52 protein-coding genes and 1 other annotated feature (2 of these 53 running past the window's edge) are annotated in these 57671 nt (G+C 56.0%); of the genes, 28 read left to right on the top strand and 24 right to left on the bottom strand.

The genetic code is table 11. The features are described 5' to 3' along the window. A protein-coding gene (locus tag E6C60_RS19910; RefSeq protein WP_233281077.1) for a FecCD family ABC transporter permease crosses the window boundary here: on the bottom strand, positions 1-794 show its 5' portion. The gene continues 205 nt to the left of window position 1, outside the view; the window shows 794 of its 999 coding nt (coding positions 1-794); its start codon is at positions 792-794; the stop codon falls past the left edge of the window. A 65-nt stretch (positions 795-859) separates the two neighbouring features. Further along, the gene (locus tag E6C60_RS19905) at positions 860-1909 is read right to left on the bottom strand and encodes an ABC transporter substrate-binding protein (protein WP_138227391.1); all 1050 of its coding nucleotides are present in this window, start codon (positions 1907-1909) and stop codon (positions 860-862) included. A 344-nt stretch (positions 1910-2253) separates the two neighbouring features. Here E6C60_RS19905 and E6C60_RS19900 point away from each other — a divergent pair, with 344 nt between their 5' ends. Further along, positions 2254-3018, top strand: coding sequence for a TrmB family transcriptional regulator (locus E6C60_RS19900; RefSeq protein WP_138227390.1), 765 nt, complete (start codon positions 2254-2256; stop codon positions 3016-3018). 106 nt (positions 3019-3124) lie between these two features. On the opposite strand, the gene E6C60_RS19895 is transcribed toward E6C60_RS19900, so the two are convergent. The 5 genes from E6C60_RS19895 to E6C60_RS19870 form a co-directional block, all read right to left on the bottom strand. After that, a complete protein-coding gene (locus E6C60_RS19895) occupies positions 3125-4309 on the bottom strand; it encodes an MFS transporter (protein ID WP_138227389.1) in 1185 nt (394 codons plus the stop codon). A 210-nt stretch (positions 4310-4519) separates the two neighbouring features. Further along, the gene (gene trpS, locus E6C60_RS19890) at positions 4520-5509 is read right to left on the bottom strand and encodes a tryptophan--tRNA ligase (protein WP_233281076.1); all 990 of its coding nucleotides are present in this window, start codon (positions 5507-5509) and stop codon (positions 4520-4522) included. A gap of 48 nt (positions 5510-5557) precedes the next feature. Then, positions 5558-5848 (bottom strand) — a binding site (T-box leader). Positions 5849-5988: 140 nt separating this feature from the next. Beyond that, entirely contained in the window at positions 5989-6861 is an 873-nt protein-coding gene (locus E6C60_RS19880; protein ID WP_138227387.1) for an SDR family oxidoreductase, read from the bottom strand. Then, the gene (gene uxuA, locus E6C60_RS19875) at positions 6858-7940 is read right to left on the bottom strand and encodes a mannonate dehydratase (protein ID WP_138227386.1); all 1083 of its coding nucleotides are present in this window, start codon (positions 7938-7940) and stop codon (positions 6858-6860) included. Before uxuA ends, E6C60_RS19880 begins: the two co-directional genes overlap by 4 nt. A gap of 66 nt (positions 7941-8006) precedes the next feature. Continuing rightward, positions 8007-8723, bottom strand: coding sequence for a GntR family transcriptional regulator (locus E6C60_RS19870; RefSeq protein WP_233281075.1), 717 nt, complete (start codon positions 8721-8723; stop codon positions 8007-8009). Positions 8724-8956: 233 nt separating this feature from the next. On the opposite strand from E6C60_RS19870, the gene E6C60_RS19865 reads away from it, so the two are divergent. Continuing rightward, on the top strand, positions 8957-9280 hold the full coding sequence (locus E6C60_RS19865; RefSeq protein WP_138227385.1) for a metal-sensitive transcriptional regulator: 324 nt from the start codon (positions 8957-8959) through the stop codon (positions 9278-9280). Positions 9281-9469: 189 nt separating this feature from the next. Beyond that, positions 9470-11929 carry a heavy metal translocating P-type ATPase gene (locus E6C60_RS19860; RefSeq protein WP_325053169.1) on the top strand — a complete coding sequence of 820 codons (2460 nt, stop codon included), beginning with the start codon at positions 9470-9472 and terminating at the stop codon, positions 11927-11929. Between the two features lie 122 nt (positions 11930-12051). Here E6C60_RS19860 and E6C60_RS19855 read toward each other — a convergent pair whose 3' ends face one another. Beyond that, entirely contained in the window at positions 12052-13098 is a 1047-nt protein-coding gene (locus E6C60_RS19855; RefSeq protein ID WP_138227384.1) for an LLM class flavin-dependent oxidoreductase, read from the bottom strand. 235 nt (positions 13099-13333) lie between these two features. On the opposite strand from E6C60_RS19855, the gene E6C60_RS19850 reads away from it, so the two are divergent. Together E6C60_RS19850 and E6C60_RS19845 are read left to right on the top strand one after the other, a co-directional pair. Next, positions 13334-14092, top strand: coding sequence for a threonine/serine exporter family protein (locus tag E6C60_RS19850; protein ID WP_397332035.1), 759 nt, complete (start codon positions 13334-13336; stop codon positions 14090-14092). Positions 14093-14154: 62 nt separating this feature from the next. Further along, on the top strand, positions 14155-14613 hold the full coding sequence (locus E6C60_RS19845; protein ID WP_138227383.1) for a threonine/serine exporter family protein: 459 nt from the start codon (positions 14155-14157) through the stop codon (positions 14611-14613). 23 nt (positions 14614-14636) lie between these two features. Here the strand turns inward: E6C60_RS19845 and E6C60_RS19840 are convergent, their stop codons facing one another. Then, complete coding sequence (locus tag E6C60_RS19840; RefSeq protein ID WP_138227382.1) at positions 14637-15527, bottom strand: class I SAM-dependent methyltransferase; 891 nt, start codon at positions 15525-15527, stop codon at positions 14637-14639. 246 nt (positions 15528-15773) lie between these two features. Here E6C60_RS19840 and E6C60_RS21045 point away from each other — a divergent pair, with 246 nt between their 5' ends. Next, positions 15774-15935, top strand: a complete 162-nt coding sequence (locus E6C60_RS21045) for a hypothetical protein (RefSeq protein ID WP_175415370.1) — start codon at positions 15774-15776, stop codon at positions 15933-15935. Between the two features lie 143 nt (positions 15936-16078). Then, positions 16079-16807, top strand: coding sequence for an HAD family hydrolase (locus tag E6C60_RS19835; protein ID WP_138227381.1), 729 nt, complete (start codon positions 16079-16081; stop codon positions 16805-16807). Between the two features lie 53 nt (positions 16808-16860). On the opposite strand, the gene E6C60_RS19830 is transcribed toward E6C60_RS19835, so the two are convergent. From E6C60_RS19830 to E6C60_RS19820, 3 genes are all read right to left on the bottom strand, one after another. After that, complete coding sequence (locus E6C60_RS19830) at positions 16861-17337, bottom strand: glutathione peroxidase (protein ID WP_138227380.1); 477 nt, start codon at positions 17335-17337, stop codon at positions 16861-16863. A gap of 240 nt (positions 17338-17577) precedes the next feature. Further along, complete coding sequence (locus tag E6C60_RS19825; protein ID WP_138227379.1) at positions 17578-17757, bottom strand: CsbD family protein; 180 nt, start codon at positions 17755-17757, stop codon at positions 17578-17580. Between the two features lie 124 nt (positions 17758-17881). Continuing rightward, the gene (locus E6C60_RS19820) at positions 17882-19354 is read right to left on the bottom strand and encodes an alpha-amylase (RefSeq protein ID WP_138227920.1); all 1473 of its coding nucleotides are present in this window, start codon (positions 19352-19354) and stop codon (positions 17882-17884) included. Between the two features lie 614 nt (positions 19355-19968). Between E6C60_RS19820 and E6C60_RS19815 the strand changes: the two genes are divergently transcribed. Continuing rightward, positions 19969-20673, top strand: a complete 705-nt coding sequence (locus tag E6C60_RS19815) for a Na-translocating system protein MpsC family protein (protein ID WP_138227378.1) — start codon at positions 19969-19971, stop codon at positions 20671-20673. Positions 20674-20850: 177 nt separating this feature from the next. Further along, on the top strand, positions 20851-22920 hold the full coding sequence (locus E6C60_RS19810; protein ID WP_175415369.1) for a putative bifunctional diguanylate cyclase/phosphodiesterase: 2070 nt from the start codon (positions 20851-20853) through the stop codon (positions 22918-22920). Positions 22921-22989: 69 nt separating this feature from the next. Here E6C60_RS19810 and E6C60_RS19805 read toward each other — a convergent pair whose 3' ends face one another. Continuing rightward, the gene (locus tag E6C60_RS19805) at positions 22990-23964 is read right to left on the bottom strand and encodes a YeiH family protein (protein ID WP_233281074.1); all 975 of its coding nucleotides are present in this window, start codon (positions 23962-23964) and stop codon (positions 22990-22992) included. A 236-nt stretch (positions 23965-24200) separates the two neighbouring features. On the opposite strand from E6C60_RS19805, the gene E6C60_RS19800 reads away from it, so the two are divergent. The 4 genes from E6C60_RS19800 (at position 24201) to E6C60_RS19785 (ending at position 27323) form a co-directional block, all read left to right on the top strand. Then, positions 24201-25085: a LysR family transcriptional regulator gene (locus tag E6C60_RS19800; protein WP_138227375.1), complete on the top strand. Its 885-nt coding sequence runs from the start codon at positions 24201-24203 to the stop codon at positions 25083-25085. A gap of 124 nt (positions 25086-25209) precedes the next feature. Next, entirely contained in the window at positions 25210-25932 is a 723-nt protein-coding gene (locus tag E6C60_RS19795) for an HNH endonuclease (protein WP_233281073.1), read from the top strand. Positions 25933-26035: 103 nt separating this feature from the next. Continuing rightward, positions 26036-26254, top strand: a complete 219-nt coding sequence (locus tag E6C60_RS19790; RefSeq protein ID WP_138227373.1) for a DUF378 domain-containing protein — start codon at positions 26036-26038, stop codon at positions 26252-26254. Between the two features lie 331 nt (positions 26255-26585). Then, positions 26586-27323: a ThuA domain-containing protein gene (locus E6C60_RS19785; RefSeq protein ID WP_138227372.1), complete on the top strand. Its 738-nt coding sequence runs from the start codon at positions 26586-26588 to the stop codon at positions 27321-27323. Positions 27324-27403: 80 nt separating this feature from the next. Here the strand turns inward: E6C60_RS19785 and E6C60_RS19780 are convergent, their stop codons facing one another. Next, positions 27404-28258: a lipoate--protein ligase family protein gene (locus E6C60_RS19780; RefSeq protein ID WP_138227371.1), complete on the bottom strand. Its 855-nt coding sequence runs from the start codon at positions 28256-28258 to the stop codon at positions 27404-27406. Between the two features lie 241 nt (positions 28259-28499). Here E6C60_RS19780 and E6C60_RS19775 point away from each other — a divergent pair, with 241 nt between their 5' ends. The 4 genes from E6C60_RS19775 to cysK all read left to right on the top strand — a co-directional run bounded on the left by E6C60_RS19775 (position 28500) and on the right by cysK (position 32167). Next, entirely contained in the window at positions 28500-29543 is a 1044-nt protein-coding gene (locus E6C60_RS19775) for an ABC transporter substrate-binding protein (protein ID WP_138227370.1), read from the top strand. A 46-nt stretch (positions 29544-29589) separates the two neighbouring features. Continuing rightward, positions 29590-30408, top strand: coding sequence for an ABC transporter permease (locus E6C60_RS19770; RefSeq protein ID WP_138227369.1), 819 nt, complete (start codon positions 29590-29592; stop codon positions 30406-30408). Next, positions 30383-31150, top strand: coding sequence for an ABC transporter ATP-binding protein (locus E6C60_RS19765; RefSeq protein ID WP_233281072.1), 768 nt, complete (start codon positions 30383-30385; stop codon positions 31148-31150). Before E6C60_RS19770 ends, E6C60_RS19765 begins: the two co-directional genes overlap by 26 nt. A gap of 102 nt (positions 31151-31252) precedes the next feature. After that, positions 31253-32167 (top strand): cysteine synthase A, encoded by a 915-nt coding sequence (gene cysK, locus E6C60_RS19760; RefSeq protein ID WP_138227918.1) that lies wholly within the window; start codon positions 31253-31255, stop codon positions 32165-32167. A 164-nt stretch (positions 32168-32331) separates the two neighbouring features. On the opposite strand, the gene gdhA is transcribed toward cysK, so the two are convergent. The 5 genes from gdhA to E6C60_RS19740 form a co-directional block, all read right to left on the bottom strand. Further along, complete coding sequence (gene gdhA, locus E6C60_RS19755) at positions 32332-33702, bottom strand: NADP-specific glutamate dehydrogenase (RefSeq protein ID WP_138227368.1); 1371 nt, start codon at positions 33700-33702, stop codon at positions 32332-32334. A gap of 203 nt (positions 33703-33905) precedes the next feature. Further along, positions 33906-34037: a DUF4023 family protein gene (locus E6C60_RS19750; protein WP_138227367.1), complete on the bottom strand. Its 132-nt coding sequence runs from the start codon at positions 34035-34037 to the stop codon at positions 33906-33908. 371 nt (positions 34038-34408) lie between these two features. After that, entirely contained in the window at positions 34409-34720 is a 312-nt protein-coding gene (locus E6C60_RS19745) for an antibiotic biosynthesis monooxygenase (protein WP_138227366.1), read from the bottom strand. 89 nt (positions 34721-34809) lie between these two features. Beyond that, complete coding sequence (locus E6C60_RS21040; protein ID WP_175415368.1) at positions 34810-34962, bottom strand: hypothetical protein; 153 nt, start codon at positions 34960-34962, stop codon at positions 34810-34812. Next, positions 34931-35710: a hypothetical protein gene (locus tag E6C60_RS19740; protein ID WP_175415367.1), complete on the bottom strand. Its 780-nt coding sequence runs from the start codon at positions 35708-35710 to the stop codon at positions 34931-34933. The genes E6C60_RS21040 and E6C60_RS19740 overlap by 32 nt, the downstream gene beginning before the upstream one ends. Before the next feature lie 54 nt (positions 35711-35764). Here E6C60_RS19740 and fumC point away from each other — a divergent pair, with 54 nt between their 5' ends. Beyond that, the gene (fumC, locus tag E6C60_RS19735) at positions 35765-37153 is read left to right on the top strand and encodes a class II fumarate hydratase (protein WP_138227364.1); all 1389 of its coding nucleotides are present in this window, start codon (positions 35765-35767) and stop codon (positions 37151-37153) included. A gap of 55 nt (positions 37154-37208) precedes the next feature. Then, positions 37209-37841 carry a hypothetical protein gene (locus E6C60_RS19730; protein WP_138227363.1) on the top strand — a complete coding sequence of 211 codons (633 nt, stop codon included), beginning with the start codon at positions 37209-37211 and terminating at the stop codon, positions 37839-37841. 104 nt (positions 37842-37945) lie between these two features. On the opposite strand, the gene E6C60_RS19725 is transcribed toward E6C60_RS19730, so the two are convergent. The 5 genes from E6C60_RS19725 to E6C60_RS19705 form a co-directional block, all read right to left on the bottom strand. Then, entirely contained in the window at positions 37946-39535 is a 1590-nt protein-coding gene (locus E6C60_RS19725; protein WP_138227362.1) for a PTS sugar transporter, read from the bottom strand. 145 nt (positions 39536-39680) lie between these two features. Then, the gene (locus E6C60_RS19720) at positions 39681-41024 is read right to left on the bottom strand and encodes a hemolysin family protein (RefSeq protein ID WP_138227361.1); all 1344 of its coding nucleotides are present in this window, start codon (positions 41022-41024) and stop codon (positions 39681-39683) included. A gap of 479 nt (positions 41025-41503) precedes the next feature. Continuing rightward, positions 41504-42655, bottom strand: a complete 1152-nt coding sequence (locus E6C60_RS19715) for an asparaginase (RefSeq protein WP_138227360.1) — start codon at positions 42653-42655, stop codon at positions 41504-41506. A 328-nt stretch (positions 42656-42983) separates the two neighbouring features. After that, positions 42984-44825, bottom strand: coding sequence for an LTA synthase family protein (locus E6C60_RS19710; RefSeq protein ID WP_407669174.1), 1842 nt, complete (start codon positions 44823-44825; stop codon positions 42984-42986). Between the two features lie 294 nt (positions 44826-45119). Beyond that, the gene (locus tag E6C60_RS19705) at positions 45120-46337 is read right to left on the bottom strand and encodes an MFS transporter (protein WP_138227358.1); all 1218 of its coding nucleotides are present in this window, start codon (positions 46335-46337) and stop codon (positions 45120-45122) included. 282 nt (positions 46338-46619) lie between these two features. Between E6C60_RS19705 and E6C60_RS19700 the strand changes: the two genes are divergently transcribed. The 9 genes from E6C60_RS19700 to E6C60_RS19660 all read left to right on the top strand — a co-directional run. Continuing rightward, the gene (locus tag E6C60_RS19700) at positions 46620-48194 is read left to right on the top strand and encodes a catalase (protein ID WP_325053205.1); all 1575 of its coding nucleotides are present in this window, start codon (positions 46620-46622) and stop codon (positions 48192-48194) included. 226 nt (positions 48195-48420) lie between these two features. Continuing rightward, on the top strand, positions 48421-49479 hold the full coding sequence (locus tag E6C60_RS19695; protein WP_138227356.1) for an oxidoreductase: 1059 nt from the start codon (positions 48421-48423) through the stop codon (positions 49477-49479). Positions 49480-49610: 131 nt separating this feature from the next. After that, positions 49611-50408: a delta-lactam-biosynthetic de-N-acetylase gene (pdaA, locus tag E6C60_RS19690; protein ID WP_407669173.1), complete on the top strand. Its 798-nt coding sequence runs from the start codon at positions 49611-49613 to the stop codon at positions 50406-50408. Between the two features lie 186 nt (positions 50409-50594). Then, on the top strand, positions 50595-52883 hold the full coding sequence (locus E6C60_RS19685) for an ATP-dependent DNA helicase (protein WP_138227355.1): 2289 nt from the start codon (positions 50595-50597) through the stop codon (positions 52881-52883). A gap of 145 nt (positions 52884-53028) precedes the next feature. Further along, positions 53029-53619, top strand: coding sequence for a hypothetical protein (locus tag E6C60_RS21215; protein WP_138227354.1), 591 nt, complete (start codon positions 53029-53031; stop codon positions 53617-53619). Then, positions 53516-54796, top strand: a complete 1281-nt coding sequence (locus tag E6C60_RS19675; protein WP_175415366.1) for a hypothetical protein — start codon at positions 53516-53518, stop codon at positions 54794-54796. The genes E6C60_RS21215 and E6C60_RS19675 overlap by 104 nt, the downstream gene beginning before the upstream one ends. A gap of 289 nt (positions 54797-55085) precedes the next feature. Then, positions 55086-55829, top strand: a complete 744-nt coding sequence (locus E6C60_RS21420; RefSeq protein WP_233281071.1) for a MarR family winged helix-turn-helix transcriptional regulator — start codon at positions 55086-55088, stop codon at positions 55827-55829. 3 nt (positions 55830-55832) lie between these two features. Then, the gene (locus tag E6C60_RS19665) at positions 55833-57560 is read left to right on the top strand and encodes an ABC transporter ATP-binding protein (protein ID WP_138227352.1); all 1728 of its coding nucleotides are present in this window, start codon (positions 55833-55835) and stop codon (positions 57558-57560) included. Continuing rightward, positions 57557-57671, top strand: partial view of an ABC transporter ATP-binding protein gene (locus tag E6C60_RS19660; protein WP_138227351.1) — the start only. 1829 nt of this gene lie beyond the right edge of the window; only the first 115 of its 1944 coding nucleotides appear in the window; it begins with the start codon at positions 57557-57559; its stop codon lies beyond the right edge, outside the window. The genes E6C60_RS19665 and E6C60_RS19660 overlap by 4 nt, the downstream gene beginning before the upstream one ends.

The raw sequence follows: 57671 nt of genomic DNA, 5'->3' as shown, positions 1-57671 counted from the left end.
TGCGGAACCACGAGACCGACGAAACCAATTGCGCCACTTACCGCAACGACGACGCCGACGAGAAGCGAGGTGATAACAAACATCACCAGCCGGAAATGCCCGACATCGACGCCGAGACTCGCAGCGGTCTCATCGCCAATGAGGAGGGCATTGAGTATCCTGGACAGCAGCACGAGAACCAAGGTAGCGACACCGAGAACTAGAGCAGGGATACCCAGGTCGCCCCAGTCCGCGGCCGCTAGGCTTCCGGAGAGCCAGGAGAGCACCTGGCTCACGCCTTGGCCGGGTGCGCTTGCACGCAGGACGAGGTAGCTGGTGACGGAGCTGAGCAGGTATGACATTGCCACGCCTGCCAATATCAATCGTCCCGGCGTGACACGACCTCTTCTTTGCGCGAGCAAGAATACGGTCAAGGTGGCAGCAAGAGCGCCACCAAAGGCCGCGATGGGGACGGTGACAGTGGACATAACCCCGATACCTAGTGTGAGCGTCGCAACCGCTGTGACGGACGCGCCGGAGGAAATTCCGAACACAAAAGGATCGGCGAGCGGATTGCGTACCAATGACTGAAGTACCGCACCGGCAACGGCGAGAGAGGCTCCGACGATGAACCCAAGCAGAGCACGCGGTAGCCGGAACTCCCAAATGATTCGTGTCTCTACATCCGTTGCGGTAGTGGAGATGCTCCAAGGCAGGATACGCTCAGCAATCACCGACAATACCCGGTTGGGTGCGATCGGGACTGATCCCGTGGATACAGAGATAATCACAGCGATGGCGCATGCAATGATCAAGACAACGATGGAGTTCCGCCGTCGAACAGTACCGTTCGTGGGCTGGGCTAAGATTGACATGAGGGTCACGACGCAGGTACCTCGAGATTCAAGTCGGAATGGATGCCATTTGCGATCTCAGTAAGCCCTCTCATCACTGAGATGGATGCGTCAGTGTCAGCGACGTGAATCTCCACAAGTTTGCCATTCTTCACAGCAGGCAGGTCGGGAAAATGAGTTATGAGGTAATTGCTGAGGGTCGCGAAATCCTGACCCTCAAAGGTGCCGACAAGAATTACGTCAGCATTGGACGCTGCAAATTCCTCTTTACTGACATAGACGGAGTCCGCTGGGAACACGTTCTCTCCGCCAGCTGTTGCGATTGCGTCGTCGTATATCCCGCCAGCGAGCACGATCAGCGGTCCATCGCCCCCGTTATAAAACGCTACTCGCTGTGTGGGCAAGCCCTTCACAGCGCTGATGACCTTCTGCTTCTTTTCTTCCATTTGGGTGATGAAGTCTTCCGCCCGGTCCGAAACCCCGAATACGATTCCGAAATCCCGCAGGGTGCGGTACGGTGTCTCAAGCGTCATATTGAGAGCATCTGATGAGCTACATAAGTTGGACCCGTAGACCTGGGAGCCGCCCTCTTCAATCTGTTCCACCGAAGCATAGCCCTGCGAGGTATCAAAGGCGAAGCCCTCCAGAGACTGGCCGACTACGAGATCGGGGGCTTGACTGAGTAGAACCTCTTTTGAGGGCCAGCTCATGGAATTGCCGATCAAGGGGAGTGCCGCGGCGGTTTTGGCGATGCTGTCGGGGTAGGCGGCATAGTTGCCGGCTACAGCAGTGATGCGGTCTTCCAGACCAAGGGCGAGCATCATCTCGGTGGGCGCCTGCCACAGGCTTACTACCCGCTCTGGAGCCGCATCGAACGTCAGTGTACGTCCACAGTTCTCAATGGATACAGGGTACGCCGAAGAAGGTAATGCAGTACTGGAGGTTCCTGCGGGATTTGAAGTACTGCTTGCAGGAGCGCTTGTCTTTGGCACGGGGTCCCCCGTGGAGGCGCATCCGGATAAAACGACGACAGCAATGAATGCAATAATAGGCAAATTGAACTTGGATTTGATCATTAGAATAATCCTCCCAATACGCTGTTATCCTCTACACAGAAAATTTTAGACAACGGACTAAACCCTATTTTCATTAGCATCACACTCTCCTTCTGTGATTTCATAATATAGATAATATCGAATGGAAGAAATGACTAATAAGAGCTACCTTCTTTAACTTAGTGAATGATGTGTGACTAAGGCCAGCGACCACGCGGAATCAGAATGCTGCAGTGTTTCATAAATTTCTGTTTCATGTTCAACCGTCTGCACCGGTAGATCACCTTTTCTTCTGTACAAAAGCTGGTCAAGTGTCGACGGCTTCGGTAACATAGGTAGCAACAAGGAACAGTCAAGGAGGGGCCATGCTATTACAATTTGGATACTCGCAGTATGAGAGCAAGGTATATGAAACGCTGGTGACGCAAGGGGAGGCCATGGATGCCTCCGGCATTGTTAAGCTGTCGGGAGTGCCCAAGGCCAAGGTGTACGAGGTGCTGGACCGGCTGGTGGATAAAGGCGTCGTGATGGATACCATATCAGGCAAAAAAAGAACGTATGCCTCGCTTCCTCTGGAAGCGGTTATCGACAAGCTTACGCGGGAGTTTGAGGAGGATATCCGGCAGCTGCGGGAGGCCAGCGTGTCCAAGAGCGCTGCCAACGGCCAGGTATGGAGCTTGAAGTCGTACAGCTCGATCCAGGCGTTTTGCCGGCAAATGATCCAGGAAGCCCGGGAATCGGTGCTGGTGTCCATGTGGAGTGAGGAGTTCGCTGCATTCACGGAGCTGCTGAACCGCAAGGAGCAGGAGGGCGTTCGGGTGGAGGCTCTCGTCACGGGCGATGACCCGCCCGGCGCTGCGCTGTCCAAGCTGTATGTGCTGAAGCCGTCAGCGGGACATGACAAGCTGGAGCGCTTTATGCTGCTCGTCACGGATACCCGGCAGCTGCTGTTTGCCGGTGTGGAGAACGGAAGCTGGCAGGCGATTGAGACGCAGGGGCAGCCGTTCGTCAAGGTATTTGCGGAGTTCTTCTATCATGATATGGCCTTGACGGCCTTCAGCCGCAAGTACCCGGAGGAAATGCTGCAGGATGAGGAGCTTCAATCCCTGCTGCTGCGGCTGCGATATTAAGCTAAAGGGCGGCTTCCGGCACAAAGGGGCGGTTCCCAGGATCTTGAACAAGATCTTGAGGAACCGCCCCTTTGTGAGTTATTGGACAACCATCAGCAGCTGATCCTTACTTGGCAGCCGCAGCCGCCATCTCCCGCTCTGCGGCAGGCTTGGTGCGGCGGCTGAACGAGAACAGCGCCATGCCGAAGGCTAGCGACGCAATCAGGCCGCCAACCCACGGATTATCGGAGACGGAGCCGTGGTCCATGACTGCACCGCCGATGATGGAGCCGGCGGCAATGCCAAGATGAGTCATTGACGAGTTCAAGCTGAACTGGGTCTCGGCATGATCCGGAGCCAGCTGGAGCAGGTAGGTCTGCATCGCCGGGGCGATGGACCAGCTGAGCCCGCTCCACAGCATCATGAACGGCAGGAACAGCCAGAAGGCGGTCTGGGACGTTACAAGCACCAGAAACATGGAAACCGAGAAGCTGGCTGTAATGCCCAGAATGGCCCGCTTGGTGCCAAGCCGGTCGGATATCCATCCGCCCGCGCCGCCGCCGAGCACGGCGGCGATGCCGAACAGGAAGTACACGGCGCTCATCATCTGAGGGCTGATCTGAAAGGTGGCGTCGACGAACGGCTGCAAATAGCCGTATAGCGTCAGATGCCCTGTCAGCAGCAGCAGCCCGATCAGCTGCGCGCTAATGATCTTGCTGTCCTTCAGCGAGGCGAGCTGCCGCCTTAGCGGAACCACGGGACTCGGCGCGGTACGCTTAGTAAACAGCGCTACGCCCCCCATCGAGAGCAGGGTCAGCACCGCAATGACGATGAACGGCGCGCGCCAGCCGAAGGCATTGCCGATCATCATCCCTACGGGCACGCCGAGCACCAGCGAGCCGCTGATCCCCATGTAGATGATTCCGATCGCGCGCCCTTTATGCGATTCCGGCACCATGGCAGCGGCCATAGATACCGAGAGCACGACGATGACCGAGCCGCTCATGGCGGCCAGAGCCCGGGCGGCTACGATGGCGGCGTAGCTTGAGGTCAGGGCGACCATGACGTTGCTGATGAGAAAGACGGCCAGCATGTACAAATACAGCTTCTTCCGCTCCAGCTTCGCCGTCAGGTTGACGAGAATGGGACCGCTGATGGCAAAGGTGACCGAGAAGATGGTAATGAACTGGCCTGCCGAGCTGACCGAAATGTTCAGATCCTCTGCGATCAGATTCAGGATGCCGCCGACGATCAGCTCCACCATCCCTACCACAAAGGCCGCAATAGCAAGCATATATACACGAAAATTCAATGAAACACGTCCTTCTAATGTTCAAAATTTAAGTTACCACTATTATAGTAACCTGTTTGAGAGAGCGCAACCTGCATTTTTTGGTGCTCTTCATTATACACGTTATCCTCTCCATTCCAAAAAGCCCCCCTCACCACGTCTGCCAGCCCCTCTTGTAAAGAGGGTGGCAGATTCATAATGAGGGGGGCTGTGAAAGCGCCGCTATAGGCTTTAGAACGTTACGAAGCCCATGGCGCGCTTCGCGGCGAGCAGGGTCTGCTCCGCTTTTTCGGCGGCGCGCTCGGCACCATTTTTCAAGATGCGGTCGAGCTCTTCGGAATGGACGATCTCATGATACGTCTTCTGGATCGGCTCCAGCTTGCTGACGACGGCCTCGGCCAGCTCCTTCTTAAAGGTACCGTAGCCCTGACCTTCATAGCGCTTCTCGATGGCGTCGATGGAGTCGCCGGAGAAGACGGAGTAGATCTCGATCAGGTTGCTGACCGCCGGCTTCGCCTCCCAGTCATAGCGCACGCTCATATCGGAATCGGTAACCGCACGGGAGAATTTCTTCCGGATGACGGACGGCTCGTCAAGCAGGGATACGTAGCTGCCCTGGTTCGGATTGCTCTTGCTCATCTTGTTGGAAGGGTCGTCGAGGCCCATAATACGCGCTCCGCTCTCCTGAATGACCGGCTCCGGCAGTGTGAACGTCGGCGCATACTTATGATTGAAGCGCGCAGCCAGATCCCGCGTCAGCTCCAGATGCTGCTTCTGATCATCCCCGACCGGCACATGTGTCGCCTGATAGAGCAAAATATCTGCTGCCATCAGCACCGGGTAGGTGAACAGGCCGGAGCTGACCGTGTCCTTGCCGCCGGATTTGTCCTTGAACTGGGTCATCCGGCTCAGCTCCCCGAAGTGGGCCTGCGTTTCCAGCAGCCAGCTCAGCTCGGCATGCTGCCGAACCTGGGATTGAAGGAAAATAACCGCTTTGTTCGGGTCTACGCCAGCCGCGACATACAGGGCTGCAACGTCCCGGGAGCGCTGATGCAGCTCTTTGGGGTCCTGGTACACCGTAATGGCATGCAGATCAGGAATGAAAAAATAACAATCATAGTCGTGCTGCAGCGCTACAAACTGGCTCAATGCCCCGCTGTAGCCGCCAATGTTCAGATCACCGCTGGGCTTGATGCCGGACAGCATAATTTTGCTCATCATAAAGACCTCCTCTAAATTAGAACAACAAAAAAGCACTCCGCCCCGAGTCTCAGGGACGAAGTGCATGACTCCGCGGTACCACCACCGTTCGGCTGCGAGCAGCCGCGCTTCACGTGGACAGCTGCCTCGCAGTCTGTAAAGGCTGCGGCTTGCTTCCACCACTCCCGGGATAACGGGGGAGAGCCGTCAAAGCCTACTGGCACGCATGAAATCATGCAGGCGTTCGGTTTGAAGCGAAGGGACCCATTCATCTGCCGCATTGTGCCGGACCTTGCACCAGCCGCCGGCTCGCTTGGACAATGACGTCTGCAGAATACTCTTTCCCTTCATCGCTGTGTGATATGGGACACTCAAGTTCTTCAAAGCTGATTCTAAGATGCCATAACCGCGGCCTTAAAGTCAAGGTGCGACATTCACCCGGTCCGTGCCTCCTCAAGGATCCGTGGATTCTGGGGGACCCGCCCTGCCTGGGGGATCGGCTAGACCCCGGAGTAGGCCATAAACCCGCCGTCTACCGGAATGACCGTGCCCGTGACGAACCCGGAGGTCTGCGCATCCAGCAGCCACAGCACCGTGCCCAGCAGATCCTGGGGTACTCCGAAGCGGCGCATCGGAGTGTGATCGAGGATCTTGCGGGAGCGATCGGTCAGCGAGCCGTCTTCATTGGTCAGCAGCCGGCGATTCTGCTCGGTCAGGAAGAAGCCGGGGGCTATCGCATTGACCCGAATGCCGGATTCCGCCAGATGCACAGCAAGCCACTGTGTAAAATTGTTGATGGCCGCCTTCGCCGCGCTGTAGGCCGGCACCTTGGTCAAGGGAGAGGGCGCACTCATGGAGGAGACGTTCAGGATGACCGCATCGGAACGTCCCAGCATGTGCCTTGCAAAGATTTGCGTCGGAATGAGCGTCCCCTGCATGTTCAGATCGAACACGTCCCGGAAGCCGGACACGGAAAGATCAAAGAAGGTCGCTACGCCCTCCTGATCCAGATCCTCCATCCGGAACCGCTCATTCGTCGTATTGGCATCCTTATGATTGCCGCCCGCGCCGTTAATCAGAATATCGCAGGCTCCAAGGCGGCTGCGGACCTCCTGCTCGGCCTGGATTACGCTGCCCGGGTCGGTGACATCGCAGGCGGCGGCGATGGCGATGCCGCCTGCGGCCACAATCTCGTCCGCGACGGCCTGGCCCTTGCTCAAGGTGCGGTTGAGCACGGCGACCTTGACGCCTTGACGGCCCAGCTCCAGCGCCATAGCGCGGCAGAGCACCCCGGAGCCGCCCGTGATCGCCGCGACCTTGCCCTTTAGAGCGTCATGCTTCGGCAGCGGTGTGTATACTTCAGGCTCCATCATGAGGAGACCTCCTTTCCGGCACGGGCCTGCTCCAGTGCATCCCAGACGCCCCATAAATACATAATGCCAAGGGCCCGGTCATACAGGCCGTAGCCTGGCCTGCACTGCTCGCCCCAGATATGCCGTCCGTGATCGGGGCGGCAGTAGCCGGTAAAGCCGTGCTCGTGGTAAGCCTTCACGACGCCGGCGATGTCTACCGTGCCGTCCTGCGTGCGGTGAGACGTCTCGATGAAATCGCCGTTGTCAAACACCTTCACATTTCGGATGTGCGCAAACGGAATCTGCTCATGAAACTCTCCGATCATGCTCACGATATCATTAGCCGGGTTCGCCCCGAAGGAGCCGCTGCACATCGTGACACTGTTGGAAGGGCTGTCCACCAGACTCAGCAGCCGGCGGACGCTGTCTGCTCCTGTCATAATGCGTGGCAGGCCGAAGATGGACCAGGGCGGATCATCGGGATGTATGGCCATCCGGATGCCGTGCTCCTCAGCGACCGGAATCACCGCCTCCAGGAAGTACGCCAGGTGATCCCACAGATCCTCTGCGGTAACCTCGCGGTACGCCTGAAACAGCTGAGTCAGCTGCGAGAGCCGCTCCGGCTCCCAGCCCGGCATCGTCAGGGCACTATTGCGGGTAATGCTGCTCACAAGCTCCAGCGGATCGATGCCGTGAATCTTGTCTTTTTCGAAAAAGAGAGCGTTCGAGCCGTCCTCCGTTTCCTTATGCAGATCGGTCCGTGCCCAGTCGAATATCGGCATAAAGTTGTAGCAGATGACCTTTACGCCAACGGTCGCCAGCTTCTTGATATTGTCTATGTAGTTCTGGATGTAGAGGTCACGGGATGGAAGGCCCAGCTTAATGTCCTCATGCACGTTGACGCTCTCCACCACCTCCACATGCAGCCCATAGCGGAGCGCCTGATCCCGAACCTCGATGATCCGCTCCATCGGCCATGCTTCACCGGCCGGAATATCGTGCAGCGCCCAGACGATTCCTTCCACGCCCGGAATTTGCCGGATCTGCTCCAGCGTAACCGTGTCATTTCCTTCGCCAAACCAGCGAAATACCATACGCATCTTGCATACCGCCTTTCTAGTCAATGAATGTAGGGCCTAACGAATTGAGCTTGCAGCCGCTCTCGTTCAGATCCCGGGGGGCTTGAAATAATCCGGATGCCTTTGCTGCAGCACGGACAGGTTGGAGATGATCAGGCTCAAGTGCTGCTTCATCAGCGCATCGGCCCTCTTGACGTCCTGCTGCCGGATGGCTTGTACCATCTCCCGGTGCTGTTCATACAAGGAAGCCCAGTCCGGATCCTCGGACAGCCACAGCATGCGGCTCCGGTTGAGATGGACATTCATCTGCTGAATGACGTTCCACGTGCCGAGCTTCCTGCAGCCGGCAAACAGGATGCGGTGAAATTCCTCATCGAGCTGGAACATCATTGTGCCGTCCTGCTGGAAGACGCTGTGCTTCTGCTGCGCCAGATTAAACTCCAGCTCGGCCAGCAGCTCCTCCGGGAAGCTCTCGCAGGCAAGGGCGATCACAGCGCGCTCCAGCTGCTCGCGCATGAAACGGGCTTCTTCCACCAGCTCCGGATCGATCAGGGAGACGCGGGTACCGCGCTGGGGCAGGACGACCAGCAGTCCTTCCTGAGCCAGACGGACAAAGCTTTCCCGCACCGGGGTGCGGCTGACCTGATATGCCGTAGACATCTCCTTCTCGGACAGCAGGGTGCCTGGCGGCAGCTCCAGGCTCAGAATCTGCCCCTTCAGCGAGGTGTAGACCACACTGCCGGCTGAGGAATTCTCGGCCGATAGCATCGTTTGAAAAGACTGTGACGGCGGTATGGATACCATAATGTACATTCACCTCCTGAGGTTCTGCCATACTACCATACAAGTATGGCAGTATCATATTATACTCTGTATCCGCTTGCAAGGGGGAAATAAAGCGGAAAACAATTTTTTAGCATGGATAGGGTGGGGGGCTATGTGTTACAATAGCTGTATGATCAGATGGGCCTTGCCTCAGGGCAGGGACCTTGCTGGAGCTTAGAAAGCAAGCTTGCGAAGAACGGGGGACAAGAGATATGTCTGCAGAGAATCATCTTCATGAGGAGTGCGTCGTAGACGGGGAACGGAAGAGCCATCATTCCGATAAAATCAAAAGCAATCTCATCAGCCGCTTGAACCGGATTGAAGGCCAGATTCGCGGTGTGAAGGGCCTGATTGAAAGGGATACGTACTGTGATGATGTGCTGAACCAGATCGCTTCGGTCCAATCCGCGCTGAACGGTGTGGGAAAGCTGCTGCTGGAGCATCATATGAAGAGCTGTGTTATGGAGCGCATCCAGGAGGGAGACGAAGAGGTCATCCCTGAGCTGCTGGTGACGATTAACAAGCTGATGAAATAACGCGATCGTCCGGGGCCTGCTGCGCTTTGCTCTGCAAGCTGCGCAGCTCCGCTGGCCCGCAGTCAAGCGGGATGACTCGTCTTCCTTTTTATAGGGTAGGTGGGTATGCTAGATAGAGGGATATTTTGTACATTGTGCTTGCTGTAACAGTATGCGCAAGAAGAACCAATACGCACGGAAGAGGTGTACATGATGGAACCAACAACAGGACAGAGTCAGGGAGACCGCCCGGGACTGAAGAAGGCAACACTCCAGCTGACCGGAATGACCTGTGCCGCTTGCGCCAGCCGAATCGAAAAAGGCCTGGGGCGGATGAAGGGCGTGCAGGAGGCCAGTGTGAACTTTGCGCTGGAGCGCGCGTCCGTACAATATGACCCCGAGGCCGTAACCCCGAAGGACATGGTTCAAAATATCGAAAAGCTGGGCTACGGCACGCTGAAGGAATCGGGAGATCTGTCGCTGACCGGAATGACCTGTGCAGCGTGCGCCGCCCGCATTGAGAAGGGGGTAGGCCGCCTGCCAGGGGTAGACCGGGCGACGGTGAATTTCGCGCTGGAGTCTCTGCATGTGGAATACAACCCGGCGGAGGTAAGCATTCCGGATATTCAGGCCCGGGTGCAGAAGCTCGGCTATGGAGCGGAGCCCAAGGCGGCCGCGGAAGAGGCCTCTCGCCACCGTCAGGATGTCATCCAGCGGCAGAAGCAACGGCTGCTTCTCTCTGGCCTGCTGTCTTTGCCCCTGCTGTGGGCCATGGTGAGCCATTTCTCGCTGACGTCCTGGATCTGGATGCCGGATCTGTTCATGAATCCGTGGTTTCAGCTGCTGCTGGCTACGCCGGTGCAGTTTTATATCGGGGGGCCGTTTTATGTTGGGGCTTATAAGGCGCTGCGCAGCAAGAGTGCCAATATGGATGTGCTGGTGGCGCTGGGCACGTCGGCGGCCTATTTCTATAGCCTGTACTTGACGCTGCAATGGGCGTTCGCCGGTGCACCGGGCCATCACGGTCCGGACATGTACTATGAGACGAGTGCGATTCTGATTACGCTGGTGCTGCTCGGCAAGCTGTTTGAGGCACTGGCGAAGGGGCGGACGTCAAAAGCGATTCAGAGCCTGATGAGCCTGCAGGCCAAAATGGCAAGGGTCCTTCGCGGCGGAGAGGAGATCTCCATTCCGGCGGAGCAGGTGCAGGTGGGAGATCAGGTTATCGTAAAGCCGGGAGAGATTATTCCCGTAGACGGGGAAGTGCTTGAAGGGGTCTCATCGGTCGATGAATCGATGCTTACCGGAGAAAGCGTTCCCGTGGATAAGCAGGCCGGTGATCCTCTGATTGGTGCGACGGTCAATAAGAACGGGCGCCTGATCATGAAGGCGTCCCGGATTGGCCGCGATACGGCGCTGTCGCGTATTATCCGTGTGGTGGAGGAGGCACAGGGCTCCAAAGCGCCCATTCAGCGGATCGCCGATGTCATCTCGGGCGTGTTCGTCCCGATTGTGGTCGGCATTGCGGTGCTGTCCTTCCTGATCTGGCTGCTGGTCATAGCGCCGGGTGATGTGGCAGCGAGCCTGGAGATTGCCATTGCCGTGCTCGTCATTGCCTGTCCATGTGCACTGGGCCTTGCCACACCGACCTCCATTATGGCCGGCTCGGGCCGGGCAGCGGAGCTCGGGATTCTGTTCAAGGGCGGAGAGCATCTGGAGTCGGCTCATAAGGTGGATACGGTCATGCTGGACAAAACAGGCACCGTGACGAACGGTACACCGGAGCTGACAGATGTGGAGGTGCAGAATTGGCTCAGCGAGGCGGAGTTCCACCGCCTGGTAGGTGCCGCAGAGCGCGGGTCGGAGCATCCGCTGGCGGAGGCCGTGTCCGCCGGGCTGTCGGCGCGCGGAGCGGTATTCAAGGCTGCCGAATCGGTAGAAGCGGTCCCGGGCTACGGCATCTCCGCGCTCGTGGAGGGCCGCCGCGTTCTGGTCGGCACCCGTAAGCTGATGAGCCGTCATGATGTAGATTTCAACGATGTGCTGGAGCGCATGGTGCAGCTGGAGAGCGAGGGCAAGACCGCGATGCTGGCAGCCGTAGACGGGCGGCTGGCCGGGCTCATTGCCGCTGCGGATACAATCAAGGATACATCGCAAGCGGCGGTCGAGCGGCTCAAGAGAATGGGCATTGAGGTTATTCTGATGACCGGGGATAATGAGCGGACGGCGAGAGCGATTGCGAAGCAAGCCGGCATTGATATCGTGCTGGCCGAGGTGCTGCCGGAGGGCAAGGCCGAGGAGGTGCAGAAGCTGCAGCGGCAGGGCCGCAGGGTAGCGATGGTCGGTGACGGCATCAACGATGCACCGGCTTTGGCCGTAGCGGATATCGGCATGGCGATGGGGACCGGGACGGATGTAGCGATGGAGGCCGCAGATATTACGCTGATGAAGGGCGATCTCAACAGCATCCCGGACGCTATGGCCATGAGCCGCCGAACGATGCGCAACATCCGGCAGAATCTGTTCTGGGCGCTGGGATACAATACGCTGGGCATCCCCATTGCCGCAGCGGGGCTGCTGGCACCCTGGGTCGCGGGTGCGGCGATGGCGCTGAGCTCGGTTTCGGTCGTGCTGAACGCGCTGCGGCTGCAGCGCATGAAGAGTAACTAAAGCGACGGCGGGAAGTGCAAGGAGCACTCCTGCCAGTCTGAGCCTGACTCAGCCCATAAACCAAGCAAGCCCCCCTTGTCCCGCAGCGCGGGCTCAAGGGGGGCTTGTCATGTTGAAGATGTTTAGGAAGCGGTCCGGGAGCTGGCAAAGCCCATCTCGGACAGCAGCTCATAGGAGCGCAGGCGCGCCTGATGATCATAAATCGCCGAGGCGACGATGATTTCATCGGCTTGCGTCTGCTCCAGGAACTGCTCCAGCTTTTCGCGGACGGTAGCCGGGCTGCCAATTGCGGAGTAGGTCAGCGTCCGGCTCACAATCGCCCGCTCCTGCAGCGACCACTGATCCTCCATGCTGCTGACCGGAGGCTTCAGCTGACCGGTTTTGCCGCGGATAATGTTCAGGAACTGCTGCTGGCCGGAGGTGGACAAATACTGGGCCTCCTCGTCGGTATCCGCGCAGATGACATTCACGCCGATCATGGCGTAAGGCTTCTCCAGCTCCTCGGAGGGCCGGAATTGACTGCGGTACAGATCCAGGGCGGGCAGCAAATAGTCCGGTGCAAAATGGCTCGCAAACGCAAACGGCAGCCCCAGCTGTGCAGACAGCTGAGCGCTGAAGCCGCTGGAGCCCAGCAGCCAGATCGGTACGTCCAGGCCTTCGCCCGGAACTGCCCGAACCCGCATGGACGACCCGGAGGTGGGCTTGAAGTACGTTCTCAGCTCCCCAAGGCGGTCCGGGAAATCCTGTCCATCACTGCCGGATCCGCGGCGCAGCGCCCGGGAGGTCAGCTGATCCGAGCCGGGCGCCCGGCCGAGGCCCAGATCAATCCGGCCCGGAAACAGCGACTCCAGCGTGCCGAACTGCTCTGCAATGACGAGCGGCGAGTGGTTCGGCAGCATAATGCCGCCAGAGCCGACCCGGATCTGGCTCGTGCCTGCTGCAATATGGCCGATCACGACAGAGGTCGCCGAGCTGGCGACACCCGTCATATTATGGTGCTCCGCCAGCCAAAAGCGGTGGTAGCCCCACTGCTCGGCGTGCTGTGCCAGATCGAGCGAGTTGCGCAGCGAAACGGCGGCTGTGCTGCCCTCTGTAATCATGGACAGATCCAGAATCGAGAGCGGTATATGTTGAAGGGAATGAGATGATGGCTGAGCTTGTTTCTTCATAGAAATTCCTCCTTGTCTAACATAGGGTGTATGGGTATGCCATAAACCATTATACCTCCTGTTATGCAGGAAACCCAAATCTGCGGCATGAAAGCGAGGTCTCAATTAGGTTATACTCATCTTAAAGAATGAAACATGAGGCGGCATCTGCGGCTGTTACATTCAAGAAGCCAAGGCCGCAGGGGAAGACACCCCCGGCGGCCGGGAAGAGCATCAGGAAACGGAGGACACGGGTGTGGAGGAGCTGTTAAGGCGGGAGCATGAGGTGATGAAGGTATGCCTGCTGGCCGGAAAAATCATGCTGGAAAGCGGTGCCGAAACCTACCGCGTGGAGGATACGATGGTTCGCATTGCAGCAGCCTTTGGCTTGGATAACAGCCATAGCTATATGACGCCGACAGGCATTATTTTTTCAATTGAAGAGCCAAGCCATATGACCCGGCTGATCCGGATCGCGAGCCGTACGACGAATCTGTACCGCATCGATCGTGTAAATTCCATCTCCCGGAGCATTCATCTAGGTGAGCTGACCGTGACCGAGGCGTTTCGGGCCCTTCAGGAAACGGAACGGGAGAAGCCCAATTATCCGTCCTGGCTCATGATCCTGATGGCTGCGGTGGTCAGCGGATGCTTTCTGCTCATGTTCAACGGCACCTGGGAGGATGTGCTCCCCGCAGTACTGGCTGGCGGCCTGGGCTACATCACAGCGGTATCTATGGAAAAAGTGGTGCCGGTCCGCTTCTTTGCCGAGTTCTCGGGGGCCCTGATCATTGGCATGACCTCGGTCTGGCTCGTGCGGGCCGGTCTGGGCCGGCATCTGGACCTGATTATGATCAGCTCCGTCATGCCTCTCGTACCGGGGCTAATGATTACGAACGCCATTCGGGATTTGATGGCAGGCCATCTGATCTCCGGCTTGTCCAAAGGCGCGGAGGCATTTATCACCTCCTTCGCGATCGGGGCGGGGATAGCGTTTATGCTTACTTTTTTATGAAGGAATGAGCACCATATCGATGGGAACAGTCGCGCCTGTTTCCAATTACAGGAGGGACCGCCGTGGAGATTCATCACGCACTGCAGCATGTACTGGCGAGCTTTATCGCCTCCGCCGGCTTCGGCATTTTGTTTAACGCTCCCCGCAGGGCCCTGCTGCAATGCGGGGCGGCCGGGGCGGCCGGGTGGATGCTGTACATCTGGCTGCAAGAGCTGGAGGTGCTGCCGGTCACGGCTACGGTCGTGGCAGCCTTTTGGGTGACGATCATCAGTCACTATTTCGCCAAGGTGTACCGGACGCCGATTATCGTCTTCAGTGTATCCGGGATCATTCCGCTGGTGCCTGGAGGGCTCGCGTATGATGCGCTCCGGCATGTCGCCATGAATCAATATGACCAGGCGGTGTCCCTGGGCGCTCAGGCGTTCATGATCTCCGGCGCGATCGGTCTGGGGCTGGTGCTGGCCGAGGTTACGAACCAGCTGATCCGCAAATGGCTGCCGACCCGTTACCTGGGGAGGTAAGGGAGGACAGCCATTCATTGGAGCTATTTCACGCCGATCCGCATCCGGTAGCTAAGCAGGACGCTTTCTTCCCTATCGGCAAAATGGCGCTGGATCAGCTCCTGGAACGCGGCAATATCACCGTCCAGGTCGGTTAAGCCGAGGCGCAGCACCGCCTGTACGCCGCCCTGACTCAAGGCAAGGCCGAGGTAGCGCTCTGCGGTGCAGGGCTCCTGGTGGTGAAATACGACTTCCTTTGCGAAGCGGAAGCGGCCGCTTGCCTGGATCTGCTGCAGATGCCCCTCCTTGCTCCACTTGTGGGCCTGGGCCTCTTTCTCCACATGACGGTCCAGCAGCTGATCGGCTTTCCTGATGAGCTGTACATAAGCCTGCTCCACCTCCCAATGCAGCAGTGGCGGCCAGTCACAGTCATAGGCAGCGAAGAGGCCGCCCTCTGTCAGGATGCGGGCGGCTTCCTCCAGGGTGCTGCCGGGGTCCATCCAATGAAAGGATTGGGAGCAGGTCACGATGTCTGCCGAGCTTGCCGGCAGGCCGGTCTGATTGGAATATCCCGGCCGGAACGAGAGGTGACTGGCGCCGGACTGCTCCAGCTTCTGCTCGGCAATACTGCGCATGTCTCGGCTTGGCTCAATGCCAATGACTTGCTGTGCAGCCTCCTTCCAGGCGAAGGTGGACAGTCCGGTCCCACAGCCAAGATCGACAACGAGCCGCGGGGCATGGCCCAGATCGCGGGTCAGGAGATGGATGACCAGGGGCGGGGCTTCGGGCCGGTGTCGGTCATACAGGCTCTGAAAGCCGGAGAAGCGCTCAATGTTGCTGATCACATTGCCTTCAGGAACAAGAGAAGGGGAGTCCCCTGTAGTGCCCGGTCCAGTGCAGCCTGCGCCGCTGGGACCTTGATTAGGGTCGGTCATAATATCATCATCCCCCTTAATAAATGGTAATATCGAAAGCCCAATATTCCCCCGTTTACTGTCCCATTTGATCAAATAGGTACATTGCGCCGAAGAAACTACGCTGAAAGTTAGTGATGGGTATAGGACCGCGTTTCTTGACGGAACCTTCAGACACCTATGCTTTGCCCGAGACTGCTCTGATGAAGTAATTAAAAAAGGTGCTCAAGCAACTTCAACCTAATAAATCCAAAAGGAGGTTTTAAATTGAAACGTAGAGTGCCATTTGGTTTATTGATTCTAGCTATGGCAATGGGTGGTTTTTTTGTGACTCAACTTGAGAATGATAGATTTAAACTCATTTATTCAGCTTTAGGAATCTTGGTTATTGTAACAAGTTACTTTCTATTTTTTAAAAAGAAAGGATAGTTTAAAATCACTGCTCTCAAGAAAACGGAAAAAGCGAGAAGAGGAACGCTCCCGTCATATACTGCTTTAAATGCCGTTGAGCTTGAGCCAACAAAAGTTTCATATTTCTATGTACAAGTGCACATAACAATTAGGAGGAAAACATGACAGAAGCAGTCCAAGCTGTATTTTTTGACGTAGATGATACGCTCTATGACCATTTGACGCCCTTTAAGGAGGCTGTGCGGGAGGTTGTCCGGCCAGAAGCCGGATTCCCGTATGAAGAGGCATATCATTTGCTGCGCTACTATAGCGACAAGCTGTCTGTAGAGCTCGGGGGTGCTGGCTCCGCCGATTACAGCCGTGGACTGAAGCGGCTCCGAACAGAGCGCTTTCAGAAGACGCTGGAGCACTTTGGAATCCCGGTCGGAAAGCGCGATGCAGAAGAGCTGCAGGCCGCTTACCTGGCCCGGCAATATCATATAGAAATGTTTGCCGGGGCCAGGGAGCTCCTGCGGCAGCTGGTCAACGCCGGCTATACGGTCGGCGTCATCACGAACGGGCCGCTGCAGCACCAGATGAACAAGGTCGCCGCGATGCGGCTGGCCGAGGTACTGCCTCCAGAATCCATCTTCGTCTCCGGCGGCGTAGGCTGGGACAAGCCGGACCCGCGCATCTTTCAGCATGTGAATGAGGTCACCGGGACGCTGCCAGGAAGCAGCCTCTTTGTCGGCGACTCCTGGCGCAACGATGTGGTCGGTGCCCTGGAAGCCGGCTGGCAGACGATCTGGTTCAATCACCGGAACGCCAAGCCGGAATCCCAGCATCTCCCGCACTACACCGCATCCAGCTTTAAAGAGGTGGAGCGGATTCTGAGCCGGCTGCTTCCCTGAAGGTCCGGCTCACTCCTGTCAGGGCCCTGGCATTCTAGAAGCTGAAGCTGGAACTAGAGCAGCTTCTCGATGTGGCTCTTGATCTTCTCCGGCGTATCCGTAGGGGCAAAGCGGCTGACGACCTTGCCATTGCGGTCCACCAGAAACTTGGTGAAGTTCCATTTGATCGCCTTGGTGCCCAAGGCGCCGGGAGCTTCTCCTGCCAGGTATTTATACAGGGGATGGGCGCTGTCCCCGTTCACATCAATCTTCGAGAAGAGCGGGAAGGTCACGCCATGATTAATCCGGCACGCCTCAGCAATGTCAGCGTCCTTCTCCAGTTCCTGATTCATAAACTGGCTGCTTGGAAAGCCCAGCACCGCAAGCCCCTGATCCTTGTAGTTCTGATGTAACTGCTCCAGTCCGTCAAACTGTGGAGCGAAGCCGCATTTGGTCGCCGTGTTGACGATGAGCAGCACTTTTCCCTTGTAGGCCTCCAGAGCCTGGGTTTCCCCTGTAATGGATTTAACCTCATATTGATAAATGGACATGCATATATCCTCCTTCAATGAATGTAAATGAGTGCAGCGCTTGCGTTCATTTCTATCATATCACGCGGAACAGCGCCATGAGAAATCCCCGGCTTTACGCTCAAGATGGGCAGGTTCATCTATAGAGAAAACACGGTGCCAAGCTTACACCAAAAAGACACCTTCAACCCTTAGGGCATGCTGCCCGCAGGAGTTGAAGGTGTCTTTGGTATGATCCGGCCGGATTCTGTTAAATGAAGCTTAGTGTCTGTCTTTGAACTCGCCGACCTTTTCCTGGGCTTCGCCCTTGGCTTTATCCTTCTTGCCTTCGGCCTGCAGAGAGTGGTCGTCGGTCGCATTGCCGATCTGATCCTTGATTTCGCCTTTAGCTTTATTTACACCACTCTTGACCTTATCGCTCATTCCGTTATGATCACTCATGTGTAACAGCTCCTTTACGAAGTAGGATACCAGAGTATTACCCGGGAGCGGAGGGTTCTAAACTTCACGACGGCTAGGCGAAGTCACGACCGCTCTTCCGGCGGCCGCAGGCTTGCAAGGGGGCCTATTCCGCCTTTACGTCCTGCTCTGGAAGGGCCCAGACGGACACACTGCCCCCGTTCACCGGGAATTCCGCGTTGCCGTCCTCTCCAATTGTGATACGCTCCTGGCGGGTGTTCGTCAGATCGAGCCAGACCTCTCCCGCCCGATGCGCGCCCACCTGCATCACCTTGCTGCCTTCCTCGTGATTGGAAATGACGACAGCGCAGCCAGAGCGCGGAAGTTCCTCCACGCCGCGGCGCACCCAGCCGATCAGCCCGGGCTGGTCGAAATAATCATCCTGCTGGCCGTATGCCTTGTGCTGCCGTGCATACAGCAGCGGATCAATCGCTTCCTTCTTGCCCGGAATCGGCTGTTCGCCGCCAATACCGTAATAATCGCCGTAGAAGACGACCGGGTATCCATCCTGGCGCAGCAGGATGAGGGCGTAGGCGCTCTGCTTGAACCAGTCCTGGACCCAGGACTGCAGCGATTCCTGCGGCTGGGAGTCATGATTGTCTACAAAGGTTACGGCATGCAGCGGGTGGGACTGCACGAGCGTATCATCAAAAATAGTTCGCAGATCAAAATCCGCTCCTGCCTCTGATGCGGCCTGCAGCTTGTAATGAAGTGAGACGTCAAACAGGTCGATATTATAATCCACGGTGTCCAGGAAATTGCGGCATACCTCCAGCTCCGGATTCCAGAATTCGCCGACGATGTAGAAGTCCTCGCCGAACTCTTTTTTCATCACAGATGCAAATTCCTTAATGAAGTTATGGTTAATATGCTTGATCGCATCCAGGCGGAAGCCTCCGCAGCGCAGCGTTTCTGCAAGCCACTTGCCCCAGGCAAGCATCTCTTTCTGAACGTCCGGGTGATTGTAGTCAATATTGGCGAACATGAGATAGTCGTAATTGCCGAATTCATGATCTACCTGATCGCTCCACGTTTTGTGGTCGCCGACAATCCGGAAGATCCCGGTCTTCTTGCCCGCCTCGTCATAATCGGTTCCGTTAAAATGGGTATAGTCCCACTTGAAGGAGGAATACGTGTCACCGCGCCCCGGGAAGGTGAACTTTGTCCAGCCCTCGATTTCGAAAGGCTTGGAGATTTCCTTGTTGCGGTCCTGCTCGTCCACCTGGACGACCTGAAAGCGCTCCTTCTCATCAGCCCCAGCCTTATGGTTCATGACCAGATCGACATAGACGTTGATCCCCTGCTCCCGGCAAGCATCGATGGCCGAGATCAGCTCGTCCTTCGTGCCGTATTTGGTAGCGACCCCGCCCTTTTGGTCAAATTCGCCGAGGTCGTACAGATCATATACGCCGTAGCCATTGTCCTCCGGAGACTGGGCTTTCGTTACGGGTGGTACCCAGACCGTGTCGATGCCCGCCTCCTTTAGCTCGGCAGCAGCCTCCTGCAGCCGTTTCCAGTGAGATCCATCCGCGGCAACATGCCACTCAAAAAACTGCATAATCGTATGATTTCTTTGCACCATCTTCATCTCCCCTGGAATGATCCTTCATTATGTAGGCACCCCGCATGCCTGCCTGGGTCCAATTCCAATTACCCATGGACGTGAGGAGTCCAAACGGCCGTGCTGCATCATCTTCGGCTGATGGTTTTAACATGCCCTTTTTACCCGTATAAAAGCCGCTCGCAAGTCCTTTTCACCCAAAGGCGGCATCAGACAATAGACTCTTTTTTCCACTGATAGTGTATGCTATAATGGGTTCAGCTTAAGTGTGAAGGATATGGTCAACAAGGCTGATTCCATATCGCAGCGATCTTGCAGCAGGCAGCTCTCATTTCATTGTGTAAGGCTATGACTTCCAGAATGAATGAGAATGAGTGAATATATATCCAGGTAAATGGGTGAATCTATCCCTCATGGGGTAAAAGTCACTTTCATGGCCTAACTTTCGATCGGGAGAGTTAGGTCATTTTTTATTTCCAATATATTCTAAAATATTCTCTGCGCCATGCAGCCAAATAACCTGAGTCTGCCGCTTAAATTTAGCTATACGTCAGGAGGGGTCTGAGCATTCGTTCAAGAATGGTGCCTGTCTTATTGGGAGAGGGCCGGTGCTATGGAGCGAGTCGTCATTCATGAATCAGTCTATACATCAATTACAGCAGCTTATTGCTAGCTATACGGGAAAGGTCCTGAGAGAACGCTTTGGAAAAGGACCGGAATCCGTCATTGTATCCATGGGCGGGCAGTATATTACTATTTATCTTCGAAACTTTTTGACGCCATCCGAACGAGTGCTGCTGCAGCAGGACCATACACACATCGTCTATCAGACGAGAGAAAGACTGATGGAGCTGGTGCTTCCGGAGGTCAGTGCCTATATTGCGCAGGTGACCGGGAGCCAGCCTGAGGAAATGTATTACGACTGGGCTCTGCATCATCATTCCGGCATGATCACCGCCATTTGCCTGGAGACCTTCACTGAAGAGGTGGACCTCAACGAGCAGTTTGACAAAAAAGCCGAGCTGGAGCAGGAAATTATTCTGATCAGCGGTCAGTCCCGGCGGAATCCGGAGCAGCTCCAATCTTTTGAAATGAATAATCGCACGCTCTTATTTATTCGTGAGGGCATTTTGGTGCCGATTGAGAAGGAGTTCATCCGTTTGGGGCACGGGGAGCTGCTAAAGAGTGTAAAGCGGAATATGGAGAAGCAGTATTTGTATCAGCAGGGTCTGTTTGAGCCGATCCTGAATCGCCGAATCCTGGATATTTTCGTCGATTGGGATTATGATTTCAACAAAAGCATCATTGTGATGGTCACTTCTCCGCGCAGTTTATAATGTCGTTAGGTTGCATTGCCAGCCGCCAGCCTGCTCTCGGGTATACGCCCCTTGCAGGTCGGGCGGCTTTCTTACTTTTCTTTCCGGTGTGGTTCTATTATACTAGGTCACAAGAAGTATAAAAGAAGAAGGCATGTCTGAATATGTAAAGTGAATCACATGCCGATGGAGCTAAATATGATGCATGAACATTACGATGGATGGATTGTCCTCTTATCGGTTCTGATTTCAGTCGGGGCTTCTTTTCTGGGCTTGAATATTGCCAGCAGGGTATACCGGGCGAGCGGGCTTCAAAAGCTGTTATGGCTGTTCGGCGGCTCCACGATTATGGGGCTGGGCATCTGGTCGATGCATTTTATCGGAATGCTCGCTTTCCATTCCGCTCAGGCGCTGGCCTATGATCCGGCCCTGACCCTGTTGTCTGCCGTGATCAGCTGTATCGGCGCCTTCGTAGCCTTTTATTTGGCTACACATAGCCGAACAGGGATGCCGGGCATGTGGATTGGAGGCGTCAGCATGGCACTGGCTGTACTGATGATGCATTTTATCGGCATGGCTGCCATGAGAATGGATGCCCAGATGACCTTTGATCCCCTGCTTACGGGAATTTCGGTCCTGATCGCTTTCGCTGCATCCTTTACTGCGCTGATGCTGTTCCGCAAATTCCGCTACTCCATCCGCTTCAGCTACTGGAAGGTGAACAGCGCCCTGCTTATGGGGGCCGGAGTATCCGGAATGCATTATACGGGGATGGCTGCAGCGCAGTTCACGCCTCATCAGGGCCCGGCTGACCTGACAGATTCCGGCTATATTACCTTTTTGCTTATTCTGATCTCGGCAGCAGCTACCGTTATTCTTATGGTCACGATGGGGGCGCTGTTCTATGAACGTCATCTGCTGGAGAAAATGGCGTATCACGATTCACTGACTGCCTTGCCGAACCGCAATGGCATGATGCGCTATACAGACAGCAGCCTCGACAGGCACTGGAGAGGAGCGGTGCTGTTCATCGACCTTGACCGCTTCAAGTCGGTCAATGACCTGTACGGCCATGACATCGGCGATATGCTGCTGCAGGTCATTGCAGACCGTTTCCGGGAAGCAGCGGGACAGCAGGCTCTGGTCTACCGCCTGGGCGGCGATGAATTTGTGGCACTGGTGCCACAGGCGAACCGAGAGCGGGCGGGCCAGCTGGCGGATCGTTTCATCTCTACAATACATAAACCGGTGCTGGTGGAGGGCTACAAGCTGATGGTGTCCGGCAGCATTGGCATCAGTATGGCTCCCGAGCATGGCCAGGAACGCAATGTTCTGCTGCGTGCGGCAGATACCGCCATGTATCACGTCAAGAAGACCGGCAAGGACCGGTACAGCTTCTTCGACGATCAGATGGCACAGGAGCAGGCGCGCCGGCTGAGGCTGGAACGGGATTTACAGCTGGCGCTGCACCGCTCGGAGCTGAGGATTGTATATCAGCCGAAATGGGATGCACGCTATGACCGGTTAGCCGGCATGGAAGCGCTCCTGCGCTGGGAGCACCCGGAGCTGGGTTCGATTTCACCTGGCGAATTCATCCCGATTGCCGAAGAGAACGGTGTCATCCTGACCATTACGGCCTGGATGCTGAACGAGGTATGCCTGCAGAATGCCGCCTGGCAGAAGGCCGGCCTCGCCGCAGTTCCTGTCTCCGTGAACATTTCGAGCCATGTGCTGGACAGCTTCCTGATGGTCAGCATGATTGACCGGGCGCTGCAGGACTCCGGACTGCCGGCCTCCGCCCTGGAGCTGGAGATTAAGGAGTCGGTTGCGATGAGCAATCTGGAGCAGAGCATCGAGCAGCTTGGACGGCTGCAGAGCCGCGGGGTCCGCATCTCCATGGACGATTTCGGCACGGGATATTCCTCGCTGGGCCGGATCGGGGACATTCCGTTCCACACCTTGAAGATCGACCGTTCCTTTATTCAGCAGAGCAGCCTGTTCTTTAAGCAGGCCATCATCCGCAACATGGTGGCGATCGCGGGCAACCTGAATCTGGGCATTATCGCCGAGGGCGTAGAGACGAAGGAACAGGCCGAGTTTCTTATGACCACAGGCTGTTATCAGATGCAGGGATTTTATTTTGGTGTCCCTATGGCCGCAGATTCCATGGATGAGTGGCTGCATGGAGGGGGCGCGGCAGGACGCCTCGCGGCTGCCGGAGTGGCGGCCGCAGGCCTCGAAGCGGCGGCTGCCATGCGTCAGGCTTAAGAGCAGATTATGCCCTGCCGGCGGCGTGTGCCGGCAGGGCTTTTGATGTCAAGAGCAGATGGCAGGGGCTCAGACCATCCAGAAGGTGATGATCGAGAGCAGCACAGAGGAGAGCAGCATGGCAGCCAGCGGGCGCCAGGCCCGGGTCAGACTGCGCAGATGGATCTGCAGGCCGAAGCCTGCCATGGCCATCGCGAGCAGGAAGGAGGCCGCAGCCCCCGCGAAATCCTTCACAGCCTCCGGGATGAGCGGCTGGCCTGAAGGGGCCAGGCTTCCAGCCAGGCTGAAGGCGGCGAACCCCAGCAGAAACCAGGGGAAGGCCGGCCGCTTCGCGGTTTCATTCCCGCCTTCTCTCCGCATCCAGGCGAGGAGTACAAAGCACAGCGGCAGCAGCAGAAACACCCGGCCCAGCTTGGCCATCAGGCCGGCCGTCAAGGCCTCCTCCCCTGCCGGTGCTGACGCCAAGGCGACCTGAGCCAGCTCATGCAGGCTGAGCCCGGCCCAGATGCCGTATTCCAGGCTATCCAGCGGCAGCAAGGGCTGTGCAAGTGTGTATACGACAGCAAACAGCGTGCCAACGAATGCGATCATGCCTGCTCCCAGAGCGGTGTCCTCCTCCTTGGCATTCAGGATTGGTGCGGCTGCCGCAATGGCCGCAGCACCGCAGACACCGGTGCCGATGCCTAGCAGAAGAGACAGGGAGCTCTCTGCCTTCAGCCATTTGGCCGCATACCAGGTTAATGTAATGCCCAGGAGGACGACGGCAGCGCCCCGGAGCAGCATCCCGGGCCCCTCGCTGAACAGTGTTCCCATGTCCAGCTTCAGCCCGCAGAGCATAATGGCAAGCCGGAGAAGATTCTTGGAAGTAAACTGAATGCCGGGCCGCAGGCTTTCCGGATACCCCAGCAGCTGCCGGTACAGGGCGGCAAGCAGGATTCCCCAGGTTAGAGGTCCCAGCAGCTGGAGCGCCGGAATCCATGACAGCAGCTGACCGCATAGGGCCAGTGCGGCTGTGAACAGGACACCGGCACCGATGAATAACATCTGCCTGCGGGCAGGCAGGCGAGAGAGCCTCATTAAACGGTGGATCTTTGATTTTGGGCGAGAAGAGGAAGAGATCTCAGGAATCATAAGCAATAAGCCTCCAGTTAGTAAAAAATGATGCCGTAGCTCCATGGTAGCCCCTGACTTGAGATAAGAAAAATAAATTGTTATGATCATCACGATAAGTAAACTCTTATAGTAAGAATTGCAGAATGATGTAAAGGGGCTGGCCCGGGATGGATCAAGCGCTGGAGGTATTGGTTGCCGTCATTGAGAAGAAGAATTTTACCCGTGCCGCAGAGGAGCTCAGCATGACGCAGCCTGCGGTCAGCCAGTATATCCGCTCCCTGGAGCAGTCGCTGGGAGCCAAGCTGCTGGAGCGAAGTAATAAATATGTCCGGCCTACTCATGCAGGAGATATTGTCTACCATCACGCCAAATCCATTCTCGGCACCTATACGGCCATGCAGTCCCTGGTGGATGACGTTATGAACCGGGCCGGGGGCGAGCTGGCAATCGGTGCCAGCTATACGTTTGGCGAATATGTCCTGCCGCGCCTGCTGGCCCGGCTGAAGCAGCAATATCCGCTCGTCCGTCCCAGCATTCATATTGGCAATACCGATGTCATTGGCGAGATGGTTCTTAACTATGAGATTGATATCGGCATTGTCGAGGGCGAGTACGAGCATGCCAAGCTGCTGGTGAGTCCCTTTGCCCAGGATGAGCTGCAGCTTGTCGTTCCCAATGAACCGAGGTTTCAGGGAAGACGAGAGCTTGAGCTGCAAGAGCTGCTGCAGGAGACCTGGATTTTGCGGGAGAGCGGCTCGGGCACCCGGCGCGCGGCCGAGCGGATGTTTGAGGCGCGCGGTCAGCGACCGCCGTACACGCTGGAGTTTGGGAGCACGCAGCTAATCAAGGAGTCCGTCGAGGCGGGCCTTGGCATTTCACTGCTCTCCCGCTGGGCAGTGCAGAAGGAGCTGCAGCTGGGCTCGCTGCTGCTGGTGCCGCTGCGTGGAGAAGCGGTGGTCAGGCCTTTTTCCTGGATTCTGCACCATACACCTTACCGCACCAAAGCCGTTGATGTATTTCTCGATATGCTGAAATCCCCTCTTCAGGGATAGAAGTTCGCTGGCCGGCGGATTGACGTTTGTGAAAAGGATGGATTTGGGTAATACTTGTCACCATAACAAGTTTGGGGTGAATTCTGCCGGCCTTTTGTCCGGCTTCATGATGAATAATATCCATATGCCAGGAAACAAGCTGACACGGACGCAAAAACGAAGAGCCGCCCGCAAGCGGGCCAAAGCACGGGCTAAAGCTGCGGAGCAGGTGCTGCTGGCCAGCGATGCCGCTGTACAGTCAGCAGCGGAATCCAGCAGCAAGGGCGGGCACAGTGGAGGATCTGGCGGCAATCAAGTGAAAAGGCGCCGCCAATCAGCCGCCCGCCGGGACACCGCCTTGAATGTGCCTCCCGCCGCAAAGACCTCGGCGAAGGGGCGTCCGGCTGCACCGCCGAGGCCTCCCCGGGTGCCGGGGCAGCCGGACCCGTATGATGCTGCGCGCCTGGTGCCGACCCGGGCCGGCTTTATACGGATGCGGGGCCGCACCGACAAGAACCGCCGCTGGCAGCAGGATATTGATCCGCAGCTCGCGGAAATCCTGGTGAATGAAAGCGCAGCGGTCGTCGTCAACCGGAATACCATCCGCCGCTTATATACGAACAAGGGCTTTCGCAAATATATTTTGGAGCGCGATGCATACCAGTGTTATTTTTGCGGAAACTATGGAAACACGATTGATCACCTCCTGCCCCGGGCAAAGGGCGGGCATACGACACCGGTGAATTGTGTCTGCGCTTGTATGGATTGCAATCAATCCAAGGCAGATCAGCATCTGGAGGATTTCATCAGAAGCAAGCCGCTGGAGGATGGGGAGAAGCCTTCAGGCAGTCAATTTCACGGCATGTGACTAAAAGCGAAGAGAATAGGGAAAATTGTTGTTAGCATGCTCATCGTGGTCAGCTTGCTATGAATTACGCATCCATCAAACTCCAGACGAGGAGGAAACCAACGTGAAAACCATGAACACTATTGCGCTGCTTCTGCTCATTATCGGCGGGATTAACTGGCTGCTTGTCGGTCTGTTCCAGTATGATCTGGTCGCTTCAATCTTCGGAGGCCAGGAGTCCGCCGGTGCCCGCGTCATCTATACTATTGTCGGCCTGTGTGCGCTGTACTCCATTAAATTTTTTGGAGATGTAGCTGACGACCGCCGTGCAGATGCGCGCTAGGCTGTAATATAGCTGCAGAATATGCACAGGAGCAAGCCGTAACGGTGAAAGCCGGGACGGCTTGTTTTTTGATGTTTTTATAGAAAGAAAGATGCAATCATAGGATCCGATCAGCTTTTCTATAATGTGTTAGATTACATAAAGGGAACGCTTTTAACTGAGCTAACATACAGCATACAGGTCACAACGTCTCGGGATTGCAGCGTCTTGGAGCGGGGATTGGGGTAATGGGTAACATCAGGTTTTGGAGCACGAGGGAAGCATTGGTTCTAGGGCGGGAGCTTTATTTATAATAGGTAGCTTTGGATGCAACGGAAGGGAGAGCTCAAGCATGAATGACATTCAGGTGACAGTATGGAATGAATATCGGCATGAGAAGCAGAATCCGCAGGTACACAGCATTTATCCGAATGGGCTTCATGAAGCCATTGCCGGCTATCTTCGCAAGGACAGCAGACTGAAGGTACGGACCGCGGTGCTGGATGAGCCGCAGCATGGTCTGAGCGAGGAGGTGCTGGACAACACGGATGTACTGGTCTGGTGGGGCCATAAGGCGCATGACGAGGTACAGGATGATATCGTTGAAAAAGTACAGCAGCGCGTACTGGACGGAATGGGGCTGATCGTGCTTCACTCTGGCCACGGCGCGAAGATCTTCACGGAGCTGCTGGGGACGAATACCCCGTCTCTGAAGTGGCGGGATGACGGTGAGCGGGAGAAGCTCTGGGTGGTAGAGCCGGGTCATCCCATCGCGAACGGCTTGAGTGATTTCATCGAGATTGAGAAGGAAGAGATGTACGGCGAGCGATTTGAAATTCCGGCACCGGATGAGCTGGTGTTCATCTCCTGGTTTGAGGGCGGCGAGGTGTTTCGCAGCGGCTGCTGCTACCGGAGAGGCACGGGCAAAATCTTCTATTTCCGTCCCGGACACGAAACCTTTCCGACCTATCATCAGCCGGAAGTGATGCAGGTGATCCAGAACGCCGTACATTGGGCGGCCCCGACAGAAGGCGCTGAGGTCACGTATGGCCGGGTGGAGCGTGACCGGGAGCATCAGGCCAGTCTCTAAAAACAAGCGGTTACCTCAAAAACCCTGCAGGGCGTGCCTATGCGCCTTGCAGGGTTTTTGAAGCGTGTCTTGGTTCGGTATTAAGAGGTATACCGCTGCCGCAGCGTCTGGGTCATGGCCGCGACCTCTTCCTCCCGCGGCAGGCGCAGGGCGGCTGCTGCGGCGTCCATGGCCTCGGGGCTGAAGGACTGCTGCTGCATACGCACCGTCTCCTTCAGGAGCCGGATTAGCTCAGGCACCGCCAGGGCACCAAGTGAGGTGAGCTCCTGCAGGCTGGCCGTGGATTCTCTCGTGACCTTGGGATAAAGCTCTGGCGGCGTGTCGCCGGCGGCTTCCTCATAGAAGGCGCGCACAAGGTCGGCCCGATTTCCTCCCGACCCTTCCGCAATAATGAACGCCTGCACGATCAGCGCTTTGCTCTGGCGGCGCTGGGCGATGCCGCAGAACTTCTGCCCGGAGATGCTGAGGTCAAAAGCGCCGGGGCAGAAGGCGCCGGCAATTTCGCCTGCCCTTACCTGGCGGCCGGTTCCGCGGAGTGCCTGCTCGATGAGCCCGGCCATCCGGTGGAAGGCCGGCTGGAAGTCGCCCTGCCCCGGGCCGCTGCTCAAAGGAACGATCAGTGATACATTGACAACGCCGGGATCCAGCGGTACGGCTGCACCGCCGGAGTGCCGGACAGCAACGTCATAGCCGAGCTTCCGGATGCTTCGGGATGCAGCCGCGGCGCCGGGAAGCCGGCTGTCGCGAACGCCCATGACGAGAGCGCCGGGATGCCTCCAGATATGGCAGATGGCCGGCCCTCCGGCCCCCGTCTGTCTGCACAGCAGCTCATCCAGCGCAAAGGCGTTCAGGACATCTCTTCGCTGCAGGTCACCGCTTCGATCCAGGAGCAGAATCGGACCCGCCTCCTCCTGCAAAACATTCAAATCCGACATGGTACAGCCTCCTTCTTCTGGAATGGCACCGGATGCTGCGGCCAGGCTTGCAGCGCCGGCTATATAGGTTCAGCATAGCATAGAGCCATTGCGCGGTGATATGGTCTTTTCTACATAAATTCTTGTAACGGCGATGAATGCTCTGCACGGGCAGATAAAAATAGAGGATTGACAAGAAGTGAGTAAAATCCTTATAATCCTAGTGTGTTTCTAGGGATTATATTTAGAGGAGGAAGTTATCATGAGAACCCATGCCCGGAGATTAAAAGGGCTGACCATAGGTCTGCTGCTAGTGGCACTAATGGCAATGACTGCCTGCGGGAATGAAAGCAAGAGTGATGAAGCCAGCGGTGCAGGCGAGGGAAAGACTGATTTTGTCGTCGGATATTTAAACGTTATGGATGATGCGCAGGCCATGCTCGCTTATGAAGCGAAGCTGTACGAGAAGCACGGGCTGAATGTCAAGATGCAGAAGTTTAAGAGCGGAACCGATTTAATCAAGGCAATGGTAGGCAAGCAGGTGGATGCCGGCGTGCTGGGCTTTACGAACGCGGTTTCCTGGGCGTCGAAGGGAGCCGGCGTAAAGGTTGTAGGCGGAGCTCAGCTGGGCTTTCACAGCGTATTGGTGAAGGAAGACAGCAGCATTGCCAAGATTGAGGACCTGAAGGGCAAGAAGCTGGCCTCCCAGGGTCAGGGCAGCACGGCTGATATTGTACTGAACGGTGTGGTGCTGAAGGAAGCGGGCCTGACGAGCCAGGATTTGCAAATGGTTTACGTAGATCCTGCACAGGCGATCCAGTCTCTGTCCTCGGGTGCTGTGGATGCGGCGTTTGTGTTTGAGCCTTACGACAGCATCGCCTCCCATACGATGGGCGCGAAGCAAATTTATGAGATCGGCAAAGTGTGGCCGTTTCCTTGCATGGTCGTCATCACGACCGACGAGAACCTGGACAACAACCGTGACGCTGTAAACAAGCTGCTGGATGCCCAGAAGGAAGCGATCGAAATGCTGCAGGAGGAGCCGGTGAAATCCGCAGGCCTTATTATGAAGCATTTTGTGGAAGGCGACACGATGGATTCCCATCACGGCGGAACAGTAGAATCCGTGGACGTAATCAAGCAGGCGATCGAGACGCAGGTGTTCAACTGGGATATTACCCCGGACCAGATTACACGTATGCAGGAAATTTCCGATATGATGAAAGAGCAAGGCGTGCTGGAAACAGATGTCAATGTGGAAGAATTGATTGATCTAAGCTGGCAGAATGAGCAGCAGAAGCAGTAAGCAGTAACAGCAGTGATATGATCATAATGAAAAAGGAGAGCTTCGGATGATACCTGCCCCGCGTAAAACAACTCGCAGCCGTACTGCATCCGGCTCCTTCTGGCGTAAAGTGCTTCCGTATCTGCTTGCAGTCGGAAGCCTTTTGGCGATTTGGCAGATTACGGCCCTATTCCTGCCGTCGTTTCTGCTGCCGGATGTGCCGGATGTCTTTGTCCGTTTATTTGACAGTATTCAAGACCCGGAATTTATGGGTCATATTGGAGACAGCCTGTTCCGCTTACTATGGGGGTATCCGCTGGCCTGTCTGTTCGGAGCGCTGCTGGGCTTGATCGGCGGGGTGTCCCGGGGCTTTGCTGTATATCTCCGCAGCCTGATTTCCATTTTACAGGCGATTCCGCCGATCACCTGGGTGCCGTTCTTCGTCATCCTGCTCGGCTTCGGCAGCAAGACGATTATTACCGTTATTATTATTGCGAGCTTCTTCCCCATGGCTTTGTCCGTACTGAACGCGACAGAGGGGGTCAACCGGACGCATCTGGAGCTGGCGCGGGTCATGGGCGCGAGCCGGGGCCAGCTGCTATCCAAGGTGTTTGCGCCGGAATCGCTTCCGGCATTCGTAACCGGCGCTCAGGTAGCCTTCGGCAACGCTTGGCGCTCGCTGATCGCGGCAGAGATGGTGGGAGGCGCCATGGCGGGCCTCGGCTTCTACTCCAAGTGGCGCGGTGAGGTGGCGGACATGGAAGGTGTACTGATGAGCATCATTATTATCGGCTCCATCGCAGCGGTGCTGGATCTCGTACTGCTGGAGGGCCTCAAGAAGCGGCTGCTTCGTTACCGTTATGTCAAACCGGGAGGAGAGGATTAAGCTGCAGAATATAGATATTAAGAATGTATCCAAATCCTTTGGCTCACTCCGTGTGCTGGAGCAGGTGGACTTTAGCATCGCAAAAGGGGAGTTCGCAGCCATTGTCGGACCCTCCGGATGCGGAAAGAGCACGGTGCTGCGGATGATTGCCGGGCTGGAGTCTCCGGGCAGCGGAGCCGTTACGGCGAACGGGGCAGACATTGAGAAGCCGGATCCCAGCCGAATGCTTATTTTTCAGGAGCATGCCTTATATCCGTGGCGGACGGTTGCGGACAACGTGGCCTTTGGCCTGGAGCTTGCAGGAATGCGGAAGAAGGAGCGCAGCCAGCGCGTGGATGAGGTGCTTGCCAAGGTCGGATTGACCGGCTTCCAGAAGTATTATCCTCATCAGCTATCCGGCGGCATGCGGCAGCGGGCGGCCATCGCCCGGGCACTGGTTACGGACCCGGAGGTGCTGCTGCTGGACGAGCCGTTCGGAGCGCTGGATGCCATTACGAAAATTTCCATGCAAAATGAACTGCTCACCCTCTGGGAAGGCACCGGCAAAACGGTGCTGCTTATCACCCACGATATCGACGAGGCGATCTACCTGGCGGACACGGTCTATGTGATGAGCCCGCGTCCCGGCCGGATTGTAGAGCAGATCAAGCTGTCGATGCCCCGCCCGCGTAACCGGAACGGTGCAGACTTTGTTGCGGTACGGGAGCGCGTCATGAAGCATCTGGATCTGGCCCATCATTAATGTGGACTGATCCGATAAGAATGATATGATAGAGAGGCGGAGCTGATGAAGCGTCCGTCCTTCTTTTTGTTCATGATCATCAATGATAAGGAGCTGAAGGCTGTGAAGGTATATAATAACGTAGCCGAAATGATCGGCGGCACGCCCATGGTACGCCTCGGACGCATGCTGCCTGAAGATAGCGCCGAGGTATATGTGAAGCTGGAGATGTTCAATCCGTCAGGAAGTGTCAAGGACAGAGCGGCGTCCAACCTCATTCGGACAGCAGAGGAGCAGGGCTGGCTCACGCCGGGCGGCACTATTATCGAGCCGACCAGCGGCAATACAGGGATCGGCCTGGCAATGATTGCTGCAGCCAAAGGCTATCGGGCGATTCTGATCATGCCTGATAATATGTCCAAAGAGCGGATTAACATTTTGAAGGCTTACGGAGCGGAGGTCGTGCTGACCCCGAGCAGCCAGCGGATGCCGGGTGCCATTGCAAAGGCCCAGGAGCTAAAGGAACAGATTCCGGGGTCCTTCATTCCCCAGCAGTTCGAGAACCGCGCCAATCCGGATGTACACCGCGTCACGACAGCACCGGAGATCCTGCAGCAGATGGAAGGGCGGCTGGACGCCTTTGTCGCCACAGCGGGTACAGGCGGTACGGTCACGGGCACAGGAGAGGAGCTGCGCCGGCATCTGCCGGATCTGCATATTGCGGTCGTGGAGCCGCAGGGCTCGCCCGTGCTGTCGGGCGGAGAGCCAGGGCCGCACAAGCTGGTGGGAACGAGCCCGGGATTCGTGCCGGCCATATTGAATACCCATGTATATGATGAAATTATTCAGATTGCCGACGAGGATGCGCTGCAGACGGTCAGAGATCTGGCCCGTAAGGAAGGCATCCTGGTCGGACCCTCTTCAGGTGCCTCCGTGTTTGCGGCCTTGCGTGTAGCCCGTAAGCTTGGTCCGGGGAAAAGAGTCGTCTGCATTGCGCCGGATACCGGTGAACGGTATTTGAGCATGGATATTTTTTAGGAAGAGACGCAGCGAGGCAGGCTGCAGGATTCCTTTCTTGTACAGCTATAACAAGAAGAGGCCCCAGGAAGATCGCTGGATCTTTCCGGGGCCTCTATATGGTCATGGGAGTGCGTGCAGCACTCCGGCATGAATGAAGGATAATGTAGAGATATGGAATGGAATTATACGACGCCTTGAGCGAGCATGGCATCTGCGACCTTCAGGAAGCCGGCAATATTTGCGCCGACGACAAGGTTGCCCGGGCAGTCGTACTCTTGAGCTGCCTTCACGCTGCTGTTATAGATGTTCTTCATGATCTCATGCAGCTTGCCGTCCACCTCTTCAAAGGTCCAGGACAGTCTCATGGAGTTCTGGGACATTTCCAGAGCAGATACAGCCACGCCGCCGGCATTGGCAGCCTTGGCAGGTCCAAACAGTACGTTATTGCTCAGGAACAAGTCGATGGCGCCCAGGGTGGAAGGCATGTTGGCACCTTCACCGATCGCGATGACGCCATTCGCAATCAGAGCTGCGGCTGCCGCTTCGTTGATCTCGTTCTGGGTTGCGCATGGCAATGCGATTTCACAAGGCAGGTTCCAGATCCCCTGCCAGCCTTCGGAATATACCGCAGACGGACGGTGCTGAACGTACTCGCTGATCCGCTTGCGCTCCACTTCCTTAATTTGGCGAAGCGTATCCAGGCAGATGCCCTCCGGATCGTAAATGTAGCCGCCGGAATCACTGCAGGCTACGACTTTAGCGCCAAGCTGCTGGGCTTTCTGGATCGCAAACGTGGACACGTTGCCGGAGCCGGACACGACAACGGTCTTGCCCTGGAAGCTGGTACCCTTGGATTTCAGCATTTCCTCCACAAAATAGACGCAGCCGTATCCGGTAGCTTCCGGACGGCCCAGACTGCCGCCATAGTTCAAGCCTTTACCTGTCAGTACGCCAGCCTCATTACCGCCGCGGATGCGCTTGTACTGCCCGAACATGAAACCGATCTCACGTGCGCCTACACCGATATCGCCAGCCGGAACGTCACTGTCCGGACCGATATATTTGTAAAGCTCAGTCATAAAGCTTTGGCAAAAACGCATAATTTCATTGTCCGATTTGCCCTTCGGATCAAAATCCGAGCCGCCTTTACCGCCGCCGATCGGCAGGCCGGTCAGGGAGTTTTTTAGAATCTGCTCGAAGCCGAGGAACTTGATAATGCTGGCGTTCACGGAAGGATGAAAACGAAGACCGCCTTTATAAGGACCGATTGCACTGTTGAATTGTACCCGGAAGCCGCGGTTCACATGCACCTTGCCCTGATCGTCAACCCATGGAACACGGAAAGAAATGACACGCTCCGGCTCTACGAGACGTTCCAGAATACCTGCCTCCTGGTATTTAGGATGTCTTGAGAAAACGGGAACGAGCGAGTCCACGATTTCTTTTACGGCTTGATGAAATTCTGGCTCATTCGGATTGCGCTGCTGTACGGTTTCAAATACGGATGTTACATAAGAGACCGCATCCTGTGTAATCTCGGATGTCAAATTCATGTACACGTCCACCTCACTCATATTTATGTATTACGTTGTATTTTACGAAAATAAGGGTCTGATGCAAGCTGTAATTTATATATTTTAGATTATTGTTTGCACTAAAATACATATATACATATGGCGTAAAATACAAACTGTATGTCATATAATGCAAGCAAGACGGCTCGTTGAACGAGCCGTCTTCATGTTCGCGAAATGCTTTAAGGATTGTTGCCATGCTGCTTGGTCGGGAGCTTGGCGGAAGGAGTGCGCTTGCCATTGTTTTCCTTGTTATGACGGGCTTTCTCAGCATTTTCATTCATCTTGTTGACGAACTGACGGGTGCTTTCCATGGAAGTCTCACGCTCCTTCTGAAGGAGAATTGCCGCAAGGAGGGGCATCCTTCTGACATAGCATGTCCAGGTGAGGGATAATGTATAGGCAGATGGATACATTGTTTATACTTAACATGAAGTTTACACAGCTCATAAAAGTTTCCTATCGAATTCCCAAAAAAGTCTGATGGGGACACTCTGAAATCCGAGAAATCCTTGATCCTATGCGCTTTTTGAGCTGAAATCATGTCTGTTCGGATGAATCCCTGATGAATTGCTGCAAAATATAAAAAACCCTGTTTAATCACGCAAAAAAGCCCGCCATGGTATGAGCCAGGCAGGATTTTTATGCACAATCTCTGACATATCAGGTTCGGTAATGCCCTTCGTTATTGAACCGGAGGATGGCTGACCAGCAGCTCGTATTTATTCAAGGACGCGCCCAGCATATGCTCGCTGCCCCCGCCACGATGCGCCTGTCGGAAGGACTCGCTGGAGGTCCAGCCTTTAAAGGCGTCCTCGTTCTCCCAGACCGTGCACACCTTCAGCTCTTCATAATCCTGGCCTTCCTTCGCCTCATGCCATACCTCGAGACGGATAAATCCCGGCATATCCTGAACGCCCTTGTTCTGGGCAAACCGCTGCGACAGCTCCTTGCCGTAGCCCGGCGTAACCTTGATCGTGTTCGTAACCACTAGCATGTGCATTCCTCCTCGGTTTATGCTTATTACAGCCTATTTCGCCTAAAATCCTGGTCCACATTTATTATACTGCAAATCTTGAGCTCATTTCATCCGGGGAGGGTTAGCAGCAAGCCGCCGCCGTCCGCCCCCGCGCCAAACGAATGCGAAAAACCGAACTCAATGCCGCCGCCGTCCGCCCCCGCGCCAAACGAACGCGAAAAACCGAACTCAATGCCGCCGCCGCCCGCCCCCCGCGCCAAACGAATGCGAAAAACCGAACTCGATGCGGCCGCCGCCCGTCCCCGCGCCAAACGAATGCGAAAAACCGAACTCGATGCGACCGCCGTCCGTCCCCGCGCCAAATGAATGCGAAAAACCGAACTCAATGCGGCGCTGTGGCGGTTCTGGAGCAAACGAACGCGAAAAACCGAACTCGATGCGTCGCTGTAGCGGTTGTGAAGCAAACGAACGCGAAAAACCGAACTCAATGCGACGCTGCGGTGGTTCTGGAGCAAACGAATGCGAAAAACCGAACTTGATGCCGCCGCCGTCCGTCCCTGCGCCAAACGAATGCGAAAAACCGAACTCGATGCTGCCGTCGCCCGCCCCCGCGCCAAACGAACGCGAAAAACCGACCTCGATGCGACGCTGCGGCGGTTGTGGAGCAAACGAATGCGAAAAACCGACCTCGATGCGTCGCTGTGGCGGTTCTGGAGCAAACGAACGCGAAAAACCGAACTCAATGCGACGCTGTGGCGGTTGTGAAGCAAACGAACGTGAAAAACCGAACTCAATGCGTCGCTGCGGCGGTTCTGGAGCAAACGAATGCGAAAAACCGACCTCGATGCGTCGCTGTGCCGGTTCTGGAGCAAACGAACGCGAAAAACCGAACTCGCTGCGCCCGTCGCCCGCCACCCGGTCCGCGGTCTTGCGCCCAACGCAGCCTGCGCCCTTGCGGGCTCTTTTTTTATTTGAGCAGGGAAATATGCAATAATAGGGTAAATACATGGTTGAAGCGTTGTCACGGCCTTGGCCCGAGCGCACACTAAAGGAGGAATTTAGATGGACTATCGTATAGAAAAGGATACCCTGGGTGAGATGAAGGTGCCGGCTGACAAGCTGTGGGCGGCCCAGACGCAGCGCAGCCTGGAGAATTTCAAGATCGGAACGGAAATCATGCCGATGGAGATCGTCCATGCTTTTGCCGTCCTGAAGAAAAGCGCAGCGCTGGCGAACCGCCAGCTGGGCAAGCTGGATGAGGATAAGGCCCAGGCTATTGCCGACGCGGCAGATGAGGTGCTGGCTGGCAAATGGGACAGCCATTTTCCGCTGGTGGTGTGGCAGACGGGCAGCGGCACGCAATCCAACATGAATATGAACGAGGTGCTCGCGGCCCGAGGCAATCAGCTGCTGAAGGAGCGGGGCAGTGCCAGCACCATTCACCCTAATGATGATGTGAACAAGTCGCAGAGCTCGAACGATACGTTTCCGACGGCGATGCATATGGCGGCGCTTGCAGCGGTCGAGGATCATGTCCTGCCAGCGCTGCAGAAGCTCAAGCATACGTTTAAGGTCAAGAGTGACGAATATATGGATCTTATCAAAATCGGACGCACCCACCTGCAGGACGCCACGCCGCTTACGCTAGGCCAGGAGATCAGCGGCTGGCACCGCATGCTGGAGAAGTGCGAGCTCATGATCGCTTCCGCTGCAGAGCCGATGCGGGAGCTGGCCATCGGGGGCACGGCGGTCGGAACCGGCATCAATGCACACCCGGAATTCGGCGCCAAAACAGCGGCAGAAATCAGCTCGGCCATGGGTAAGAGCTTCTCCAGCGCGGAGAACAAGTTCCACGCCCTGACCAGCCACGATGAGCTGGTATTTGCGCACGGGGCGATGAAGGCGCTGGCGTCTGATCTGATGAAAATCGCGAATGATGTCCGCTGGCTATCAAGCGGCCCGCGCTCCGGCATTGGCGAGTTAACGATCCCCGCGAATGAGCCGGGCAGCTCTATTATGCCAGGCAAGGTCAACCCGACACAGAGCGAGGCGCTGACCATGATCGTGTGTCAGGTGATGGGCAATGATGCCGCGATTGGTTTTGCCGCGAGCCAGGGGAATTTTGAGCTGAACGTGTTCAAGCCGGTCATTATTTATAACTTCCTGCAATCTGCACGGCTGCTGGCTGATGGCATGAATTCCTTCAATGAGAACTGTGCGGTCGGTATTGAAGCGAATCTGGAGGTGCTGCGCTCTAATATGGAGCGCTCGCTGATGCTGGTTACCGCGCTTAACCCGCATATCGGGTACGAGAATGCGGCAGCCATCGCGAAGCAGGCACATCAGCAAGGAACGACGCTCAAAGAAGCCGCGCTCGCCAGCGGGCTGCTGACGGAGGAGGAGTTTGATCAATATGTTCGTCCGGAGGAGATGATTCACCCGAAAGCTTAACAGGCTAAAGGGAATGTGTCCTAATACAAGGTGCATGAAGGGCAGGGGGAGAACGGTGAAAAAGCAGGAGGATGCGGTGAACTGGAACAACTGGAATAAGCATCGCTGGACGGCTGTCGTGCTGTCACTGATCGCTACGGGAGCAGGGATGATGTACATCGGTACGGGCTGGATGATATTCTGGGCCCTTCTGTTCATCGTCTTTCAAGGTTTGGCGGTAGTGCTGTTCTTCTTCACCCTCGGTTTTATGGGCTTGCTGATTGCTCCGGCGATGCTGTTGATTCATCTGATCGGTGTGGGGGTCGCCGCGATGTATTTCAGGAGACCGAAGGATGGGCAAGAGCAGCTGAACAAAGAGCGGCGCCTGGCTGCACCAGGTCTCCTGCTGCGCGGATTGCTCGGTGTAGCTCTTTTTGCGGGCAGTCTGTATGGAGGTTATACCGTCGGAATGATGCCTTTTACCAAAACAGAGCGGGAGCAGGCTGCAGCAAGCAGTGCAGCAGAGCAATATTTGCAGGATAAATACCAGGAGACCTTTGAGGTCACCGAGGTAGAATACAGCTGGTCCACCGGCTACTATACAATGAAGGCGCATCCGGCCGGGCGCCCCGAGCTTTACTTCAGTGTGAGTGCGAAGGATCGGGAACCGCTGGAGTTTCGGGATTATTATGAACTGGTAAAGCCTTGAATCGCGACAGTGCGCCATAACTCTAAAAAAGGGGCTTCCTCATCGAAAGATGAAGAAGCCCCTTTCCTATGCGCGCCAGTGACATCGGCTTGCGCCGCCTAAGTCTACATACTCACATCAGCCTTGGGACGGCGTCCCAGCGAAAGCTTGTTGAGTATCACCGTAATGAGGAACGAGCACAGCAGGCTCGCCAGCATGGAGATCGTAAAGCCAAACGCATTGTTGGACAAGGTCGGTGCGAAGAAGGACGGAACATAAGCGGTTCCGCGGACTTCGAACAGACCCACCAGCAGTCCGCCCAGGCCGGCTGACATGATAGCTCCGCCGAACACCAGCTTGTTCGAGAACATAAAGGGATACGCAGCTTCGACAAAGGTACCAAAGCCCATATTCATGGCAAAGCCGGGTGCGGCGACGGCCGCTTCCCCTTTATCTCTTGGGGCTACGATGTTGGCGAGCGTAATGCCGGCCGAGACCATCACGAGACCGACCATGTCTACAGCGCCGAGGAAGCTGTTGCCGGTGCGTTCCATCTCCAGCAGCACGATCGGCAGAATGGCGGCGTGGTATACTCCGCCAATAATGGCTGGCCAGATGAGCAGGCCGGCGATCAATCCAGCGATGGCCGGGCTGAAGGAAACGAGCATTTCAATCAGGCCGCGAATGCCTTCTCCGGCGGCCAGCGCGATTGGAGCGATCAGGAAGTATACAGCTAAACCTGAGATCAGGCCTGCCAAGCCTCCAGCGGCAATGTTCACTGTCGTTGCGGGAAAGCGCCATTCCACACATTTACGAAAAATATAGTGCACCAGCAGTCCGGCCCCGATCCCGCCGATAATTCCGCCGATAATGCCGCCTTCTGTAGACAGCACACCTGCCACAATACCGGCTACAATCGACACTTCATCCAGCTCAGACACCTGCTTGGCCGCAATAACAGCCAAGATGACCGGCAGCGCCTTGATCATGAGCTCGAACACGGTGGACAGTGACGACAGCCCGGGAACCTTACTCGCGGCCAGGATCAGAGCCATCGCGATAAAACCGGGCAATGAGGCCATCATAATCCCGCGCAGATTGATTCGCTTCCACGGAGAAGACAGCGCATCATTTCCTGTCCCGGCTCCAGCCGAGCTGCCAATGACAGGACGGTACGGCATCCGCCAATGCTTGCACAGTGAGGTTACGAAGGTGACGGCGCGTGTCCGGTTCGTCGTGCCGGTCGTGCCGGATGCAGCGATGACATGAACGCCTCGGGATTGAATGCCAGCCATGGAGGTGCCACCCGTCCCGGTCACCGGGATCTTATGACGGGCCGCGGCTTCAAACACCAGGCGGTTGGTTCCCTCCGGGTCGGCGCTCATGACGATGATGCCGTCAATTTCACCCAAACTAATCTGCTCTGCAATGTCCTGATCCAGCTGCCGGGCAGCCTCGTTTACTTCCTGCAGCGTTCCTTGGGCCGCGATGACCGGCTCGTCTTGAGACATCTTCCAAGAGTAAAGAGTAGCCCGGGTATCAGGCTTGGCCTGATCCATAGACGCCTCTGCGGCAATAAATTGAAGCGCAGCACAGCTTAAGTCGGCACTTTCCATTTGAATTAAAATTTCGCCCAGCAGTCTTCGAGGGTCTTTACCACCCAGATTGTAAAGATTTCCTCCGCTGCTTCCGATGATTGCAATTTGTCGACTCATGCGTCTTTGCTCCCCCTAGTCTAGTAGCCATTTGATATTAGCTATATTACATTAGAGAGCTACCACATTAAAGTGTAGACAAGAAAAAAAGCAGTATCCCTAACGGGATACCGCTCATTCTACTACTAAACATAATACATCCGCCCTAATGCTGCTCCTCCAGCGCTGCCGCTGCTTCCGGATCGGTCTCTTCCTCTTCTGCCTTTACAATCTCCAGCTTCGTATACCGGTGCGTCTTCTTCTCCAGTACGGTGAAGGTCAAGTGACTATACTGCCACTGGTCACCCTTGACCAGCTCGGAGTTATGCCCGTACAGCCAGCCGCCGATCGTATCCAGCTCTTCGGTGCTCAAGTCGGTTAACAAAATATCGTTGATCCGGTTAATGGACACCTTGCCGTCTACAATGAGGCGGTTTGGCTCCGGCTGAACCAGCTCCAGCTCTTCATCATCATCGAATTCATCCCGAATTTCTCCGACGATCTCCTCCAGAATGTCCTCAATCGTAATCATACCGGAGGTTCCGCCGTACTCATCAATCAGGATGGCGATGTGCGTGCCTTCCTGCTGCATCTTCTTCAGCAGCTTCTTGACCGGTGTTGCTTCTGATACTGTCATCGCCGGGTGGATCAGCTTCGAGAGATCTACGCTGGCGTTATCGTCAAACTCCAGGAAGAACTGCTTCGTATTGACCATGCCGATGACCTGGTCCTTGTCGCCGCGGACGACAGGAAAGCGGGTATACTGCTCCCGTTTGATGATCTGCAGATTTGCCGCCAGCGGCTTATCTACATACAGGCAGATCATGTCGGTGCGGGGCACCATAATTTCTTTGGCCAGCAGCTCGTCAAAGGCGAAGATGCGGCTGACATAGCCGTATTCGCTCTGATTGATTTTGCCGCTCTCATAGCTGTCACTCAGAATCATGCGAAGCTCTTCCTCCGAGTGTGCTTCCTCATGCTCGCTGGCCGGATGAAGACCGAACAGCCGCACCAGTCCGTTCGCGGAGCCGTTCAGGAGCCAGATAAACGGGTACATGATGCGGTAAAACCAAATGATCGGCTTGGCGGTCAGCAGTGTAATCTGCTCTGCCTTCTGGATCGCCAGTGTCTTTGGCGCCAGCTCCCCGATCACAACGTGAATGTATGTCATAAATAAAAATGCAAACAAGAAGGACATGGTGCCCGAAAGCGCCGTCGGCAGTCCTAATGCATCGAATACCGGGTGAAATATCGCTTCAAAAGTGCTCTCTCCCAAATAACCGAGACCGAGTGCTGTAATCGTGATGCCCAGCTGACAGGCCGATAGATATCCGTCGAGATTGGTGACGACCTTTTTGGCGGAGAGTGAATTCTTGCGCCCCTCCAGAACCAGGGTATCAATCCGGCTGGTGCGGATCTTGACGATCGCAAATTCGGTCATGACAAAAAAGGCTGTAAAAGCAATAAGTAATGCCACTAAAAATAAATTAAAGCCTATACTGTCGTACAATACAAAACACATCCTTTATCTTTTTCTGGTCCGAATCTGTTGCTCTAGCTTACGGCAAAGCCACTGTGAAATATGCACTGCACTCTCACATAATTCGACCTGAATTTCAAAGGCTCCAGAAGCCGGTGCTTCCGAATCAAAAACATGCGGGAAGCCTGTTCATGATGGTCCTGTCGGTTAGAGGATAAGCTCCGCACGTATTGGCGCAGCCTGCTTATCCTTCGTATGGGGTCGTCCACGTCGTCACTCCTAATCCGCAGCGGGTTACGGTGCATGATATGTTCAAGGCTTACATTTCAATATATTTCTTTTATCATAAGAAATATATTGGCTTTATGTCAAATTACACATAACCTGCAGTCGTTAAACCGGCTGCTCCCTCCATGAAGCAGAGGCTGCTGCAAACCGCACATAAATCAGCCCTGCAGGCTGGAATGCTTCGCCTGCAGGGCTGATTTTTTTTAACGATTTATGCTGTCTTATTTGCGTGCCTCTACCTGACCGTAGCCGTAGGTTTCAAACCAGCCTTTAATGGTGTCAAAGTTCTCGGAGAAGGACAGGCTGAGCAGCAGCATGATGCGGGCATGAGCCGGGTTCAGGTTGTCGCCGCCAATAATGCCTTCGCCGCTGGAGTAGTTGCTGCCCGATCCGGTACGGGTGGTGGATACGAAGATGACGCCCTCTTCAATCGCCTGCTTGCGCTCCTCGCTCATAGCCCGGGAGATGCCGCCTGCGCCGGTTCCTGCAGTGACAATACCGTCAGCACCCGCCTTGGCAAAGCCGCTGATTGCACCTGCTCCTGCATCCTGGTAGGAGTAGGCGATTTCGACCTTGGCCAGCTCCTCTTTGCCAATCTTGTTCAGATCAAACGGAGTAGCCCATTGGCCGCCGTATTTCATTGCGCGGAATGGAGCGCGGTAGACGCGGATCATGTCGCCGTCAATATGACCCAGGGAGCCGACGCCCGGAGAAACGAAGGTATCTGTACGGTAAGAGTTCGCTTTGGTCACTTCACGTGCTGCGTGGAACTCGTCGTTCAGCATCAGCACCGTTCCGAAATATTTCGTTTTGCCGCTCGCTGCCAGCTTGATGGCATTGTACAGGTTTGCTTGAGCATCCGATCCGATAACCGTCCAAGGTCTCATGGAGCCTGTAATGACGACCGGCTTCGGGCTTCGTACCGTCAAATCAAGGAAGTAAGCAATCTCTTCCATCGTATCGGTGCCGGTCGTTACGACAACACCGTCCTGGGTTTTCAACGCTTCATCTACAGCTTTGGACAGATCATACAGCTGCTCGATCGTATAAGCACTGGAGCCGGAGTTACCGAATTGGTACGAGCTGACGTCGGCGATCTGATCCTTGTTCGGCAGGGCCGCTACCATATCCTCTACGAGCAGGGTGCCCGAGCGGTATTTGGTAAAGCTCGTTTCATCGACAGACTGTCCGGCAATAGTGCCCCCGGTCGCGATGACCTGAACCATAGGCAGGCGTTTGACCACCTCCACTTTGGAAACGACAGCATCAGCAGCATAAGTTGATGGAGCGCTGTACGTCAGAGGCAGGATGGCGGTGACAGCCATACTTGCGGCGAGGGTCCATTTTATTCCGGTAGCTTTCCAATTCTTCATGTCATCAACCTCCAGTAATTGTGTCAGTCTTATGTAAGTTAAGATTACATATAAACGACTTCTTGGAGGAATCATAATATGATGTGAGATATTTTAACAAAACTGATTTACAGGCAAAATCGTCCAAAAAGACGTATTATCCAACCTTAAAGAAGGTAATACCCGTGAATTTCATAAATTTTCTTGCAAATGCCCTGTTTTATTGGATTTATTTTCATGAAAAGGTCTAAAGTTTGTGTAAGAATACATAACATAAAAAATAAATATAAAAAAATCCTCCTTCGTCTCAAAGAGACCAAAGAGGATGCAGGTTGTTTATACAATGAAGCTACTCTTGCGGAGTATGAAACGGCAGCTGCCGGATGTAGCTGTCTGACAAATGCAAGAGCTCCAAAGATCGGTTAAATTCATCTTCTGTTGCAGACATTTGAGCAGCGGTATGACTCGGCAGCGGGTATACCGTGCCATCATCATAGCTGTTGCCCGGCATAAACAGACTGGTGTTGTTGATGAAAGAGCCGGATGGCAGATAATAACGCTCAGGCAAGAGATTGCTCTCCGTTGCATTCAGCAGATCCTGACCGAAGTATAGCTGCTCTTCCAGTGAAGCGCCGGTCAGATTGGCTACCGTCGGCAGGATGTCGATCTGTCCGCCGATCTGCGGCGCAACGCCTGGCTCGATGCCCTCACCGTAAATCATAAACGGAATGTTAATCATATCGGCGGTCACATATTCACGGCCCAAAATTTCACGCATCAGCTGCTTGTCATCAGGGTCCAGAGAATAAATGGGCAGTCCCAGATGGTCGCCATATACGATAATGAGGCTGTCTTCCCAAATGCCGTCCTGCTTAAGCTGCTCCATAAACTGCCCCAGCGCGTAATCGGCATAATTCTGCGAGCGAATATAGTCTCCCACGAAGGTGTCCTCATAGCGCTCCGGCAGCTCCATCTGATGCTTCTCCTCCGGAATCGTATACGGATGGTGAGCCGTCATGGAGATGACCTGGGCGTAGAAGGGCTGTTCCGCCTCACCCAGCTGCTTCATTTGTGAAGCGGTCTTGCGGTACAGGGTTTCATCAGAAGCGCCGAAGAACACCTGATCCTCTTCCCCGAAAAATGCCTTGTCATAATAATGATCAAAGCCCAGAGCCTTGTACAGCTCTCCACGATTCCAAAATTCCACAACATTCGTATGGAAGGTGGCCGACTGATACCCATCCTCCTTCAGCAGCTTCGGAAGGCTGGGCAGCTGCCGGTCAGCATAGTGCTGGGTCGCCGCGCCCCGGGGCGGAATGTAGAAGGAGGTGTTGACCACAAACTCGGCATCCGAGGTGTTTCCCTGGCCGACATTCTGGTAGAAGTTCGGGAAATAAAGGCTCTCTGCCGCGATCTTGTTCATGTTAGGTGTAATTTCCTGACCATCAATGCTCAGATTCATCAAGAAGGTCTGGAATGACTCCATCTGGATTAGAATCACATTCTTGCCTTGGGCTATACCTTCATAAATCGGTGCGGCTGCCGGAGTGATCCCCTTGAGCTTCTGGATCCGTTCCTGTGTAATGCTCTCTGCATCTGCGAGCTCAATCTCCTCCGACTTCAGGATGGTGTACAGCTCATAGTTGAGAATGCCCATCTCTTGCGCCTGGACGATTTCGTTCATGGCTGTGCGGTTGGGGAGAATTTGAAAGATGCAGAGCAGCAGCGAGAAGACAAATACAATCGAAGCCAGTGAACGGCGGGTTCTGCGGGCGTGCTCCTGCTTCCAGGCCTTCACTTTGTCATTTCTCCACAGCAGAATAAACAATACAATAATGTCGGTAAAAATGAGCAGAAAATGAGGGTCCATCAGTGAGAATACACTGTTACTGACCGCGGTAACCTGATTCACCTGCTCCAGTGCATGATAATTGACCATGACGCCGTAATATTTGTAATACATAATGGCCGCGAAAAAAATACCGGTGAGCAGCAGGTTCACTGACATATACACCGCCATTTTGCGCTTGGAGGCAAAGCCTTCAATCAGGCTGAAGATCAGCCAGATAAACGGGATTTCTGCCAGCAGCGGACGCCAGGGCATAACGTCGTCAAAGATGACGGCCCAGGCCAGGTAGCTCTTGAGCACCATAAGGACGGAAAAAAAGATAAAGGGCTTCGTCATCGACATTGTCAGCCGAAGCCGGTTCTGTGCAAACACGGATAAACCGCCTTCCTTTCATTCATTTGAAGCAAAACAGCTCTCATCAGGCGCTGCTGTATTCAAACAATATTTGTAAGGGATTAACAAATTGTATTATGACTCGTTTTGTAAAGGAAGTCAAAAGGCTGTTAACCAAACTACCCAATGCCTACCAAATGTTTACCCTTTTATAAAAGGAGCGTAAACAGGTCAAATCTATACACAAAAAGAACACCGGCATCCTGCACCGGTGTTCTTTCCCATTCAATGCAGAGGATAAAATTACTCCTGCACGGCAGCCGGGACAGCAGGCGCTATCCCGCGGCGGGAAGCCCAGATCATACTGAGGACGACACCGCCGATCAGAATGCAGGCTCCGAATAAATACGGAATGTTAATGTGAACATCGAACAGGTTGCCCGCAATCGCCGGACCTACGATGTTACCCACGCTCATATAGGCATTGTTCATGCCGGCCACAAAGCCTTGTTCATTGCCAGCCATCTTGGACAGCAGGGTATTGATCGCAGGGCGCATGATAGCTGTGAACACAAAGAACAGGACCGATATGCCCAGCACATACCAGAAGTTGCTGGAGAGCAGCAGCAGCACCATGCAGACAGCCGCCGCCAGGAAGCTGGCAGAGATCAGCTTGACTTCCCCGAACCGGCGAAGAATTTTGTCAATCAGCATCGCCTGGATGACCGTTCCCACCAAAGCGCCTACCGTAATGACGACAGAGATCTGCTTCGTGGAGAAGTTATAGCTGGCATCAGCGTAAAGCGGGAAGATCGCTTCAAAATTCATCAGACCCAGTGTCAGGACGAACACAAGCAGCAGTGGTACGAAATACGGCGCTTTAGCCGAGAACACGAACTGCTTGAAAATGTTCTCCTTCTTGGCCGTAACCGCCCGCGCTGCCAGCTGCCGCTCCTTGCTCAGCGTCTCCGGGAGAATGATAGAGGAGAGCACTAGGGCAACCGCAGCTACAGCGGCGGAAACGTACAGGGGTGTACGGAGGCTGACCTCCGACAGGAACCCGCCAACGCCAGGGCCTACGACGAAGCCGAGAGACATTGCTGCTCCGAGCATGCCCATGCCCTTGCCGCGGTCCTCATCGGTTGTAATATCGGCCACAAACGCCATCATTGGCGGGATCAGGGCCGCGCCGCCCATACCACCGAGCAGGCGGGACAGGTACAGCATCCATACCTCGCCTGCGAAGGCGAACAGCAGCTGGGACAGGGTAAAGAGGGCCAGACCAGCAACGATCATCTTCTTGCGGCCATATTTGTCAGACAATTCACCGACAATCGGCGAGAAGATAAACTGGGTGAGGCCGGAGGCTGCAACGAGATAGCCGGCCGTCTTGCCGCCTGCTCCGAATTCCTTCAGAAACTCAGGCAGGATCGGGATAATCAAGCCGATGCCGAGCATTGCGATGAACATATTGACCATCAGCAGAATGAGCGGACCGGTCTTTTTTTGCTGTATAGACATGAGTAGTCTCCTTCTATATATATTCGTGCTTTACATCAAGACATCCGACTGGACTTGTAGCCCGTGAGAAAGCTACTGGCTTATCGTAGCAGGATTTAAGGAGCACAGGCAATAGATGATTTAAAAATTTACACACATTTCAGAAAATTTACATGACGCTTCGGGTTCCGAACAAATGAGCGAACAGTTCTCTAATAATTTTGGATTCATCGGGTATTCTATCCAGTGCAAGCCGTATAAAAAGGAGAGATGCAGATGAATCACCATTCAGACAACCGCCGTATGGAAGGGCCAAACCGTGAGGCAGCGGGAGAGATGGAAACCGGGCAGACGCTGACAGACCGTCAGGGTCATCCAATCCACGATAACCAGAATGTGCGCACCGTTGGCGATCGCGGACCGACGACGCTTGAAAATTATCATTTTCTGGAGAAAATTACTCACTTTGACCGGGAGCGGATTCCCGAGCGTGTGGTTCACGCCCGCGGGGCCGGCGCGCATGGATATTTTGAAGCATACGGCACGGTGGGAGATGAGCCGGTGTCGACGTACACCCGGGCCAAGCTGTTTCAGGAGCAGGGCAAGCGGACGCCGGTATTTGTTCGGTTCTCCACCGTGGTGCACGGCTCCGGCTCCCCGGAAACGCTTCGCGATCCCCGCGGCTTCGCGGTAAAATTTTATACCGAGGAAGGCAACTGGGATTTGGTGGGCAACAATCTGAAAATCTTTTTTATTCGCGATCCGCTCAAGTTTCCTGATATGGTGCATGCGTTCAAGCCGGATCCGGTGTCTAATGTCCCCGGCCCTGTGGGCATGTTCGACTTTGTCTCCCGTTCCCCGGAAGCTACGCATATGATCACGTTCCTGTTCTCCCCGTGGGGCATTCCGGCGAATTACCGCCAGATGCAGGGCTCCGGCGTCAATACATACAAATGGGTGAACGCCGAAGGGAACGCCGTGCTGATCAAGTATCATTGGGAGCCGCTGAAGCAGGGCATCCGCAATCTGACACAGAAGGAAGCCAGCGAAATTCAAGGGATGAATGACAGCCATGCGACCCAGGATCTGTACGAGGCGATCGAGCGCGGAGATTACCCGGAGTGGGAGCTGTGTGTGCAGATCATGAGTGATGATGAGCACCCGGAGCTGGAGTTCGATCCGCTGGATCCTACGAAGCTGTGGCCGCCGGAGCAGTTTCCGTTTCTGAAGGTAGGCAAGATGGTGCTCGACCGCAATCCGGAAAATTATTATAACGAAGTAGAGCAGGTCGCCTTTGGCACCGGCGTGCTGGTGGATGGACTGGATTTCTCGGACGACAAGCTGCTGCAGGGGCGTACCTTCTCTTACTCAGATACCCAGCGCTACCGGGTCGGTTCGAACTATTTGCAGCTGCCGGTCAATGCACCGAAGAAAAGAGTCGCAACGAACCAGCGCGGCGGACAGATGCAGTATTACGTGGACCAGGCTCCGGGGCAGAATCCGCATGTGGATTACGAGCCGTCCATGATGGATGGCTTGAAGGAAGCGGTGCAGTCCGGCAAGCCGCACGAGCCCCACTATAACGAGCGTCTGGTGCGCAAGCCGATTGAACGAAGCCTGAACTTCAAGCAGGCCGGCGACACCTACCGCGCGTTTGAGGAATGGGAGCGCGAGGAGCTGGTCAGCAATCTGGTCGGTGCCCTGTCCCTGTGCAGCTCGGAGATTCAGGAGCAAATGGTGAAGCATTTTACCGAGGCTGACCAAGACTATGGCCGGCGCGTGGCAGAAGGGCTCCAGCATCACACCGGCGGGGGCGATATGCGGGAGCAGGCTGTGGAAGAAGCGAAGCGCGAGGGTAAGGAAGCCGATCCTTATTAAGCATTCATGGAACGCCGGCAAGAGAATGGTCTTGCCGGCGTTCACTTGGACGCGCTGGAAAACGCTTACCTCTAAACGGTCAGGGACCAGGCAGCGATATATGCAAGGATCATGCATTCATGAATTCCAGCAAAAATTTATGCAAACCCCGTCAATGAAGGGTAAACATGGTAAAATAACGAGGTTGTTAGCAATGAAGAATTCATGAAGCGGGGGTAAGCTAGTCATGAGTGAACAGAACGCAACCATCAAGGCGGGGTTAATCGGATTTGGCCTTTCGGGCGCCACGTTCCACGCTCCGATCCTGTGCAGTATACCGGACTATGAGATTGCTGCGGTGGTCTCCTCCCATCCGGAGAAGGTCTACAAAGCTTTGCCAGAGGCGGTTGTCTATAGCCAGGTGGAGCAGCTGCTGAATGATGCCTCGATCGACATTGTCATTGTGACCAGTCCCAATGCGACGCATTATGAGTATGCGAAGAACGCAATTGAAGCCGGGAAGCATGTGGTCGTAGAGAAGCCCTTTACCGTAACCTCAGAGGAAGCCAAGGCTCTGATTGCTCTGGCCAAAAACCGCGGTGTGCTGCTGACGGTATATCAGAATCGACGCTGGGATAATGATTTCCTGACGGCCCGCAATCTGCTGGAGACGGGCGCGCTGGGCCGGCTCTCGCTGTATTATGCCCAATTCAACCGGTACCGTCCCGATATTAAAAACAGCTGGAAAGAGCAGGACGAGCCCGGTACAGGGCTGCTCTATGATCTGGGCTCACACCTGCTGGATCAGGCGCTGCTGCTGTTCGGCAAGCCGCAATCCATCTGGGCGGATCTGCGGGAGGAGCGTCCCGGCTCGGCGGTGACGGACTATTTCCACCTTGTGCTGGCGTATGAGAATCACCGAGCCATTCTGCATGCGGGCTCGCTGGTACGTCAGGCGGGACCGAGGTTTGAGCTGCACGGAGATAAAGGCAGCTTCCTCAAATACGGGCTCGATCCGCAGGAGGGCCAGCTCAAGCAGGGAATGCGGCCCGGCGATCCCGGCTGGGGCGAGGATCAGCCTGATCAGTACGGCGAGCTTGCTACCGAGTTTAGCGGCCTTGCTGTACAGGGGCAGATTGATACGCTGCCGGGACGCTATCACGCTTTTTATCAGGGGCTTGCGGACGCCATTACCTCGGGCTCTGTGGTGCCGGTGAATCCCGAGGATGCTCTGAGCACCATCCGGCTCATTGAGTATGCGCTGGAAAGCCACCGCAAGGGCTGCGTCATTCAGGTGGAGGAATAGAGTCTTCTTTACATAACAAGCCTTCTCCCAGGGAACAGTAGACGGGATATGTCCTATGGCGGCGGCCACCGGCTGAGCCTAGTGCCAAAGGGCAAAATTTCGTTCTAGAGGAGGTATTCACCGTGAAAACCGTGAAGCCAGGCTCCCGATGGTTGATGTTTTCGGTGTTACTGCTGTGTACGGCGCTGCTGACCTATCTGCTGCTTCCGGCTTCCGTCCATGGAGAAGGGCGGGCCTTTCATTTCGGCTTCAAAAAAAGCGAGGGCGGCAAGCTTCCCTCCATCGACCAGGAGGGCTTCAAGGAGCTCTTGAAAAAGCACGGAGCGGTATTTATGGGCGATCCGGCCCGCAAGGACCTGTACCTGACGTTTGATAACGGGTACGAGAACGGGTTTACGCCGGCAATCCTGGATACGCTGAAGGCGAAGCAGGTGCCGGCGGCTTTTTTTGTCACGGGCCATTATGTAAGAACGCAAGGTGATCTCTTGAAGCGAATGACCGCAGAGGGACACATCATCGGCAATCATTCGTGGAGCCATCCGGATGTTTCGGCGATTACGGAGGACAAGCTGCGGCAGGAGCTGGACCGGGTGAAGTCAGAGGTGAATGCCGTAACCGGCCAGCAGGAGATGAAGTATTTGCGGACTCCTCGGGGCATTTTTAATGAGCGTTCTCTTGCGGTGAGCAAGGAAATGGGGTATACGAATGTGTTCTGGTCGATCGCCTACATGGACTGGGACGTCAATGCGCAGAAGGGACCGCAGCATGCGCTTCAGAAGGTCACGGCCCAGCTGCATCCCGGAGCCGTGCTGCTGCTGCATTCCATCTCCCGGGACAATGCCGAGGCGCTTGGCGATATCATCGACGAGGCCCGCAAGCAGGGCTACGAATTCAGGAGCCTGGATGAGATGGATACCAAGCTGCCTTAAGCCCTGACCGGCAGGCATAAACGTACGCGCAAGCAGATCAGCAGGTGCCCTGGAGACCGGAAACGGCTTTCGGGGCATTTTGTGCTGAGGTCTGCTCCGCAGCCTCCTTCACGGTTACAGGGGAACGGGAGTTTGGTATAATACGGATCAGAAACCTGTACGCTAAAAAAGGAGTCTGTACCGCCTATGTCCCATAGAATTGAAATATCGGTCCGGCCGCTGGTGGAGTACGTGTTCCGGAGCGGCAGTATTGTGTCCGGCTTCCGTACCTCCTCCTCCCTGACCGAGGGAACGAGAGCGCATCAGCTCATCCAGAGGAGCTATGGAGAGCAGGACCAGAAGGAAGTGCATCTCACGGCTGAAATTCCGTGCGGCGACCTGATTTTTGCAATTGAGGGGCGCTGTGACGGATTGATTCTGTCCGGGGACGGGCCGGTGATTGACGAAATCAAGTCCACCGCCGGCACCCTGGAGGAGATTCAGGAGGACACTTATCCTGTTCACTGGGCCCAGGCCCAGATGTATGCCTATATGTACAATCGTCTTCACCCGCAGACGCCGATTACGGTGCAGCTGACCTATATTCAGATTAGAAGTCAGGAGATCAAGACGTTCCGCCGCATCTTGACGGCTGCCGAGCTTGAAGAATTTGCTCTTGGTGTAGCGGAGAGCTACGCTCCGTATGCCCGGCTCCGGCTTCAGCATGCACAGCAGCGGGATGAGAGCATCCGGCAGCTTTCGTTCCCTTTTCCGGATTACCGGCAGGGGCAGCGAAGGCTGATGGGAGCGGTCTACCGAAGCATTGGAGAAGGGCAAAGGCTGTTTGCGAAGGCACCGACAGGGATTGGCAAGACGATCTCGACGCTGTTTCCTTCGATCAAAGCGATGGGAGAAGGGACGCTGCAGCGGATCTTCTATTTAACGGCGAAGACCATTACCCGGACCGCCGCAGAAGAAGCGCTGGAGCACCTCGCTGCCGAGGGGCTGCGGCTGCATGCGGTAACCTTGACGGCGAAGGACAAGATTTGCTTCGGGGCGGAAGAGGGCTGCACTTCAGAGGGCTGTGTGTTTTCCGAAGGATATTATGACCGGATCAATGGGGCGATTCTGGATCTGCTGGAGCATGAGACGTCAATGACCCGGCCGGTTATTGAGGCTTATGCGCGCAAGCACCGGGTATGTCCGTTCGAGTTCTCGCTGGATGCGGCTTACGCGGCCGATGTTGTCATTTGCGATTACAATTATATTTTTGATCCCAAGGTGTCGCTGAAGCGGATGCAGGAGGATGCCAAGAAATCCTCTGTGCTGCTGGTGGACGAGGGTCACAATCTGGTGGACCGTGCCCGCAGCATGTATTCGGCAGAGCTGAGGAAGTCGATGTTCCTGGACGTGCAGCGCGCTTTTAAAGAGCGGAATCCCGGAGTTTATCAGGCAGCCAAGACGGTGAACAACCGTTTTATTGTGCTGCGCAAGGTAAGCGGGGAGGAGCCGCGGGTAGTCGGCTCAAGTCAGCCGGAAATGCTGGATGAGCTGCTGGAGGCGTTTGTGCAGCAGGCAGAGCCGGAGCTGATGAGCGGGCGGGGCGGCGAGGAGAACGAGCTGCTGCTGGAGTGTTATTTTGCGGCCCAGGGATATTTGCGCATTTCCCGGCTGTATGATGAGCGGTATGTCACCTATGCGGAGATGGACGGCAGTGAGGTCTTTCTGAAGCTGTTCTGCTTAAACCCCTCGCATCTGCTCCGGCAGGCGGGCAAGAACTTCCGGTCCACCATTATTTTCTCCGCCACGCTGACCCCGCTGATGTATTACCGGGACATGCTGGGTGCGGAGGAGGAGGATTACAGCCTGTCGATCCCGTCTCCGTTCTCTGCGGACCAGCTGGAGGTGAAGCTGCTGCCGGTCTCTACACGCTACAAGGACCGGGAGCGGAGCAAGGGAGCGATCCTTTCGCTGCTGACAGAGCTGGTGAAGGAGAAGCCGGTGAACACGCTGGTGTTTCTGCCGTCTTATCCATATATGCAGGAGATCCATGCGGCGTTTAGCGCGGCGCATCCTGAGATGCGCACGCTGCTGCAGGGTCACGGGATGAGTGAGGGAGAGCGGGAGGCTTTTCTGGGTGCGTTCCGCCAGAGCGGGGGCGGCCCCATTGTCGGGTTCGCGGTCATGGGCGGCATTTTTTCGGAAGGTATCGACTTGAAGGGAGAACGCCTTTCTTCCGTCGTGGTGGTCGGAGTGGGGCTCCCGCAGCTGTCATTTGAGAATGACATCATTCGTACCTATTTCGACCGCCTTGGCAAAAATGGCTACGATTACGCCTACGTCTACCCCGGCATGAACAAGGTGCTACAGGCCGGCGGGCGTCTGATCCGCTCCGAGAGCGATACCGGCACGCTGGTGCTGGTGGACGACCGGTTCCAGAACCGGCAGTACCACCAGCTGCTGCCGGAGGAGTGGCGGAGCTACAAGCGGCTGTAAGCCGAGAACCGCGCAGGTCCATGTCGATGGCATGGGCCTTTGATATATCCGCCGCCTTCCCCCGCGCTCAGCGAGCGCGAAAAACCGAACTCGATGCGCCCGCCGCCCGCCCCCCGCGCTCAACGAGCGCGAAAAACCGAACTCGTTGCGCCCGCTGGTCGCCCCCGCGCCCAACGAACGCGAAAAACCGAACTCGATGCGCCCGCCGCCCGCCCCGGCGCCTAACGAACGCGAAAAACCGAACACAATGCGTGCGCCGCCCGCCCCGGCGCCTAACGAACACGAAAAACCGAACTCGATGGGCCCGATGGCCGCCCCCGCGCCCAATGAACGCGAAAAACCGAACTCGTTGCGCCCGCCGCCCGCCCCCGCGCCCAATGAACGCGAAAAACCGAACTCGTTGGGCCCGATGGCCGCCCCCGCGCTCAACGAACGCGAAAAACCGAACACAATGCGTGCGCCGCCCGCCCCGGCGCCTAACGAACACGAAAAACCGAACTCGTTGCGCACGCTGGTCGCCCCCGCGCCCAATGAACACGAAAAACCGAACCCGTTGCGCCCGCCGCCCGCCCCCGCGCCCAATGAACGCGAAAAACCGAACCCGTTGCGCCCGCCGCCCGCCCAAGCGCCCAATGAACGCGAAAAACCGAACTCGATGCGTTCGCCTGCCGCCCCCCGCGCCCAACGAACGCGAAAAACCGAACTCGATGCGCCCGCCGCCCGCCCCGGCGCCTAACGAACACGAAAAACCGAACTCGTTGCGCACGCTGGCCGCCCCCGCGCCCAATGAACGCGAAAAACCGAACTCGATGCATCCGCCGCCCGCCCCCGCGCCCAATGAACGCGAAAAACCGAACCCGTTGCGCCCGCTGGTCGCCCCCACGCCTAACGAACACGAAAAACCGAACTCGATGCGTCCGCCGCCCGCCCCCGCGCCTAACGAACGCGAAAAACCGAACTCGATGCGCCCGCCGCCCGCCCCCGCGCCCAATGAACGCGAAAAACCGAACTCGTTGCGTCCGCTGGCCGCCCCCACGCCCAACGAACGCGAAAAACCGAACTCGTTGCGCCCGCTGGCCGCCCCAGCGCCCAATGAACGCGAAAAACCGAACTCATTGCGCCCGCCTGCTGCCCTCGCGCCCAATGAACGCGAAAAACCGAACTCGATGCGCCCGCCGCCCGCCCCGGCGCCTAACGAACACGAAAAACCGAACTCGTTGCGCACGCTGGCCGCCCCCGCGCCCAATGAACGCGAAAAACCGAACTCGATGCATCCGCCGCCCGCCCCCGCGCCCAATGAACGCGAAAAACCGAACCCGTTGCGCCCGCTGGTCGCCCCCACGCCTAACGAACACGAAAAACCGAACTCGATGCGTCCGCCGCCCGCCCCCGCGCCTAACGAACGCGAAAAACCGAACTCGATGCGCCCGCCGCCCGCCCCCGCGCCCAATGAACGCGAAAAACCGAACTCGTTGCGTCCGCTGGCCGCCCCCACGCCCAACGAACGCGAAAAACCGAACTCGTTGCGCCCGCTGGCCGCCCCAGCGCCCAATGAACGCGAAAAACCGAACTCATTGCGCCCGCCTGCTGCCCTCGCGCCCAATGAACGCGAAAAACCGAACTCGATGCGTCCGCTGGCCGCCCCCGCGCTCAACGAGCGCGAAAAACCGAACTCGATGCGTCCGCCGCCCGCCCCCGCGCCTAACGAACGCGAAAAACCGAACCCGTTGCGCCCGTCGCCCGCCCCCGCGCCTAACGAACACGAAAAACCGAACTCGTTGCGCCCGCTGGCCGCCCCCGCGCCCAACGAACACGAAAAACCGAACACATTCAGCCTCACGCTGCCGAAACTAGGGACGAATGTGAGCAGGCGCATCCATTTGACTTCACACTTTCCTCAAGTATATATTTAGGTTACCTAATTAATTAGAAAGCTATGTAAAGAGAGCGACTGGCATATTATTAGTTTTACAGCGAGCTGCTGTCATCAATTACACCGTTGTCAGACAAACTATCATCACTGAGCAGCCCGTCATCTACTGAGCCATCACGCGATCCATCATCAGGTGCACCGTCACCATGAACGAGACGTAATCAAAATGGAGTGAATAAGCATAAGAAGCGAGGTGTGGCATGGCAGATTTTCATCGACCTCCACGGACGGAGGACTATAAGAGCAGCAATGGAAAAGGGGGGCGCCCGTTGAACGAAAGGGAAAACGAAGGCGACAGCACTCCCGATGAGCCTATCACGGACACCCCTTCCTCGAGCATAGAGGAGCCTCCGCAATCGCAGGAGCCTCCGCAATCGCAGGAGTCCTCGCTCCCGCAGGAGCCTCCGCAATCGCAGGAGCCCTTGCTCTCACAGGAGCCTCCGCAATCGCAGGAGCCCTCGCCCACGCAGGCGCCTCCCTGCAGTGAGGCGCCTGACCTCCAGGCTCCTTGCGGCGAGGAGCCGGAGGATGGCTGGGGTGAGGCAGCGCGGCAGCTGATGAAGTCATTTGGGCTGTTTCGCAAGCGGCCGTGGGAGCAGATGTCCCTTGGCGGCTATACAGGCGGTGAAATCAAGGTGCTGATGACCTTGAAATTTCATGCAGCCATGCAGGAAACAGACAGCCTGAAGGTGTCCGAGATCAGCAGCCGGATGGGCGTGACGTCCCCGACGATTACCCAGTTCATCAATGGCCTGGAGGCAAAAGGCCTCGTAACCCGCATTATGGATCCACAGGACCGCCGCGCGGTGCGCGTGGAGCTCACGGAGGAGGGGCAGCAGATTGCGGATCAGGCGCATGAGGCGTTCCGGGCGCATTTTAAAGGGCTGGTGCAGTACCTGGGCCGCGAGGAGAGCGCGGAGCTCGCCCGCCTGCTCACGAAAGTATACATCTATTGGACCGAGCACGAGGCAGCGCCTCCACCGCCGGGATCTGAAGCGAAGGGAGAAGAATAGAGAATGCTGAGCTTATTACGATACATGAAGCCGTTTCGGGGAGCTGTGCTGCTGGTGCTGTTATTTACGTTCTTGCAGACGCTATCGGAGTTGTTTCTGCCAACCTTGATGGCAGATATTGTGGACAAGGGCGTGGTGACCGGCGATATCGCCTTGATCTGGCGCGTTGGCGGGATCATGCTCGCGATTGCGGCAGGAGGCGTGCTCTGCTCCATCGCAGCCAGCTATCTGGCGGCGAGGTCGGCTGCAGGTCTCGGCAAAATTTTACGTCAGAACGTGTTCAGCCACGTCGAGAATTTCTCGCTGCAGGAATTTGACCGCATCGGCACGGCCTCGCTCATTACGCGCACCACGAACGACATCAATCAGGTGCAGCAGGTGACGATCATGATTCTGCGAATGCTGGTGCTGGCGCCGCTCATGTGTATCGGAGGCATCCTGATGGCCGTTTCGCGCGATCCGGGACTGACTACGGTGCTGCTGATTGTGCTGCCGGTGCTGGGTCTGGCGATTTTTCTGATTGCTTCCAAAGGCATTCCGCTCTTCAAAAAAATCCAGGTCAAAATCGACGCCCTCGGGCGGGTCACCCGCGAGGGATTGACCGGCATGCGCGTCATTCGCTCCTTCAACCGCGTCCAGTATGAGGAGAACCGGTTCCAGGAGGCCAACGAGGATCTGACCCAGGTGTCGATCCGGGTGAACAAAATCATGGGCGCCATGATGCCGGTCATGATGCTGGTCATGAATATGGCGACCATCGCCATTGTCTGGTTTGGCGGGGCACGCATTCAGGACGGGTACCTGCAGGTCGGCGATCTCATGGCTTTCCTGCAGTATGCGATGATGATCATGTTCTCGCTGATCATGCTGTCTGTGATGTTCGTCATGATCCCGCGCGCACAGGCATCCGCAGTCCGGATCAACGAGGTGCTGCAAATGCAGCCTGACATTGAGGATCCGAAGACTGCGGCCCCGGCACAGAAGGGGAAGGGCCGGATTACGTTTCAGGACGTCACCTTTTATTATCCCGGTGCTGAAGCGCCGGCATTATCCAATATTACGTTTGAGGCCAATCCCGGCGAGGTAACGGCGATTATCGGGGGCACAGGCTCCGGCAAATCGACGCTCATTCACCTGATTCCGCGCTTTTACGATGTGACCTCAGGCACAGTCAGCCTGGACGGAGTGGATGTCAGGCAGCTCACCCAGGAGCAGCTTCGGGAAGCCATCGGGTATGTACCGCAGAAGGCTCTGCTATTCACAGGCACGATTGCCGAGAATATTCGCTACGGAAAAGAAGACGCCACCGATGAAGAGGTGGCCCGTGCCGCCGAGATTGCACAGGCCGATGAATTCATATCCGCCATGGAAGGCGGCTACGAGGGATTGATCACCCAAGGCGGGGGCAACGTCTCCGGCGGGCAGAAGCAGCGTCTGTCTATTGCGCGGGCACTGGTACGGCGGCCGGAGGTCTATGTGTTTGATGACAGCTTCTCGGCGCTTGACTTCAAGACCGATGCCCGGCTGCGCGCAGCGCTGAAGCAGGAGACCACACAGTCTACCGTCCTGATTGTAGCGCAGCGGGTGAGCACGGTCATGGAAGCGGACCGCATCATCGTGCTGGAGGAAGGCCAAATCGCCGGCATCGGCAAGCATCAGGAGCTTATGGAGACCAGCAGTGTGTACCGTGAGATTGTAGCATCCCAGCTGTCAGAGGAGGAGATCGCATGAGTGGAGAACAACAGATCCGCAGCCAGAATGCCAGCGGACCTCCTCATGGAGGCGCCTCGTCTCATGGCGGAGGGCATCCCCGGGGCGGTGGACATCCCCGCGGGGGCGGTC

It is taken from the genome of Paenibacillus algicola (assembly GCF_005577435.1).
In the GTDB taxonomy this organism is placed as follows: Bacteria; Bacillota; Bacilli; order Paenibacillales; family Paenibacillaceae; genus Paenibacillus_AQ; species Paenibacillus_AQ algicola.
This window is presented reverse-complemented; position numbering and strand designations above follow the sequence as displayed.

Excerpts from the sequence above, each read along its gene's own strand:
- E6C60_RS19905 (WP_138227391.1), bottom strand. The coding sequence starts at position 1,909 with ATGATCAAATCCAAGTTCAATTTGCCTATTATTGCATTCATTGCTGTC.
- E6C60_RS19900 (WP_138227390.1), top strand. The coding sequence starts at position 2,254 with ATGCTATTACAATTTGGATACTCGCAGTATGAGAGCAAGGTATATGAA.
- trpS (WP_233281076.1), bottom strand. The coding sequence starts at position 5,509 with ATGATGAGCAAAATTATGCTGTCCGGCATCAAGCCCAGCGGTGATCTG.
- E6C60_RS19880 (WP_138227387.1), bottom strand. The coding sequence starts at position 6,861 with ATGATGGAGCCTGAAGTATACACACCGCTGCCGAAGCATGACGCTCTA.
- uxuA (WP_138227386.1), bottom strand. The coding sequence starts at position 7,940 with ATGCGTATGGTATTTCGCTGGTTTGGCGAAGGAAATGACACGGTTACG.
- E6C60_RS19870 (WP_233281075.1), bottom strand. The coding sequence starts at position 8,723 with ATGGTATCCATACCGCCGTCACAGTCTTTTCAAACGATGCTATCGGCC.
- E6C60_RS19865 (WP_138227385.1), top strand. The coding sequence starts at position 8,957 with ATGTCTGCAGAGAATCATCTTCATGAGGAGTGCGTCGTAGACGGGGAA.
- E6C60_RS19860 (WP_325053169.1), top strand. The coding sequence starts at position 9,470 with ATGATGGAACCAACAACAGGACAGAGTCAGGGAGACCGCCCGGGACTG.
- E6C60_RS19855 (WP_138227384.1), bottom strand. The coding sequence starts at position 13,098 with ATGAAGAAACAAGCTCAGCCATCATCTCATTCCCTTCAACATATACCG.
- E6C60_RS19840 (WP_138227382.1), bottom strand. The coding sequence starts at position 15,527 with ATGACCGACCCTAATCAAGGTCCCAGCGGCGCAGGCTGCACTGGACCG.
- E6C60_RS19835 (WP_138227381.1), top strand. The coding sequence starts at position 16,079 with ATGACAGAAGCAGTCCAAGCTGTATTTTTTGACGTAGATGATACGCTC.
- E6C60_RS19830 (WP_138227380.1), bottom strand. The coding sequence starts at position 17,337 with ATGTCCATTTATCAATATGAGGTTAAATCCATTACAGGGGAAACCCAG.
- E6C60_RS19825 (WP_138227379.1), bottom strand. The coding sequence starts at position 17,757 with ATGAGTGATCATAACGGAATGAGCGATAAGGTCAAGAGTGGTGTAAAT.
- E6C60_RS19815 (WP_138227378.1), top strand. The coding sequence starts at position 19,969 with ATGAATCAGTCTATACATCAATTACAGCAGCTTATTGCTAGCTATACG.
- E6C60_RS19810 (WP_175415369.1), top strand. The coding sequence starts at position 20,851 with ATGATGCATGAACATTACGATGGATGGATTGTCCTCTTATCGGTTCTG.
- E6C60_RS19805 (WP_233281074.1), bottom strand. The coding sequence starts at position 23,964 with ATGTTATTCATCGGTGCCGGTGTCCTGTTCACAGCCGCACTGGCCCTA.
- E6C60_RS19800 (WP_138227375.1), top strand. The coding sequence starts at position 24,201 with ATGGATCAAGCGCTGGAGGTATTGGTTGCCGTCATTGAGAAGAAGAAT.
- E6C60_RS19795 (WP_233281073.1), top strand. The coding sequence starts at position 25,210 with ATGCCAGGAAACAAGCTGACACGGACGCAAAAACGAAGAGCCGCCCGC.
- E6C60_RS19785 (WP_138227372.1), top strand. The coding sequence starts at position 26,586 with ATGAATGACATTCAGGTGACAGTATGGAATGAATATCGGCATGAGAAG.
- E6C60_RS19780 (WP_138227371.1), bottom strand. The coding sequence starts at position 28,258 with ATGTCGGATTTGAATGTTTTGCAGGAGGAGGCGGGTCCGATTCTGCTC.
- E6C60_RS19775 (WP_138227370.1), top strand. The coding sequence starts at position 28,500 with ATGAGAACCCATGCCCGGAGATTAAAAGGGCTGACCATAGGTCTGCTG.
- E6C60_RS19770 (WP_138227369.1), top strand. The coding sequence starts at position 29,590 with ATGATACCTGCCCCGCGTAAAACAACTCGCAGCCGTACTGCATCCGGC.
- E6C60_RS19765 (WP_233281072.1), top strand. The coding sequence starts at position 30,383 with ATGTCAAACCGGGAGGAGAGGATTAAGCTGCAGAATATAGATATTAAG.
- gdhA (WP_138227368.1), bottom strand. The coding sequence starts at position 33,702 with ATGAATTTGACATCCGAGATTACACAGGATGCGGTCTCTTATGTAACA.
- E6C60_RS19750 (WP_138227367.1), bottom strand. The coding sequence starts at position 34,037 with ATGGAAAGCACCCGTCAGTTCGTCAACAAGATGAATGAAAATGCTGAG.
- E6C60_RS19745 (WP_138227366.1), bottom strand. The coding sequence starts at position 34,720 with ATGCTAGTGGTTACGAACACGATCAAGGTTACGCCGGGCTACGGCAAG.
- E6C60_RS19740 (WP_175415367.1), bottom strand. The coding sequence starts at position 35,710 with ATGTATTTACCCTATTATTGCATATTTCCCTGCTCAAATAAAAAAAGA.
- fumC (WP_138227364.1), top strand. The coding sequence starts at position 35,765 with ATGGACTATCGTATAGAAAAGGATACCCTGGGTGAGATGAAGGTGCCG.
- E6C60_RS19725 (WP_138227362.1), bottom strand. The coding sequence starts at position 39,535 with ATGAGTCGACAAATTGCAATCATCGGAAGCAGCGGAGGAAATCTTTAC.
- E6C60_RS19715 (WP_138227360.1), bottom strand. The coding sequence starts at position 42,655 with ATGAAGAATTGGAAAGCTACCGGAATAAAATGGACCCTCGCCGCAAGT.
- E6C60_RS19710 (WP_407669174.1), bottom strand. The coding sequence starts at position 44,825 with ATGTCGATGACGAAGCCCTTTATCTTTTTTTCCGTCCTTATGGTGCTC.
- E6C60_RS19705 (WP_138227358.1), bottom strand. The coding sequence starts at position 46,337 with ATGTCTATACAGCAAAAAAAGACCGGTCCGCTCATTCTGCTGATGGTC.
- E6C60_RS19700 (WP_325053205.1), top strand. The coding sequence starts at position 46,620 with ATGGAAGGGCCAAACCGTGAGGCAGCGGGAGAGATGGAAACCGGGCAG.
- E6C60_RS19695 (WP_138227356.1), top strand. The coding sequence starts at position 48,421 with ATGAGTGAACAGAACGCAACCATCAAGGCGGGGTTAATCGGATTTGGC.
- E6C60_RS19685 (WP_138227355.1), top strand. The coding sequence starts at position 50,595 with ATGTCCCATAGAATTGAAATATCGGTCCGGCCGCTGGTGGAGTACGTG.
- E6C60_RS19675 (WP_175415366.1), top strand. The coding sequence starts at position 53,516 with ATGAACGCGAAAAACCGAACTCGATGCGTTCGCCTGCCGCCCCCCGCG.
- E6C60_RS19665 (WP_138227352.1), top strand. The coding sequence starts at position 55,833 with ATGCTGAGCTTATTACGATACATGAAGCCGTTTCGGGGAGCTGTGCTG.